This is a genomic window from Acinetobacter sp. YH01006, from assembly GCF_013420445.1.
Classification (GTDB): domain Bacteria; phylum Pseudomonadota; class Gammaproteobacteria; order Pseudomonadales; family Moraxellaceae; genus Acinetobacter; species Acinetobacter pseudolwoffii.
In genome coordinates this window covers 1-57,671 of the sequence record NZ_VOYB01000006.1, presented here as the reverse complement: position 1 = coordinate 57,671, position 57,671 = coordinate 1, and the positions used below count along the sequence as shown (strand labels likewise).

The 57,671-nt window shown below is 43.4% G+C and carries 53 protein-coding genes and 1 pseudogene (1 of these 54 running past the window's edge); 40 read left to right on the top strand and 14 right to left on the bottom strand.

Annotation, left to right across the window (positions count from 1 at the left end):
- The 4 genes in view from FTT73_RS07190 to FTT73_RS07175 are tightly spaced (at most 54 nt apart) and all read left to right on the top strand, a layout consistent with a single transcriptional unit that may run on beyond the window.
- A protein-coding gene (locus FTT73_RS07190; protein ID WP_180077603.1) for a UDP-N-acetylmuramoyl-L-alanyl-D-glutamate--2,6-diaminopimelate ligase crosses the window boundary here: on the top strand, positions 1 to 91 show its 3' end. The gene continues 1,406 nt to the left of window position 1, outside the view; only the last 91 of its 1,497 coding nucleotides appear in the window; its start codon lies off the left edge, out of view; the stop codon is at positions 89 to 91.
- 9 nt (positions 92 to 100) lie between these two features.
- On the top strand, positions 101 to 1,504 hold the full coding sequence (gene murF, locus FTT73_RS07185; RefSeq protein ID WP_180077601.1) for a UDP-N-acetylmuramoyl-tripeptide--D-alanyl-D-alanine ligase: 1,404 nt from the start codon (positions 101 to 103) through the stop codon (positions 1,502 to 1,504).
- Complete coding sequence (gene mraY, locus FTT73_RS07180; RefSeq protein ID WP_180191218.1) at positions 1,505 to 2,623, top strand: phospho-N-acetylmuramoyl-pentapeptide-transferase; 1,119 nt, start codon at positions 1,505 to 1,507, stop codon at positions 2,621 to 2,623.
- 54 nt (positions 2,624 to 2,677) lie between these two features.
- Positions 2,678 to 3,481 (top strand): putative RNA methyltransferase, encoded by an 804-nt coding sequence (locus tag FTT73_RS07175; protein ID WP_180191217.1) that lies wholly within the window; start codon positions 2,678 to 2,680, stop codon positions 3,479 to 3,481.
- Positions 3,482 to 3,544: 63 nt separating this feature from the next.
- Here the strand turns inward: FTT73_RS07175 and ponA are convergent, their stop codons facing one another.
- Complete coding sequence (gene ponA / locus FTT73_RS07170; protein ID WP_180191216.1) at positions 3,545 to 6,073, bottom strand: penicillin-binding protein PBP1a; 2,529 nt, start codon at positions 6,071 to 6,073, stop codon at positions 3,545 to 3,547.
- A gap of 165 nt (positions 6,074 to 6,238) precedes the next feature.
- Between ponA and FTT73_RS07165 the strand changes: the two genes are divergently transcribed.
- From FTT73_RS07165 to FTT73_RS07085, 18 genes and pseudogenes are all read left to right on the top strand, one after another.
- Positions 6,239 to 7,297, top strand: a complete 1,059-nt coding sequence (locus tag FTT73_RS07165) for a pilus assembly protein PilM (RefSeq protein WP_005168888.1) — start codon at positions 6,239 to 6,241, stop codon at positions 7,295 to 7,297.
- Complete coding sequence (locus FTT73_RS07160) at positions 7,297 to 7,935, top strand: PilN domain-containing protein (RefSeq protein ID WP_005094324.1); 639 nt, start codon at positions 7,297 to 7,299, stop codon at positions 7,933 to 7,935. Before FTT73_RS07165 ends, FTT73_RS07160 begins: the two co-directional genes overlap by 1 nt.
- Positions 7,932 to 8,645 carry a type 4a pilus biogenesis protein PilO gene (locus FTT73_RS07155; RefSeq protein ID WP_005094323.1) on the top strand — a complete coding sequence of 238 codons (714 nt, stop codon included), beginning with the start codon at positions 7,932 to 7,934 and terminating at the stop codon, positions 8,643 to 8,645. The genes FTT73_RS07160 and FTT73_RS07155 overlap by 4 nt, the downstream gene beginning before the upstream one ends.
- Positions 8,645 to 9,172: a pilus assembly protein PilP gene (locus FTT73_RS07150; RefSeq protein WP_005094322.1), complete on the top strand. Its 528-nt coding sequence runs from the start codon at positions 8,645 to 8,647 to the stop codon at positions 9,170 to 9,172. The genes FTT73_RS07155 and FTT73_RS07150 overlap by 1 nt, the downstream gene beginning before the upstream one ends.
- 16 nt (positions 9,173 to 9,188) lie before the next feature.
- Positions 9,189 to 11,264, top strand: coding sequence for a type IV pilus secretin PilQ family protein (gene pilQ / locus FTT73_RS07145; protein WP_180191215.1), 2,076 nt, complete (start codon positions 9,189 to 9,191; stop codon positions 11,262 to 11,264).
- Positions 11,265 to 11,300: 36 nt separating this feature from the next.
- Positions 11,301 to 11,837 (top strand): shikimate kinase AroK, encoded by a 537-nt coding sequence (aroK, locus tag FTT73_RS07140; RefSeq protein ID WP_180077591.1) that lies wholly within the window; start codon positions 11,301 to 11,303, stop codon positions 11,835 to 11,837.
- A gap of 28 nt (positions 11,838 to 11,865) precedes the next feature.
- Positions 11,866 to 12,945 carry a 3-dehydroquinate synthase gene (gene aroB, locus FTT73_RS07135; protein ID WP_180191214.1) on the top strand — a complete coding sequence of 360 codons (1,080 nt, stop codon included), beginning with the start codon at positions 11,866 to 11,868 and terminating at the stop codon, positions 12,943 to 12,945.
- Between the two features lie 12 nt (positions 12,946 to 12,957).
- On the top strand, positions 12,958 to 13,830 hold the full coding sequence (locus tag FTT73_RS07130) for a hypothetical protein (protein WP_180191213.1): 873 nt from the start codon (positions 12,958 to 12,960) through the stop codon (positions 13,828 to 13,830).
- Positions 13,831 to 14,279: 449 nt separating this feature from the next.
- Entirely contained in the window at positions 14,280 to 18,755 is a 4,476-nt protein-coding gene (gltB, locus tag FTT73_RS07125) for a glutamate synthase large subunit (RefSeq protein WP_180191212.1), read from the top strand.
- Positions 18,756 to 18,828: 73 nt separating this feature from the next.
- Entirely contained in the window at positions 18,829 to 20,250 is a 1,422-nt protein-coding gene (locus FTT73_RS07120) for an FAD-dependent oxidoreductase (RefSeq protein ID WP_180191211.1), read from the top strand.
- A gap of 184 nt (positions 20,251 to 20,434) precedes the next feature.
- Positions 20,435 to 21,025, top strand: coding sequence for a LemA family protein (locus tag FTT73_RS07115; protein ID WP_180191210.1), 591 nt, complete (start codon positions 20,435 to 20,437; stop codon positions 21,023 to 21,025).
- 30 nt (positions 21,026 to 21,055) lie between these two features.
- Positions 21,056 to 22,096, top strand: coding sequence for a YgcG family protein (locus tag FTT73_RS07110; RefSeq protein ID WP_180191209.1), 1,041 nt, complete (start codon positions 21,056 to 21,058; stop codon positions 22,094 to 22,096).
- Positions 22,090 to 22,650 (top strand): TPM domain-containing protein, encoded by a 561-nt coding sequence (locus FTT73_RS07105; protein WP_180191208.1) that lies wholly within the window; start codon positions 22,090 to 22,092, stop codon positions 22,648 to 22,650. The genes FTT73_RS07110 and FTT73_RS07105 overlap by 7 nt, the downstream gene beginning before the upstream one ends.
- Positions 22,651 to 22,860: 210 nt before the next feature.
- Positions 22,861 to 22,948, top strand: a pseudogene (locus tag FTT73_RS16585) (prepilin-type N-terminal cleavage/methylation domain-containing protein); the annotation flags it as partial.
- Positions 22,927 to 23,421 carry a pilin gene (locus FTT73_RS07100; RefSeq protein WP_373686437.1) on the top strand — a complete coding sequence of 165 codons (495 nt, stop codon included), beginning with the start codon at positions 22,927 to 22,929 and terminating at the stop codon, positions 23,419 to 23,421. The pseudogene FTT73_RS16585 and the gene FTT73_RS07100, both read left to right, overlap by 22 nt.
- Positions 23,422 to 23,476: 55 nt before the next feature.
- The gene (locus FTT73_RS07095; protein WP_180191206.1) at positions 23,477 to 24,811 is read left to right on the top strand and encodes a sulfatase-like hydrolase/transferase; all 1,335 of its coding nucleotides are present in this window, start codon (positions 23,477 to 23,479) and stop codon (positions 24,809 to 24,811) included.
- Between the two features lie 146 nt (positions 24,812 to 24,957).
- The gene (locus FTT73_RS07090; RefSeq protein WP_180191205.1) at positions 24,958 to 25,182 is read left to right on the top strand and encodes a hypothetical protein; all 225 of its coding nucleotides are present in this window, start codon (positions 24,958 to 24,960) and stop codon (positions 25,180 to 25,182) included.
- A gap of 445 nt (positions 25,183 to 25,627) precedes the next feature.
- Positions 25,628 to 27,265, top strand: a complete 1,638-nt coding sequence (locus FTT73_RS07085) for a PglL family O-oligosaccharyltransferase (RefSeq protein WP_180191204.1) — start codon at positions 25,628 to 25,630, stop codon at positions 27,263 to 27,265.
- A gap of 48 nt (positions 27,266 to 27,313) precedes the next feature.
- Here the strand turns inward: FTT73_RS07085 and bfr are convergent, their stop codons facing one another.
- From bfr to gmk, 6 genes are all read right to left on the bottom strand, one after another.
- Complete coding sequence (bfr, locus tag FTT73_RS07080) at positions 27,314 to 27,778, bottom strand: bacterioferritin (protein ID WP_180049914.1); 465 nt, start codon at positions 27,776 to 27,778, stop codon at positions 27,314 to 27,316.
- Positions 27,779 to 28,003: 225 nt separating this feature from the next.
- Positions 28,004 to 28,198, bottom strand: coding sequence for a bacterioferritin-associated ferredoxin (locus FTT73_RS07075; protein WP_005094295.1), 195 nt, complete (start codon positions 28,196 to 28,198; stop codon positions 28,004 to 28,006).
- A 218-nt stretch (positions 28,199 to 28,416) separates the two neighbouring features.
- Positions 28,417 to 28,800 (bottom strand): RidA family protein, encoded by a 384-nt coding sequence (locus tag FTT73_RS07070; protein ID WP_005263848.1) that lies wholly within the window; start codon positions 28,798 to 28,800, stop codon positions 28,417 to 28,419.
- A gap of 75 nt (positions 28,801 to 28,875) precedes the next feature.
- Positions 28,876 to 30,981, bottom strand: a complete 2,106-nt coding sequence (locus tag FTT73_RS07065) for a bifunctional (p)ppGpp synthetase/guanosine-3',5'-bis(diphosphate) 3'-pyrophosphohydrolase (protein WP_005168843.1) — start codon at positions 30,979 to 30,981, stop codon at positions 28,876 to 28,878.
- A gap of 214 nt (positions 30,982 to 31,195) precedes the next feature.
- Positions 31,196 to 31,477: a DNA-directed RNA polymerase subunit omega gene (gene rpoZ, locus FTT73_RS07060; protein WP_004650579.1), complete on the bottom strand. Its 282-nt coding sequence runs from the start codon at positions 31,475 to 31,477 to the stop codon at positions 31,196 to 31,198.
- 76 nt (positions 31,478 to 31,553) lie between these two features.
- Positions 31,554 to 32,177, bottom strand: coding sequence for a guanylate kinase (gene gmk, locus FTT73_RS07055; RefSeq protein ID WP_180075332.1), 624 nt, complete (start codon positions 32,175 to 32,177; stop codon positions 31,554 to 31,556).
- Positions 32,178 to 32,311: 134 nt separating this feature from the next.
- Between gmk and ispH the strand changes: the two genes are divergently transcribed.
- The 12 genes from ispH (at position 32,312) to rplS (ending at position 43,230) form a co-directional block, all read left to right on the top strand.
- Positions 32,312 to 33,262: a 4-hydroxy-3-methylbut-2-enyl diphosphate reductase gene (gene ispH / locus FTT73_RS07050; RefSeq protein ID WP_180191203.1), complete on the top strand. Its 951-nt coding sequence runs from the start codon at positions 32,312 to 32,314 to the stop codon at positions 33,260 to 33,262.
- A 165-nt stretch (positions 33,263 to 33,427) separates the two neighbouring features.
- Positions 33,428 to 33,889 carry a GspH/FimT family pseudopilin gene (locus FTT73_RS07045; RefSeq protein WP_058870400.1) on the top strand — a complete coding sequence of 154 codons (462 nt, stop codon included), beginning with the start codon at positions 33,428 to 33,430 and terminating at the stop codon, positions 33,887 to 33,889.
- Positions 33,886 to 34,437 carry a type IV pilus modification protein PilV gene (gene pilV / locus FTT73_RS07040; protein WP_180191202.1) on the top strand — a complete coding sequence of 184 codons (552 nt, stop codon included), beginning with the start codon at positions 33,886 to 33,888 and terminating at the stop codon, positions 34,435 to 34,437. Before FTT73_RS07045 ends, pilV begins: the two co-directional genes overlap by 4 nt.
- Positions 34,437 to 35,342 carry a prepilin-type N-terminal cleavage/methylation domain-containing protein gene (locus FTT73_RS07035; RefSeq protein ID WP_180191201.1) on the top strand — a complete coding sequence of 302 codons (906 nt, stop codon included), beginning with the start codon at positions 34,437 to 34,439 and terminating at the stop codon, positions 35,340 to 35,342. The genes pilV and FTT73_RS07035 overlap by 1 nt, the downstream gene beginning before the upstream one ends.
- Positions 35,342 to 36,064 (top strand): pilus assembly protein PilX, encoded by a 723-nt coding sequence (locus FTT73_RS07030; protein WP_171262495.1) that lies wholly within the window; start codon positions 35,342 to 35,344, stop codon positions 36,062 to 36,064. The genes FTT73_RS07035 and FTT73_RS07030 overlap by 1 nt, the downstream gene beginning before the upstream one ends.
- Before the next feature lie 11 nt (positions 36,065 to 36,075).
- Positions 36,076 to 39,987, top strand: coding sequence for a pilus assembly protein (locus FTT73_RS07025; RefSeq protein ID WP_180191200.1), 3,912 nt, complete (start codon positions 36,076 to 36,078; stop codon positions 39,985 to 39,987).
- Between the two features lie 14 nt (positions 39,988 to 40,001).
- Positions 40,002 to 40,475: a type IV pilin protein gene (locus FTT73_RS07020; protein ID WP_168158652.1), complete on the top strand. Its 474-nt coding sequence runs from the start codon at positions 40,002 to 40,004 to the stop codon at positions 40,473 to 40,475.
- Entirely contained in the window at positions 40,476 to 40,934 is a 459-nt protein-coding gene (locus FTT73_RS07015; protein ID WP_168158651.1) for a type IV pilin protein, read from the top strand. It begins immediately after the preceding gene.
- A 145-nt stretch (positions 40,935 to 41,079) separates the two neighbouring features.
- Positions 41,080 to 41,337 carry a 30S ribosomal protein S16 gene (gene rpsP / locus FTT73_RS07010; protein ID WP_005094274.1) on the top strand — a complete coding sequence of 86 codons (258 nt, stop codon included), beginning with the start codon at positions 41,080 to 41,082 and terminating at the stop codon, positions 41,335 to 41,337.
- A gap of 18 nt (positions 41,338 to 41,355) precedes the next feature.
- Entirely contained in the window at positions 41,356 to 41,904 is a 549-nt protein-coding gene (rimM, locus tag FTT73_RS07005; protein ID WP_100329381.1) for a ribosome maturation factor RimM, read from the top strand.
- 27 nt (positions 41,905 to 41,931) lie between these two features.
- On the top strand, positions 41,932 to 42,666 hold the full coding sequence (trmD, locus tag FTT73_RS07000; protein WP_004644986.1) for a tRNA (guanosine(37)-N1)-methyltransferase TrmD: 735 nt from the start codon (positions 41,932 to 41,934) through the stop codon (positions 42,664 to 42,666).
- A gap of 186 nt (positions 42,667 to 42,852) precedes the next feature.
- Positions 42,853 to 43,230 (top strand): 50S ribosomal protein L19, encoded by a 378-nt coding sequence (gene rplS, locus FTT73_RS06995; RefSeq protein WP_005094271.1) that lies wholly within the window; start codon positions 42,853 to 42,855, stop codon positions 43,228 to 43,230.
- An 83-nt stretch (positions 43,231 to 43,313) separates the two neighbouring features.
- Here the strand turns inward: rplS and FTT73_RS06990 are convergent, their stop codons facing one another.
- From FTT73_RS06990 to FTT73_RS06975, 4 genes are all read right to left on the bottom strand, one after another.
- Positions 43,314 to 44,282 carry a triacylglycerol lipase gene (locus FTT73_RS06990; RefSeq protein WP_074383612.1) on the bottom strand — a complete coding sequence of 323 codons (969 nt, stop codon included), beginning with the start codon at positions 44,280 to 44,282 and terminating at the stop codon, positions 43,314 to 43,316.
- A gap of 134 nt (positions 44,283 to 44,416) precedes the next feature.
- Positions 44,417 to 45,388, bottom strand: a complete 972-nt coding sequence (locus FTT73_RS06985) for a triacylglycerol lipase (RefSeq protein ID WP_180191199.1) — start codon at positions 45,386 to 45,388, stop codon at positions 44,417 to 44,419.
- An 81-nt stretch (positions 45,389 to 45,469) separates the two neighbouring features.
- Positions 45,470 to 46,480, bottom strand: a complete 1,011-nt coding sequence (locus FTT73_RS06980; RefSeq protein WP_005094261.1) for a triacylglycerol lipase — start codon at positions 46,478 to 46,480, stop codon at positions 45,470 to 45,472.
- A gap of 386 nt (positions 46,481 to 46,866) precedes the next feature.
- A complete protein-coding gene (locus FTT73_RS06975; protein WP_180191198.1) occupies positions 46,867 to 47,895 on the bottom strand; it encodes a lipase secretion chaperone in 1,029 nt (342 codons plus the stop codon).
- Between the two features lie 152 nt (positions 47,896 to 48,047).
- On the opposite strand from FTT73_RS06975, the gene truB reads away from it, so the two are divergent.
- The 3 genes from truB to FTT73_RS06960 all read left to right on the top strand — a co-directional run bounded on the left by truB (position 48,048) and on the right by FTT73_RS06960 (position 50,329).
- Positions 48,048 to 48,953: a tRNA pseudouridine(55) synthase TruB gene (gene truB / locus FTT73_RS06970; protein WP_180191197.1), complete on the top strand. Its 906-nt coding sequence runs from the start codon at positions 48,048 to 48,050 to the stop codon at positions 48,951 to 48,953.
- Between the two features lie 14 nt (positions 48,954 to 48,967).
- Positions 48,968 to 49,735: a TSUP family transporter gene (locus FTT73_RS06965; protein ID WP_180191196.1), complete on the top strand. Its 768-nt coding sequence runs from the start codon at positions 48,968 to 48,970 to the stop codon at positions 49,733 to 49,735.
- 126 nt (positions 49,736 to 49,861) lie between these two features.
- A complete protein-coding gene (locus tag FTT73_RS06960; RefSeq protein ID WP_074383606.1) occupies positions 49,862 to 50,329 on the top strand; it encodes a hemerythrin domain-containing protein in 468 nt (155 codons plus the stop codon).
- Between the two features lie 148 nt (positions 50,330 to 50,477).
- Here FTT73_RS06960 and FTT73_RS06955 read toward each other — a convergent pair whose 3' ends face one another.
- Positions 50,478 to 51,356, bottom strand: a complete 879-nt coding sequence (locus tag FTT73_RS06955) for a DMT family transporter (protein ID WP_034608362.1) — start codon at positions 51,354 to 51,356, stop codon at positions 50,478 to 50,480.
- A 310-nt stretch (positions 51,357 to 51,666) separates the two neighbouring features.
- On the opposite strand from FTT73_RS06955, the gene FTT73_RS06950 reads away from it, so the two are divergent.
- Positions 51,667 to 52,815, top strand: coding sequence for a hypothetical protein (locus tag FTT73_RS06950; protein WP_159138994.1), 1,149 nt, complete (start codon positions 51,667 to 51,669; stop codon positions 52,813 to 52,815).
- A 55-nt stretch (positions 52,816 to 52,870) separates the two neighbouring features.
- Here FTT73_RS06950 and FTT73_RS06945 read toward each other — a convergent pair whose 3' ends face one another.
- Together FTT73_RS06945 and serA are read right to left on the bottom strand one after the other, a co-directional pair.
- Entirely contained in the window at positions 52,871 to 53,737 is an 867-nt protein-coding gene (locus FTT73_RS06945) for an EamA family transporter (protein ID WP_100329374.1), read from the bottom strand.
- A gap of 114 nt (positions 53,738 to 53,851) precedes the next feature.
- Positions 53,852 to 55,084, bottom strand: coding sequence for a phosphoglycerate dehydrogenase (gene serA / locus FTT73_RS06940; protein WP_005094251.1), 1,233 nt, complete (start codon positions 55,082 to 55,084; stop codon positions 53,852 to 53,854).
- A gap of 354 nt (positions 55,085 to 55,438) precedes the next feature.
- Here serA and FTT73_RS06935 point away from each other — a divergent pair, with 354 nt between their 5' ends.
- Together FTT73_RS06935 and FTT73_RS06930 are read left to right on the top strand one after the other, a co-directional pair.
- Positions 55,439 to 56,848 (top strand): FAD-binding oxidoreductase, encoded by a 1,410-nt coding sequence (locus tag FTT73_RS06935; protein WP_179999178.1) that lies wholly within the window; start codon positions 55,439 to 55,441, stop codon positions 56,846 to 56,848.
- Between the two features lie 171 nt (positions 56,849 to 57,019).
- Positions 57,020 to 57,671, top strand: a 652-nt coding sequence (locus FTT73_RS06930) for a transposase (RefSeq protein ID WP_180191195.1), incomplete at its 3' end; no start/stop codon positions are given.

The following is a 57,671-nucleotide window of genomic DNA, read 5'->3' as shown; positions in this document are numbered from 1 at the left end:
TGTACGTCACTGGTTTGATGATGTGGTCGAAGTGCAAGCCGCGATTGATGCCCAGCATCACAGCGCAGATTCAGCTTATCCAGCGTATTAGGATTCATATATGCATACCTCAACAACCAGTACCGTGCCACTTGCACCTTGGACAGCAGAACAGCTTGAACAAGCGACTCAAGGCAATTGGCTCAATAATAAAAAACCGGCAGACGCCATCAAACGTATTCTGACCGATTCGCGTGATGCTGAACAAGGGGATGCTTTCCTTGCGCTGCAAGGCGAGCGCTTTGATGCCCATGATTTTGTGGCACAAGTAGCAGCAAGCGGCTGTCAGATTGCGATCGTCAGTCGACCGCTCGATATCGATATCTGCCAGCTTGTCGTAGACGATACCCGTTTGGCACTAGGGCGGTTAGGCGCATACCGTCGTCAGCAGAATTCTCAGCTCAAAGTCATTGCCTTGACCGGCAGCAGTGGCAAGACCACCACCAAGGAAATGCTGGGGAGCATCTTGTCTCGTCTTGCGCCGACACTGATCACGCGTGGCAACCTGAATAATGACCTCGGCGTACCGGTGATGTTGCTCGAATTACGTCCCGAACATCAGTATGCAGTGATGGAGCTGGGTGCCAGTCATCAGGGCGAAATTGATTACACCTCGAAAATGGTGCAGCCGCATGTGGCTGGGATCATTAATATTGGGACGGCACATTTAGGTGAATTTGGCGGTCGTGACGGAATTTGCCGTGCAAAATCTGAGATTTATGCACATATCTCTGAAACCTCAATTATTCCTGCTGCAGATGATTTTGCTGAAACCATTCATGCCGCAGTAACAACTGAAAAAAGCTTGAGTTTTGGTGCTGGTGGGGATGTGTATGCCAGCGACGTGGTATTGGATGCGCAATCATCAACCTTTACCCTGAATACAGCGCAAGGCTCGAAAACAGTTCAGTTGCCGTTTGCCGGTGAGCATAATGTCGAAAATGCGACCGCAGCAGCAGCTTTCGCCTTGGCGATCGGTATTGGTCTTGATGATATCGTGGCTGGTCTGGAACAGGCAGTCGGTGCTAAAGGTCGTCTGAACTTTATTCCGCACAAAGACTATTTATTTATTGACGACACCTACAATGCCAATCCGGGTTCGATGCGTGCAGCGGCTGAAGTTCTAGCGCAGCAGCAGGGCATCCGGGTGATGGTCACCGGCGATATTGGTGAACTCGGTTCATCTGCCGCAATCGAGCATTACAAGCTCGGTCGGGATCTGGTCTCGGTGAAAGGCATTAATTTTGTGGTGGCTGTGGGTGAATTTGCTCCGGCAGCACAAGAAGGTGCTCGTAGTACACAATATAGTAAAAAAATGCAGGCTTTCCTGAATCAGGAGCAGGCCTTACCGTTTTTAATTGATTTGATTAAAACACATCAACCTCAGCCGATGTCATTTCTATTTAAAGGGTCGCGTTTTACCCATATGGAAACATTGATGGCTGCATTGATGGAGAAACTCTAAATGCTGTTATGGCTCTTTGAACATTTGGCGGGCTTTGACAGCACGTTTCAGGTGGTTCGTTATTTAACTTTACGTGCTTTGCTCAGTGTCTTGACGGCATTGACCATCGGTCTGGTGCTTGGTCCTGTGATGATTCGCAAGCTGCAGGCGCTGAAATATGGTCAGGCAGTCAGCTCGTATGCTCCTGAAAACCATGCCAAGAAAATGGGCACGCCGACCATGGGCGGGGTGCTGATCCTGCTTTCGATTGGTATCTCAACTCTACTCTGGGCAGATCTTTCCAATCCTTATGTCTGGATTGTGCTGGGTGTGATGGTCATCTTCGGTGCCGTTGGCTGGGCCGATGACTGGATTAAAATCCGTTATAAAGACAATGCGGGTTTGCCTGCGAAGAAAAAATTCTTCTGGACTTCAGTTGGTTCTTTGGGTGCTGGTATTGCTTTGTATGTCATTGCACAGCAACAGACCAATCCGGTGCATACCGCGAATATGCTGGATCTGCTGATTCCATTCTTTAAAGACCTAAGCATTCCATTATCGATGATCCCATTGGGCATTGGTTTTATTATCTTTACCTATTTCGTGATTAACGGTGCCTCCAATGCCGTGAACTTGACTGATGGTCTGGATGGTCTGGCAATCATGCCAATCGTGCTGGTTGCTACAGGTTTGGGCGTATTTGCCTATTTGGCCGGTGACGTGCGCTTTGCCAATTATCTGCATATTCCTTATGTAAAATATTCGTCTGAACTGGTGGTGGTCTGTGCTGCCATGATCGGAGCGGGTCTGGCTTTCCTTTGGTATAACGCCCATCCAGCCCAAGTATTTATGGGTGATGTCGGTGCTTTATCGCTGGGTGCGATGTTGGGGACGATTGCTGTGATGGTACGTCAGGAAATCGTCTTTGCGATTATGGCGGGTGTATTCTTGGTCGAAGCGATTTCAGTATTCTTGCAGATTGGTTCATTAAGAATGCGCAATAAACGCGTGTTCCTGATGGCACCGCTGCATCATCATTATGAAAAGAAAGGCTGGCGTGAAACTCAAGTCGTCATTCGTTTCTGGATTATTACAATTATGCTGGTGGTTTTGGGTCTAATGACCTTAAAATTGCGTTAAGAGATGCATTGAAAAAAGTCGGCGCAGGCCGGCTTTTTTGTTTTGGAGAGAATGATGAATTTACTCATGTGCCCAGTCTGTCGCCAGCAGTTGAGCTTAAATGAAAGAACATGGCGATGTGAGAATCATCATAGCTACGATGTGGCCAAGCAAGGCTATGTGAACCTGCATGTGGTGCAACATAAACACAGTAAAAATCCTGGGGATACGCCTGAGTCCGTCCAGGCACGTCGTGCATTTTTGAGTGCGGGTCATTATGCGCCTTTGCAACAGGCCGTGGTGGAGAAGCTGCGAGAGCTGCGTATTGAAAATCTTTTAGATATTGGTTGTGGTGAAGGCTACTATACTGATGCCATGCAGACTGAAGTGCTGCAATGCGTCGGGGTGGATATTGCCAAAAATGCCGTTCAGGTCGCGGCCAAGCTCAATAAAAATATCACCTGGGTCGTAGGAACCGGGGCGACTTTACCAGTGCTGGATGGGTCGATTGATATGTGTACCAGCCTGTTCAGTCCGATCCCAAAACAGGAAATTTTACGGGTTTTAAAAGCTGAAGGTTATTTAATGGTGGTGACACCTGCGCCACAGCATTTATATGCGATGCGTGAGGCACTTTTTGAAGAAGTGAAACCCCACGAACCGCAAAAGTTTGTTGAGCAACTGCAAGATGAATTTGATCTGCTCAGTGAGCAGGTGATTGATGCCCCGATGACTTTGCCACAGATAGATTTAAAAAACCTGATTGCTATGACGCCATATGCTTACAAGGCCAAACCTGAACGCCGTCTGGTACTTGAACAGCAGGATCAGTTTAAATTGCTGGCGCAATATCAGATCTATCTGTTTCAGAAAAAATAAAAATTCACCGATAAAAATGCCCTCATTGTTGAGGGCTTTTTTATACTAGTTTGTCGGTTGTGGTTATTGCACTTCTTGAATCAGGTTTTCTAAAGCGTCCACTTTGCTTGGTTGAAGCGGCTGTTCTGGCGGAGCGGTTGTTTCAGCAGCATCTGGCACAGCGATTTCCTGTCCTGGCAGATCTTCGAAATCCGTTTCTGTCCGTTTCGGGACGACCACAGGTGCCGGGCGGTAAAGTGCAGTGGCCATTGGTGGTGAAGACGGATCATTCTGCGCTTCATCACCCTGAACTGCCTTGCTTCGATTCACTGGTGCCTTGGCATTACGGTCTAAACGCACCCATGCTTCTGGCTGACCTTTTAAGGCATTGCCCATAAAGTCGGTCCAGATCGGTAAGGCTGCCACACCACCATATTCACGGCGTCCCAAGGTTTTAGGCTGGTCAAAGCCGACCCAGGTGATGGTAACCAGTTTGCCATTGAACCCTGCGAACCAGGCATCTTTGGCGTCATTTGTGGTTCCGGTTTTGCCCCCAATATCATTTCGCCCGATTCTTAAGGCCGCACGGCCGGTACCGTGCTGAATCACATCACGCAGAATATTGGCCATGTCATAGGCAGAGCTGGATTTTAAAATACGCTGTGCCTGACGATAATTACTGTCTTCAGCAGAGACTTTGGGTGCAGCCTGTTTCTGTTCTAGACTTGTATTGTTGATTGCAATCGCTTCATCATCTGCGGTCATGGTGTCGGCCGGTTGAGCAGGTTCTTCTTCGGTATTGATACAGGAAATACACGCATATTCAGGCTGAGCCTCAAAAATGGTATGGCCATAGGCATCTTCAATACGGGTAATGAAATGTGGCTGGATCCGGTAACCACCGTTGGCAAAAGTCGCATAACCTGTCGCCATCTGAATCGGCAGAACCTGAGGCGTGCCGAGTGCGATGGTGTAGTTACGCGGAATCTGATTGTCCTGTAACCCAAAATCCATAAACAGCTGACGGGTACGTTCAATCCCGACAGCCTGTAATAAACGCACTGAAACGGTATTGCGCGAAAGATAAAGTGCACGGCGTAGCGGGATCATCCCCAGATAACGGCCATCTGAATTACGAGGTGTCCATTTGCCAATGGTAATTGGCGCATCATTCACCATGGTATGCGGTGTCATGCCTCGTTCTAAAGCCAGTGCATAAACAAAAGGCTTAATCGTAGAGCCGGGTTGACGCCAGCCCTGGATTGCACGGTTAAATTTCGACTGATAAAAGTTGTATCCGCCCACAATGGCTTCAATTGCACCATTATTTGGATTGATGGCAATCAACTGTCCTTGCACATTTGGAATTTGTACCAGCGACCACGAGGTTTTATTCTGATTCGGTCGTAAACGTATAATATCTTTGACTTTGACAATCTCGGAAGCTTTGCTAGGCGCACCACCTACACTGTTGACATTGCGAAAGGGGCGCGCCCAAGACATACCGGACCACGGTACAGTTACCGTGGTGCCATCCTGCATCAACGCTTCAAAACTGGAATTGCCAATCTTGGTCACTTGAGCAGGGTAGGTGTTGGCATAGGCACGGAAATTTTCCAGCGGTTGATCATGTGCTTCAGCACCACGCCAGCCATGTCGACGGTCATAAGCTTCCAGACCCTCTTGTACCGCCTGTTCTGCATAGGTCTGGCGTTCACTATGGATGGTGGTATAGACCTTGTAGCCAGAATCTACCGCCTGTTCGCCAAAGTGTTGTACCAGTTCAGAACGCACCATCTCACCGACATACGGGAATTTATTGCGGGTACTGCGGTCAGGCATATCCAGATTGATGGGTTCAGCAATCGCTTGTTGATACTGACTCTGGTTCAGATAACCCAGTTGCAGCATACGTCCTAAAATCCAGTTGCGACGTTCGAGAGCACGTTTGGGATTGGCCACCGGATTATATCGAGAAGGCGCTTTAGGTAAGCCTGAAATCATGGCCATTTGCGCAATCGAAAGTTCTTCTAAACTCTTGTTATAGTAAATTTTGGCTGCTGCTGCGATCCCGTAGGCATTTTTACCCAAGAAGATCTTATTCACATACAGTGTCAGAATTTCTTCTTTGGTTAGGCTTTGCTCAATCTTACGGGCCAGAAAAATTTCAGTCAGTTTACGCTTGAGTGTTCGTTCGGGGCTGAGATAATAGTTTTTCGCCACCTGCATGGTGATAGTGGAACCACCGGTTTGCACATCCGAACCGGTGATACTTTCACTGACTGCGCGGCCTAAGCTTTTAAAACTGATTCCGCTATGCTCAAAAAAGCTGGAATCTTCAGCGGCGAGGAAAGCATGAATAAACTCGGATGGAATTTGTTCATATTTCACGGGAACAGAAAGCTTGCCACCATACTCAGCAATTAATTCATTATCTGAACTAAAAACTTGTAAAGGCTTTAATAAAGGCGCCTTTTTCAGCGTGGACATTTCAGGCAAAGATGGGGCAATATAGAGATACATGCCATAGAAACCCATCGGAATTGAGATCAGGATAATGATAATGATCAAAAAAAATGGGTGAACAAGGCCTGAACAAGATAGCTTTTTCATAACAAGTAAGTTTTAATAAGAGCTAATGGCGAACTAATTACCGATCAGTATATCCTTTAGATATACATATTGTTAGATGAGTTATTGTATCTATATAAAATTATAGATCGGATCGATTGGTAAGTTAGATTTAATTGGGGACAAAAAAATAATAGGAATTATATTGTGCGCAGGTTATATCGTAAACCAAATAAGGGGTTAATAGGAGTTGATATTAGTTCGACTTCTGTTAAGGTTTTGGAGCTTTCTGTAAAAAGTAGCCGTTACTGGGTAGAGAGCTATGCTTTGGTCCCATTAATGGAAAACAGTGTTGTTGAAAAAAACGTCTTAAACCCGGAAGCAGTCGCGGATGCCCTTGGGCGTGCAATTAATTTGGCCAACACCCAGTCGAATCATGCCGCTTTTGCCATTCCAACCTCTATGGTGATTACCAAAACTATCGAGATGGATGCAGACATGTCGAATGATGAGCGTGAAGTTCAGATTCGTGAAGATGCAGAACAGTATATTCCGTTCCCACTCGATGAAGCCAGTCTGGACTTTGAAGTTCTGCCTGACCGTCTTGCCAATCCAAACCGGGTCAATGTGCTGTTGGTGGCAACCCGCATTGAAAATATTGAAGCACGCTCTGAAGTTTTGGAAATTGCCGGACTGACACCCAAGATCGCGGATGTAGAAAGTTTTGCGCTGGAAAATGCTTTTAAAGTGTTTTCGGATACTTTGCCGATGGGGGTAAATACTGTCGGTATTTTAGACATTGGACATAGTATGACCACCTTGTCTGTCATGCAGAACAACAAAATTATTTATACCCGTGAGCAGGTGTTCGGTGGCAAACAGCTGACTCAGGAAATTCAGAACCGTTATGGTCTGTCTTTTGAAGAAGCCGGGCGTGCTAAAAAAACCCGTGCTTTGCCAGATGATTATGATATTGAAGTGCTAGAACCGTTCCTGGATGCCGTAGTGCAACAGGCAGCGCGGTCATTACAATTCTTCTTTTCATCGTCTCAGTTTAATGAGATTGATCATATTTTATTGGCCGGCGGGAATGCCAATATTCCAGGTCTGGCAAAATTATTACAACAAAAACTCGGTTACCGTGTCACGATCGCGAATCCATTTTTGCAAATGGGCTTTTCTCCTCAAATTGATATTAAAAAAATTGAAAATGACGCGTCATCACTCATGGTTGCATGTGGTTTGGCATTGAGGAGTTTTGATTAATGGCAAAGATTAACTTACTTCCTTGGCGTGATGAGCTAAGAATTAAAAGAAATAATGAATTCGTGGCAATCTGTGTGGGGGCGCTTTTCTTAGGACTGGCGGCGGCAGGTTCAACCTGGTTTTATTATGATCACAAGCTTCAGGATCAGGAACAGGCCAATCAGCTGATTCAAAGTACCAACCAGAATCTGGATGTGCAGTTAAAAGCGCTAGAAGGTTTGCAAGAGCAACGTAATGCCATTGTTGAGCGGATGAAGCTGATTCAGGGCTTGCAAACGCAACGTCCGATCGCGGTACATTTGATTGATGAAATTGTACGGGTGACACCAGCCAATATGTACATCACCAAGTTTCAGCGTACTGGCGATAAATTTAGCATCGAAGGTCGAGCCGAGAGTCCAAATACCGTAGCAGAATTACTGCGTAATCTGGAAGCTTCCTCCTGGTACCGAAATGCCTTTATGAATGCCTTTCTGGTGGCTGAAGAATCCAAAGAAAAGGCACCGAGCTCGATTATTCCACGTGTTGAAGAGTCTTATGGCAGCTTTACCGTGACTGTGGATCTGGATCAGATCGCTGAACCGGTACTGAATGAAGAACAGCAAGCAGCCAATACCACTCCGGGGGCATCATCATGAGTAATGAAAAATTCGATGAGTTCAGCCAGGATGCCGTGGCTGTACCTAAAAATAAAATGACAGTTGAGAAATTTTTTCAGCAATTCAATACTCTAGATCCTAATAATTATGGCAGCTGGCCTTTATCAGTCAAGATTAGCTGCTGGATTTTTATTGTTATCTTGGTATTTATGCTGATTTATTTTGCTCTGACCAGAAGTACGATTGAATCAATTTCACAAGCCAGTGCCCAGGAACAAAACCTGCTGAATGAGTTTCGTGAAAAGGAATCAAAATTACGTAATCTACAACAATATCAGATTCAGCTTCAGGAAATGGAAGCACGTTTTAACCAGCAATTAGAACAATTGCCGAAGGAAACTGAAATTCCGGGTCTGGTCGAAGATATTAACCTGAGTGGGGTGAATTCAGGTCTGAAATTTAAAAATATCCGTCTGGAACCGGAGATCAAGCAGGAATTCTTTATTGAACAGCCAATTGCGATTGAAGCGACTGGGGATTATCACGCTTTTGGTTCTTTTGTCAGCAGTATTGCAGGCTTGTCGCGTATTGTTACCTTGCATGATTTCACCATCACCGGTACTGAGAATAAAGAGAAAAAGTCTGAGATTCCGGTGATTGATTATGTGGTTAAGGCCAAAACCTATCGTTATGTGGGCAATGCCGAGGCTTCTTCAGCAGGTACGAGCACGACTCAGGGGGCGCAGTAATGAATAGGATTAAAATTACTTCAGTTTTAGCGCTTGGACTGGTATTGCTGGGATGTGATTCACGTATTGATGCAGTCAATCAGGAAATGGCCAATATTCGTAACCAGCCACCTTTGCCGATTGAACCTGCACCCGATTTTATGCCAGTTGAAACCTTCAACTATGCAGCACATCAGATCAAAAGTCCTTTCCTGCCAAGTTCTCTGGCTGCCGAGCTAAAGATTATGGCAGGAAAACGGGTTTATCCAAATTTATCACGTCAATTGCAACCACTGGAAAGTTATCCTCTGGAAACCTTGAGCATGAAAGGCAGCATGCGTAATCAGGCCGGACAGATTCTGGCTTTAATCCAGACACCGGATGGCGAGATTGAACGGATACAGCGTGGTAGCTATATGGGGCTTAATCATGGTCGTGTGAGTGGTATTACACCAACGCAGATCGATTTGATTGAGATTATTCCAGATGGCCGTGAAGGATATGTGGAGCGTCCGCGAAGTCTGGTTCTGATTGGGCCGGCACCATAAGTTTTAGGGAATAACAATGAATAAGAGTATTAAAGAATTTATTTTTGGGGATGCTAATACAATGAATCGTGTGTTTCGTCAGTTTTCAATGGGTGCTGTTGCGATTGCGGTGATGCAAGCAGCCAGCGCGCAGGTAGCCGTGACCAATATCGTAGCTATGCAGCTTCCTGGACAAGGAACTGAAATTCGGGTGATGTTCAATGGTTTGCCACCACAGCCACAGGCCTATCAATTAGAATCACCTTCACGTCTAATTTTAGATTTTGACCAGGCCCAACAAAACTTAAAGCAAAGCAATATTCCGGTGGCAACACGTGAAGCCAGTTCGGTCGATGTGACTTCGGATGCACAACGTGCCCGTTTGACTGTTAATCTGGCAGATGCTGGTGCCTTTACCACGCGAGTTGAAGGGAATACCTTTATCCTGAAAATCAATTCAGTCACACCAGTCGCGACAGCTCAAACGGTATTACAGCAGTCAGCTCAGGGAATTAGCAATATCAGTTTCCAGCGTGGGGCTCAAGGTGAAGGTCAGGTGGTGATTGACTTGGCAGGCAACAACACCCCGGTCGATGTACAGCAGCAGGGGACTAAAATCATTGTTCGAACCTTAGGCACGAAGATCCCGACGCATTTGACCCGTCGTCTGAATGTGAATGATTTCGCGACGCCTGTGTCGAGTGTGGATGCAGTGAATCAAAATGGATCAGGTGTGATTACGATCCAGTCCGGGGAAAGCTATGAATATATGGCTTATCAAACGGATAATAAGCTGACCATCAGTTTGAAACGTCCGGAAGCCAAGAGTCCGCTACGTCCGAAGGCCGTGGCTTATAGCGGCAAGAAAATTTCACTCGATTTCCAGGATATTGAAGTACGTCGTGTACTACAGCTTTTGGCTGATTTTACCGATATCAATATGGTGGCAGCAGATAGTGTGCAAGGTAATATTACCTTGCGCTTGAAAGAGGTACCTTGGGATCAGGCGCTGGATATTGTGCTGAAAACCAAGAATCTGGATAAACGCCGCAATGGCAATGTGATCTGGATCGCACCAGTTACAGAGCTGATAAAGGCTGAAGAGGAAGAAGCTAAGGCGATTAAGCAGAGTGTAGCACTTGCTCCTATCCAAACTGAGTATATGCAGCTCAATTATGCCAAAGCTGCTGATATCGAAAAACTGATTACGCAGAATAAAGGGGCATCAAGTGGTTCGAGTGCTGGGGATAAGGAAAGCTTGTTGAGTTCACGAGGGTCTATTTCTGTAGATGCTCGAACCAATACTTTAATTATTAGTGATACTCAGCAATTTATTGATAAAATTAAAAATATGGTGGATTTGCTTGATATTCAAGTGAAGCAAGTTATGGTTGAGGCAAGAATAGTTACAGCTGAGAGAAACTTTTCTCGAGACTTAGGCATTCGTTGGGGCTTGCAAAGAAATAACCCAATTCCTTTGGATACTCCAGGTTCTACTGTATGGGGGGGAGATTATTCGCCGAGCTTAGATCTAGGGGTTAATCTAGGAACTGCTTCTGCAGGTACATTCAGTTTTGGATTATTAAAAATTTCTGACTATATGTTGGATTTACAATTAACAGCATTACAGTCAGATGGGCTGGGTGAGGTGCTTTCTGCTCCTAAAATTCTGACTGGTGATAAGCAGAAGGCTTATATTTTGCGTGGTACAGAGATTCCTTATCAATCTTATAGTGCTACTGAAGGGGTTAAAACTGAATTTAAAGCGGCTAATTTAAGACTTGAAGTGACTCCAAGTATTACACCTGATGGTAAGGTTCAGATGGAGCTTAAGATTGAAAAAGATACTATTGGAGCGATGACTCCTGATGGCCCATCTATCAATACCAATGAGTTGGAAACTAATGTCTTGATGGGTGATGGTGAAACGGTAGTTTTAGGTGGTATTTTTGATGATGCAAATACTAACAATTCACAAAAAGTACCAGTATTTGGGGATTTACCATATATTGGTGGTTTGTTCCGTAACAATACAAAAACTACCAACCAAACCGAGCTACTGATTTTCGTTACACCTCGAATTGTTAATGACAGTGTTTCAAGAAATCATTAATATATTTTGAATTTAACAAAACGAATAGGTGACTCCTTGCCAAGCAAAGAGTTTGAAACCCTGCCAAATATTTATTTGGTAGGGCCGATGGGGGCCGGTAAAACAACAGTAGGACGACATCTCGCAGAATTGTTAGGGCGTGAATTTCTAGACAGTGATCATGAAATTGAACGTAAAACAGGCGCGACGATTCCCTGGATTTTTGAAAAAGAAGGGGAGCAGGGTTTCCGTGACCGTGAAACTGCTGTCATTAATGACCTTACCTCACGTCCCCATCTGGTTTTAGCCACTGGCGGTGGTGCCATTACTCAGACCTTAAATCGGGATTATCTGAAACAGCGCGGAATTGTTGTCTATCTCTATACGCCGGTTGAAATTCAACTGCAACGTACCTATCGCGATAAAAACCGTCCTCTCCTTCAAGTCGAAAATCCGGAACAAAAGTTGCGTGATTTACTGGCAGTTCGTGATCCCTTGTATCGGGAAGTGGCACATCATATTATTGAGACCAATCAGGGTGCTGCACGAGATCTGGCGCAGCGGATTCTCAATCTCATTGTTCCTAAAAATTAAGTTCATTGAATAAAGTGGTTAATCAAGCATGCAAACCTTATATGTAGAACTCGGAGAACGTCGTTATCCTATTTTTATTGGAAGCGATCTGGATCCACAGGCCTTATTGGCTCCCTATATTCAGGGCAAGCAAGTGATGATTGTGAGCAATACTACGGTTGCACCACTCTATTTGCAGCGTTATCAAACTGCAATTGAGGCTCTGGATAAACGTGTTGCGACCTGTATTTTGCCTGATGGTGAAAAATACAAAGATAGCCAGCATTTGAATCTGATCTTTGATGCACTGCTTGAAGCCGGGTTTAATCGGGACTGTACTGTACTTGCGTTGGGTGGGGGTGTGATTGGAGATATGGCTGGGTTTGCTTCGGCCTGTTTCCAGCGCGGTGTGTACTTTATCCAGGTACCGACGACCTTGCTGTCGCAGGTAGATTCAAGTGTTGGTGGAAAAACCGGGATTAATCATCCCTTGGGCAAAAACATGATTGGTGCTTTCCAGCAGCCGCAAGTGGTACTGGCGGATATGTCGCAGCTTTCTACTTTGCCTGATCGAGAGCTTTCAGCAGGTCTGGCTGAAGTCATTAAATATGCGCTGCTAGGCGATGAGTCATTTCTGGTCTGGCTTGAAGAAAACATGGATGCGCTGGTCGACCGTAATAAAGAATTACTTGCTGAAGCCGTTTACCGTTCCTGTGCGCATAAGGCCCGAATTGTGGCCAATGATGAGAAGGAACAGGGTGAACGTGCTTTACTCAATTTAGGGCATACCTTTGGTCATGCGATTGAATCCTATATGGGTTACGGGGTCTGGCTACATGGCGAAGCTGTGGCAACCGGTATGGTGATGGCAGCAGATTTATCACAGCGTATGGGCTGGATTTCTCAGGATGATGTGGAACGTACAAAAAAAATCATTTCTCGTGCCAAACTTCCGATCGTTTGTCCTAAAATCCCTCTTGATGATTTCCTGGCATATATGGCCCATGACAAAAAAGTCTTGAATGGACAATTGCGTCTGGTGTTGTTGCAACAATTAGGCAAAGCTGTGATTACTCGGGATTTTGATCTTGAGCGAATGCAACAGGCAATTTTAGCGAATCAGGCATAGGTTTTAGTTTTTATGACAGCATTACACACTCCTTGGCAAAAGGTTCAGCACTATTTCTGGCTGGTCTGTGGTGTATGCTGTCTATTTGCAGCCTTGATCTTTTGGGCCATTACTGATTCAGATGCGGTAATTGAAGTGGAAAAAAAGCCAGAAACTAAAGTTCAATTACAAATTCAGCCGGAAAAAGTAGCGACAATGACCCATCTTGGTGCGCTTTTTGACGAGGTCAAACCCCTCGATTTGAATACGCGCACCATTGTAAATGCCAATCATGAGCCGGAATTTCGCGGCACCAAATTTGTTAATGAGGCGAAAAAACAGCATGCGATTGAATTATTTCGCGTCAGTAATGAAGCCATTCTAAAAAGCTTTCTTAAAAAACAGCCAGATCGTAAGTATTTTATTTATCTAAGAATATCCGGTGAAAATCAGCCAGAACAATATGTGCTGCTGTATGGTCAGTATAAGACCGCCGCAGAAGCCAATCAGGCCTTATCTACATTGAATTTAAATTTGCCTGCTTCAGTAAAGCCTGAAGTGGTGCCAATACAGCAGTATGTCAGTCTGGTCAATAATCTGGGTTCAGAGGAATTGGCAAGCAATCAAAAGCTGTATGAGATTCGCTTGAAAAACGTACCTTTACCGAAGGTAGATGAATCTGTACGACTCAGACAGCAAACTCAGGCTGAGGTTAAACCGCGTAGTTCGGATGCGACCACCAGTACCACAATTGTGCGTCGTGATGCCGCCGGCAATGTGCTCGATGTACAGAAATCCGAAAGTGCTGTAGAAGGTGCACCACAACCACAAAACAATAATAATCGACCGAACCAAGGGGGGAATTCCCGTCCTCAAAACAATGAGATTAGTGATCCTTTTAACTAATCCGTTCTAAAATAGCGCACCAAAAAAATGACCTAATTAGAAATGTGCGCTTTTGGTGCAAAAAATAAACATTAAAAATAACCAGTATCCCTGTAATCCTTGTTAAAGCTTTGTCATCTGTATGGTTTTAATTTATGTGCTATTTATTGGCATGTAATTTGCTTTATTGGTGCATGGATTGAATTAATCTCCCTGTTTTAGCGCGAAAAATGATTCGATGACACCGTGTGAATGTCATATTTATTCCAGATTTTTATGTTATTCATGAGCAGAATAAACTTTATTTGTTATGCATTTAGTCTAAAAAAGGACTAGTCTGAAGAAATAAAGAAAAATGCTTTTGCTCTACCAAGAAGGTCTTCGAAAGTCCATTAGACGCCAGCGCAGAGAAAAATTTAGATTGTTTAATAGCCTGTTGAGGCTTCGTGAAAGAAGGGTACGCTATGCACATGCCATCGCCTAACAATGTAGCTCCCGCTCAAGGTTTATACCAACCGGATGAGTTTAAAGATAACTGTGGTTTCGGTTTAATTGCCCATATGCAGGGTGATGCTAGCCATGATCTCGTCAAGACCGCGATTCATAGTTTGAGTTGTATGACCCATCGTGGTGGTATTGCCGCAGATGGCAAGACTGGAGATGGTTGTGGTTTGCTCTTGGCAATGCCAAAAAAATTCTTCCGTGAAGAAGCAAAACGCTTAAGTGATACCACCTTGAGTGAAGTCTTTGCTGTAGGTTCAGTATTCCTAAATCTTGATCCTGCGCTTGCTGCTCATGCCAAACAGGTTTTAAACAAAGAGATTGAAGCTGAAGGTCTAATCGTTTTAGCTTGGCGTGTGATTCCGACCAATGTCGATGCATTGGGTGAAATTGCATTACAATCGATGCCGGCATTTGAACAGATTATTGTTAACTGTCCAATGGGTGTGACTGAGGTTGAATTTAACCGTAAGTTATTCCTGGCACGCCGTCGTGCAGAGCAGTTGTTAAGCAATGATACGTCTTTCTATGTCACTACCTTATGTTCAACGGTGATCAGCTATAAAGGCTTGATGATGCCGGAAGCGATTGCAGATTTTTATACAGATCTGGCAGATCCACGTTTGGAATCGCATATTGTGGTCTTCCATCAGCGCTTCTCGACCAATACTCTGCCACGCTGGCCGTTGGCACAACCGTTCCGTTACCTGGCACACAATGGTGAAATCAATACCATTACTGCGAATCGTAACTGGGCCATGGCACGTGTACCAAAATTTGAAAATCCGTTATTACCCGGTTTAACTGAACTGAATCCAATTGTGAACCGTACCGGTTCGGATTCTTCGAGCCTGGATAACATGCTGGAGATTCTGATTGGTGGCGGTATGGATCTGTTCCGTGCACTCCGTATGCTGGTTCCGCCTGCGTGGCAGAACGTGGAAACGCTTGATGCAGATCTGCGTGCCTTCTATGAATTCAACTCAAAACATATGGAAGCCTGGGATGGTCCTGCAGGTCTGGTGATTCAGGATGGGCGTCATGCGATCTGTATGCTGGATCGTAACGGTCTGCGTCCTGCGCGTTGGGTCATCACCAAAAATGGTTATATCACGCTGGCTTCTGAAATTGGCGTGTGGGGTTATCAACCTGAAGATGTGATTTCTAAAGGTCGTGTTGGGCCTGGCCAAATGCTGGTCATTGATACGCAAACCGGCAAGGTGCTGGATACTCAAGATGTCAATAATCATCTGAAACGTATGCGTCCATACCGTGAATGGTTACGTGAAAATTCTGTGCGTTTGCAAGGTAGTCCAGAGCTGGAAGAATATTTATGTGATCAAGGCTTAAAAGGCGATGGCCTGAAAGCGGCACAAAAAATGTTCATGGTGACCTTTGAAGAGCGTGACCAGTTGTTACGTCCGATTGCTGAAAGCGGTCAGGAAGCGGTAGGTTCAATGGGTGATGATACCCCAATGGCGGTTTTGTCTCGTCAGGTGCGCCATGTGTCGGATTATTTCCGCCAGCAGTTTGCACAGGTGACCAACCCGCCGATCGATCCGCTACGTGAATCGATTGTGATGTCACTGGAAACCTGTTTAGGTCGTGAACAAAACGTCTTTGAGCAAGGGCCTGAGCATGCAGACCGCTTGATCATTTCCAGTCCTGTACTTTCTAATTCAAAAATGCATCAGATCCGTACGCTGGGTCGTGCCGGTTATGAAATTGCAGATATTGACTTGAACTATGCTGAAACCGAAGGTTTACAAGCCGCAATTCTGCGTATTTGCATCGAGGCTGCACAAGCGATTCGTGATGGCAAAACTTTACTGATGCTTTCAGACAAGAAAATTCGTGAAGGCCACTTGCCGGCCAATGCCTTTATGGTGACCGGTGCGGTGCATCATTACTTGATTAATACCGGTTTGCGTACCGATGCTAATCTGATTGTTGAAACCGGTTTTGCCCGTGATCCACATCAGTTCGCAGTGCTTCTCGGCTTTGGCGCAACTGCGATTTATCCATATCTGGCTTATGACGTGATCAATGATCTGGTTGCCAAAGGCGAGCTCTTGGGTGATCCAATCTATGCACAAAACAATTTCCGTAAAGGCATTGAGAAAGGCTTACTGAAAGTTCTATCAAAAATGGGAATTTCGACGGTGGCCTCTTATCGTGGCGGTCAGTTATTTGAAGCCGTCGGTCTGTCGAATGAAGTGGTTGATACATGTTTCATTGGTGTGCCAAGCCGTATTCAGGGTGCAACCTTTGTTGATCTTGAAAATGATCAAAAACAGTTGGCGGATATTGCCTGGAAAAATCGTAAGCCAATTGATCAGGGCGGTCTGCTGAAATTTGTATTCGGCAAGGAATACCATGCCTTTAACCCAGACGTGATCAACTCACTGCATAAAGCAGTACGTTCTGGGAACTACGCAGATTTTAAAGAATATGCAGAATTGGTGAACAATCGTCCAATTGCGACGATTCGTGACCTGTTCAAACTAAAAACAGATAATTCGATTCCAGTCGAACAAGTGGAATCTGTGGAAAAGATCCTGCCTCGCTTTGACTCTGCCGGCATGTCTTTGGGTGCACTGTCCCCTGAAGCACATGAAGCGATTGCGATTGCCATGAACACGATTGGTGGTCGCTCGAACTCAGGTGAGGGCGGTGAAGATCCAGCGCGTTACGGTACTATCCGCAACTCGAAAATCAAACAAATTGCATCGGGCCGTTTTGGTGTGACGCCTGCTTACTTAACATCTGCAGAAGTTCTTCAAATTAAAGTCGCGCAAGGTGCAAAACCAGGTGAAGGTGGTCAGTTGCCGGGTGGTAAAGTGAATGGTCTCATTGCCCGTTTACGTTACTCTGTACCGGGCGTTACCCTGATTTCGCCACCTCCGCATCACGATATCTATTCAATTGAAGATTTATCACAGTTGATCTTTGATTTAAAACAGGTTAACCCACAGGCGATGGTGTCAGTTAAGCTGGTTTCTGAACCGGGTGTCGGTACGATTGCGGCAGGTGTAGCGAAAGCGTATGCCGATTTCATTACCATTTCTGGTTATGATGGTGGGACAGCGGCTTCTCCACTTTCTTCAATTCATCATGCAGGTTCACCGTGGGAACTGGGTCTTTCTGAGGCACATCAGGCCCTTCGTGTGAATGACCTGCGTGGTAAAGTTCGCGTACAAACCGATGGTGGTTTAAAAACCGGTCTGGATGTGGTCAAAGCCGCGATTTTAGGGGCTGAAAGCTTTGGCTTTGGTTCAACGCCAATGATTGCACTCGGTTGTAAATACCTGCGTATTTGCCATTTAAATAACTGTGCAACCGGTGTGGCAACCCAGCAAGACCATTTGCGTCAAGAGCATTATATTGGCGAGCCACAAATGCTGATTAATTTCTTCACTTTTATTGCTGAAGAAACCCGTGAATGGTTGGCAGCACTGGGTGTATCGCATCTAAAAGACCTGATTGGCCGGACAGATTTATTAGAAGTCTTGCCGGGTGAGACCGCCAAGCATGCGCATCTTGATTTAAGTAAATTACTGGAATCCCATCCTGCTGCGGAAGGTAAAGCGCAGTATTGCCAAGTTCAAGGCAATGCGCCATTTGATAAAGGGATTCTGGCAGAGAAAATGGTGGCGGAAATCCTGCCTGCGATTGAAGCCGGAACAGGCGGTGAGTATCACTTCTCGATTGGTAACTGTGACCGTTCGATTGGTGCGCGTTTATCCGGTGAAATTGCCCGCCGTTATGGCAACCTGAGCATGGAAAATCATCCGGTGAAAGTACACCTGAACGGTACTGCAGGTCAGTCGCTCGGTGTCTGGAACGCCGGTGGTCTGCACATCAGCCTTGAAGGCGATGCCAATGACTATGTCGGTAAAGGCATGGCCGGTGGTCGCATTTCGATCTTCCCGCCAAAAGGTTCACCATTCCAGACCCAAAATACCGCGATCATTGGTAACACCTGTCTCTATGGTGCCACTGGCGGTAAGTTATATGCAGCGGGTACGGCAGGCGAGCGTTTCGCGGTGCGTAACTCGGGCGCATTTGCGGTCATCGAAGGTGCTGGCGATCACTGCTGTGAATATATGACCGGTGGGATCGTGACCGTGCTGGGTAAAGTCGGACATAACTTCGGGGCGGGTATGACTGGTGGTTTTGCTTATGTACTTGATCTGGATAATGACTTCGTTGATCATTATAACCACGAACTGATTGAGCTGAATCGTATTTCCACCGAACCGATGGAAGAGCATAAAGCCTTCCTGGGTCGCATTTTGGATGAACATATTAAAGAAACCGGTAGTGCTTGGGCGTACAAGATCCGCCATGAGTTTGATTTCTATAGCCGTAAGTTCTGGTTGGTAAAACCAAAAGCAGCCAACTTGCAAACGCTGTTGAAAACAACTCAAGCTGATCCACAATAATTCCACGACCAACAGATATATAGGCAGAGGTAAGGCAACTGTAAAGCCTTTACCTCTAGCCACGGAGAGAGACATGGCTGAACGCCTACATAATGACTTTCAATTTCTGGATGTCGCACGCCAAGATCCAGAGAAAAAAGAGCTTGATGTCCGCAAAGCAGAATTTGTAGAAATTTATAAACCGTTTACTGCGGAAATTGCTGCGAACCAGACCCATCGTTGTCTCGGTTGTGGTAACCCGTATTGTGAATGGAAATGTCCGGTACATAACTACATTCCGAACTGGTTGAAACTGGTGGCTGAAGGACGTTTGTTTCAGGCAGCGGAACTGTGCCACCAGACCAATACCTTGCCGGAAGTCTGTGGCCGTGTTTGTCCGCAAGACCGTTTATGTGAAGGGGCCTGTACCCTGAACGACGGTTTCGGTGCAGTCACCATTGGCAATGCTGAAAAATATATCAATGACACCGCCTTTGCTTTGGGCTGGCGTCCAGACATGTCCAATGTAAAGTGGACCAATAAAAAAGTCGCGATTATTGGTGCAGGTCCTGCCGGACTTGGCTGTGCGGATATTCTGGTTCGTGCCGGCGTAAAACCCGTCGTGTTTGACAAACGTCCGGAAATTGGTGGTCTTTTAACATTTGGTATTCCAGAATTTAAAATGGAAAAAGATGTAATGAAACGCCGCCGTGAAATTTTCACCGGCATGGGCGTGGAATTCCGTCTCAATACTGAAATTGGCACCGATGTCACGATTGACCAGCTACTTGCCGATTATGATGCGGTATTCATGGGCATGGGCACCTATACCTATATGAAAGGTGGTTTTGCCGGCGAAGACCTGGATGGTGTTGTTGATGCACTGGATTTCCTGATTGCCAATGTCAACCGTACCCAAGGCTGGGAAAAAGATCCGGCTGAATACATCAGCGTACAAGGCAAAAAAGTCATTGTGCTGGGCGGTGGTGATACAGCGATGGATTGTAACCGGACTTCGATTCGTCAAGGTGCTGAGACAGTAACTTGTGCTTATCGTCGTGATGAGGAAAACATGCCGGGTTCACGCCGTGAAGTACAAAATGCACGTGAAGAAGGGGTGGAATTTCAATTCAACCGTCAGCCAATCGAGATTGTTGGTGAAAATGGCAAAGTGACTGGCGTGAAATTTATTACTACTCAGCTAGGTGAGCCAGATAGCCGTGGTCGCCGTAGTCCAGAGCCGATTCCGGGTTCAGAAGAAATTCTTCCGGCGGATGCAGTCCTGCTTGCTTTCGGTTTCCGTACTAGTCCAGCAGATTGGTTCACCGATGTAGAAATTAATCTGGATGGTTCGGGGCGTGTTATTGCTGCTGAACAGCAGCAATACAAATTCCAGACTTCAAATCCAAAAATCTTTGCCGGTGGTGACATGGTACGCGGTTCTGACTTGGTGGTTACTGCGATCTGGGAAGGCCGTCAGGCTGCAGAAGGAATTCTGGATTATCTGGATATCTAATAGTTAAAGATCAACGGATATTATTCAAGAACACCCGCTACGGCGGGTTTTTTCATCTTCGATAATTTTTAATTTTAAAGTGTGAAGCATTAAAAAGATTATAAAAAGTAACAAAACTTTAGAAAATACTGTTTAAAATCAAATTAATTAAATAAATATCAATAAATAATTGAGGATAAACATCATGCGTCTATTAAAACAATCTTTAATAACCCTGATGCTGGCCAGTACCTTGACCCTCACAGGATGTGGCTATAACACTTTACAGGTGAAAGATGAAGCGGTAACCGCGTCATGGTCTGAAGTGCAAAACCAGTATCAGCGCCGTGCCGACCTGGTGCCGAATCTGGTCAATGTGGTTAAAGGCTATGCCGCACATGAAGAGCAGGTACTCACCGAAGTGACTCAGGCGCGTGCCAATGTTGCCGGTTTAAAAGTAGATCGAGAAGTACTGGAAGATCCCGAATTATTCCAGCGTTATCAGGAAGCGCAGTCGCAAATGACCAGTGCCTTGTCGCGCCTTTTGGCGGTGACTGAAAATTATCCAGACCTGAAAGCCAATCAGCAGTTCCGTGATTTGCAGGTGCAGCTCGAAGGCACTGAAAATAGAATCGCGGTGGCACGTAACCGTTATATCACTACGGTGCAGGACTTTAATGGCTATGCGCGTCAGTTCCCGCAAGTGATGACGGCAAAAGTAATTGGTATGGATACCAAACCAAACTTTAGTGCCGAGCAAAGTGCCCAAAAAGCTCCAACGGTTTCCTTTGAATAATGACTGACTTGTGAATAAGCGAGAAATCAGATGTCTGAGATGCTGCTGAAATACTGTGCCGGGTTGCTCCTCATGTTGGGTATGGGGCTAACCACACTTGTTTCAGCAGAAACAGCCACGGCGATGGATACAGAAGAAGTCATCGTGGCGCGTGAAATCTTACAGCCTAAAACTGGTCAAAATGCTCCAGTTCAAGAAACTGGGGCTACAGCAGCGTCGCAGCCACAAATTGCCAATGATATGACAGAAGGGCAGTTGCAGCGGGACTTACCAAGTCTGAATGAACCGGTGATTGATCAGGCAAATTTACTTAGTTCTGCTGAAAAGCAGCAGCTGAGCCAACGTATCTTGAAACTTTATAATGAAGGTAAAGGTCAGATTGGGGTGGTCATTGTACCCACCACCGGTCAAGAAGACATTTTTAGTTATTCAATGCGCGTGGCAGAAGCCTGGCAATTGGGTTCGGCTAAACGTGATAATGGTTTATTGATGACCATTGCCATCAATGATCGCCGCATTCAGATTTTGACCGGTTATGGTCTGGAAGGCGTATTGCCTGATATTGTGGCAGGGCGAATTATCAATGACAACATCACGCCGTATTTTAAACAGGGTCAGTATACTCAAGGCATTGCTGCAGGTCTGACTGAAATTGAACGGATTTTAAATCTAGATCCTGAAATTGCCGCACAGGCGGCCGATGAGCTTAAAGAACGTCAGGAACAGGCTTATCAGGCACAAAAAGCCAGCAAGGCGACGTTCAGTAGTGTGCTGTTTATTATTGTCGCAGGTGTCATAGGTTCCATGATTTTCGGCAGAAAACTGAGCGCTGCGACTGCCGCAGTTGCAGGGACTGCTGCTGGTCTGGTAAATGGCATGGGGCTGCTTGCAAGTTTGATGATTGGTGCAGGTATTTTCTTTTTATTGATCACCTCTATAGCCCAGCTGATATTACATGCCTTTTTATCGGGTGGTGGACGCGGGGGCGGGAGTGGACGTGGTGGTTTTGGCGGCGGCTTCGGTGGAGGCGGTGGCGGTTTTGGTGGGGGAGGTGCTTCAGGCTCATGGTAACAACAACAGATTCAACAGATATTGTCACGCAAGCAAAAATTATTGAGCAACATCAGCCCAGTTTTAAACGCTGGCTCAAGCATGTTTGTCATATTCCTTCGGCAAAACGTTTTTACTCCAAGCAAGATCAACATGCGATTGCGCAAGCGGTGGCAGAAGCAGAACATGGTCATGTCGGAGAAATTCAAGTCGTGATTGAAGCTTGTTTACCTGCGGCAATTGCCTATCAGCACGATACATTAAGTCGCGCACGTCAGCTCTTTGCTGAACTGGGCACATGGGACACCGAATATAACAGTGGTGTATTGCTCTACTTAAACTTATGCGAGCGAAAAGTCGAAATTGTGATTGATCGTGGTATTCGAAATGCCACAACGCAAGAAATTTGGGATGGAATTTGCCAAAATATTCTTCAGCAATTGGCACAGAAAAAATATAAAGAAGCTTTGGTAGATGGTGTTTTTGAAATTGGTAAGGTGTTAGATGCCTACTATGATCGGCAGATTCAGGATTTAGACAATGAGATCAGTAATCAACCGATTATACTCGGGTGAATAAGGTCTCAAAACTGACAATTTTTGTCAGTTAGTTACACAAAATGAAACATGAGTGTTACAAAAGAAAATATTTTTTTTTAAACTGCTGTTTTTTCTGTCAAAATTACTATAATAAAACTTGGCACGTTAGATGCTAAGTATAAATAGCTTTAACTTTTAAGCTTTATAAATAAACAATAAACATTTGTGGAGAATGTTATGAAATCAATACAAAAGGGTTTTACCCTTATTGAATTAATGATCGTTGTTGCAATTATCGGTATTCTTGCTGCAATTGCGATTCCTCAATACCAAAATTACATTGCAAAGTCTCAAGTAAGCCGTGTGATGTCTGAGTCTGGTGGTCTTAAAACTGTAGTTGAATCTTGTATTAATGAAGGACGTGGATTAGCTAGTGCAGATGAAGCTTGGCATTCTAACTACCCGGCAACTGTGAGTGCAACTACCCCATTACCTGCTGATGAATGTGATTTAGGTGCAACAGCATCGACATTGATCGATTCTACACAGGGAGCGCGTCAAGGTAGTGGTGTTGCTGCTACTGCAGGTACTAATGGTTATCCAATTGTAGCTCGAGATGATACAAATGCTGCGATAATTACAATTACTTCTAACTTTGGTAGTTCTGCAGCAGCTTCAGTTGCTGGAGCAGCGCCTGCTACTGCGCCTAACACTCTTGTTTGGGAGCGTTCTGCAGAAGGTACATGGCGTTGTTATACAACTGTAGACTCTAAATTCCGTCCAAACGGTTGTACAGCTTCAAGCTGATAGTTAAATTTAAGAAAGCTCTCTTTATGGGGGCTTTTTTTATGGAAGTAAGCTATTGAAATCAATATTATTTTTAATGCTGACCAACGTGGTACTGTATGTATTATGTGGTTATTTAGGTCTTGAGCGTGTTGTTTTAAATATAGATTATATACTGGTCATTATTTGTTGGGCATTTGTGTCAAAGCGCCTTGCTAGTTTGTTATGGTGTATTGTCTTAATTTCTGATGTACTGCTATGTCTTCGCCAAATCTTCCCATTTTTTAGGCTTCAAGACATATTATATATTTCCAAATTTATCTGGATTTCTTCAGATTACTATAAATTTTATGTTTTTTTACTCATAACGTATCTATGCCTTGGTGTATATATTTTAATTAAGAGTCATAATCATAAAAAAATGACAGTATGTTTAATTTTTGTCAGTAGTTTTTTATATTTGTCGCAAACATTTTATCATCAATTAAATCCGTATAAAAAGAAAATATGGATTGAGAGTGAGTTTGTTGAGTTTATTGCTTTGCAACATCGTGATTTTCATCAATCACTTAGGGATCAGTCTAAGCCCCTTATCGCGCTAACTAAAAATCCTGTAGCTACAGATAATTTAAGAAAAAATTTTGATGGAATAACACATAGTCAAAAAAATGTCTTACTTGTTGTTGTTGAATCTTTGGGTTACCCTCGTGATCCATTGATTTTGGAAGAGTTGCTAAGACCTCTAAAACAAAATTCATTATTGGAATTTAATAAAATTACAAAAGCTAGCTATGTTTCAGCTACTGTGGATGCTGAATTGCGAGAGCTGTGTAAGGCACAAACTCAAAATTTTAACTTAAAAGATAATATAGATGGGTTTAGTAATTGTTTACCGCATGAATTTAAAGCAAAAGGTTATGAAACAACAGCAATGCATGGCGCTTTAGGGTTAATGTATGATCGCAAGTATTGGTACCCACGTGCTGGTTTTGATCAAACAATTTTTCAAGAGTCGAAAGATTGGAAGACACGTTGTTACTCTTTCCCAGGGGTATGTGACCGAGAGTTAATAGAGGGAATTTCAAAACAATTTAACAAGCCTAATCCACAATTTTTTTATTGGCTAACCCTAAATAGTCATGCAGTATATGATTCAAGAGATATCTATTTAAATAGATTTGATTGTGGAAAATTTGAAATTCCAACAGGTTCAGAAAGCTGCCGTAATCTAAAACTTCAAGCACAGTTTATATATTATTTGGCAAATTTAACGACTAAAAAAGAGATGCAAAATACTGAAGTTATTGTGGTGGGGGATCATACGCCAGCGATTATAAATCTAACTGAAAAATCACGAGTATTTGAAGATCATAAAGTTTTAGTATTGAATTTTTCCATCAATAAAATTTAATAGAGTTTTAAGTAGGTTATGTCATGCTTTCTAAAAGAATGAAATATTTTTGAATACACTGAAGTGGCTCAATCATAGTTAGTTTACTACTCGTAGTATTAGTTTTCTTTATTTGGTACCCCACACTTTTAACAGCTGCAGAAGGTGTGATTACTATCTTATTCATGATTTTAGTTGTTGATGTGATTGTTGAGCCGCTATTTAGTTTATTAGTGTATCAGGAAGGTAAAAAAACTTTACAAATCGATTTGAGCATTATTATTTTGGTTCAAGCTATGGCCTTAAGTTATGGGGTTTATACGATAGCTCAGCCCCGTCCGGGATGGATTGTGCAAAGTGGTTGGTTGAAGTGGTGCCTGCAAATACTATAGATAAGAAAGATTAACTACAAGTACCGTCACCCTATCATCGAAATAAGTTTGCTACAGCCACAATAGGTGGCTGTAGCTGATGCTAAAAATCCAAACAATAGCTTATACTGCACCGCATTTAATAACATCAAAATTTAATCATATGAGATATGCGGATCAACGCTTAAAACAGCATAGTGAGTCAATAACTACATTGATCTAATTTAATGAAAAGCAGATTGTTGAATCTGTGTTAAATAATACGTCAAAGGCTAAATACTGGATGTCATTACGTACGTCGAGTAATGGTTTAACTGTGTTATTGGATAAGCACTATCAGATCCTAAAAGTAGTTGATTTACGTCCTTGGAATTAAACGCCCTATTTAAGTTTTTCAAAAAAGCAGATTACCTTTTAATCTGCTTTTTGCTTATCATGTGCAACATCGAAAAGCATTGATACTTTCATGAAAGCCACACTTGCCCTCATTGCAGCCATTCTCATCTCCCTTGCATGGCTTATCCCTGTCCACTATCGCCCATGGGTCACCTATACAGGTGAGCTATATGCATTTTTTGCCCTTTTTGCTTTAGCAGCTATTTGCTTCAAAGAAAAAGTGGGGATGCCGAAAATCACGTTGCCATTGCTGCTGCTCGCATGTGTGCCATTGCTGCAATTGCTTATGGGACAGGTCTTTTTCTTTAGCACCGCCATGATGGGTTTTATTTTCGTGTTTGGGTTTTGGTTGGCAAGTGTACTGGGTTATAACCTTTCAACAGGGAACTATCGTCGAGAAGAAACCTTTACTAATCTGAGTTATGTATTTTTGGCTTCAGGGACGATTACGGGTTCAATTGCGCTGTGTCAGTGGATAAATCTGGATTCAGTCTTGCCAGGCATGGTGAATATCAGTGGTACTCAACGTCCCTATGCCAACTTTGCCCAGCCGAATAATATGGCGACTTTTTTAGTTATGGCATTGATGAGTTGCCTTTATCTATATGAAAAGAAAAAAATCCAGACCAAATGGTTATTTGCCTGCGCTGCAGTGATTGTTATAGGAGTTGCTCTAAGTCAGTCACGTACCGCGTGGGTCGCTGCGATTGCGATCATGTTGTATTTAGCTTTATATCAATATAAAGGCATTATTCGTCTGAAATGGTACTACAGCACAGCTTGGTTCATTTTCTTTATTGCCTGTATCGTGACTTTTCCATTACTCAGTCAGCTCGCTGCCCAGGCGATGGATGCGGATGTCGTGCAAAGTCGGGATGTGGTGTCGCGTGCCACCGGAGATATGTCACGCCTCGCAATCTGGCAGCAAATGCTGGCTGCAATTCAGGCACAACCATGGTTTGGCTATGGCTGGTATCAGACCAGCGTGGCTTTTGTTTCGATCAGCGATACGGTACAAGGTCCGGTCTGGATTCGTAGCGCACATAATTTTATTCTGGACTTTTTGCTCTGGAATGGACTGCTCATCGGTTTGCCTTTCTTGGCCTACTTTGGTTATTTGGGTTATCAGTTACAACGCTGGGCCAATACCCCGGAGTCCGTGATTGGGATTCTGATGATCGGGGCATTTGTGACACATGCCATGTTTGAGTTTCCACAGCATTATGCTTATTTCTTATTACCGGTCGGATTTATTCTGGGCACGGTCTTGGCGCAAAATCCGAAAATTAAAACCATTACCTTGCCTTCTATATGGATGAAGCTTACTTTCAGTCTTGGATTGCTAGTATTGGTCGTGATTTATCGAGATTACGATACGGCAGTGCCAAAACTCGGACAAAGTATTCGCTATGAACTACAGCCTGAAGAAATCACCAATCAAAAGCCGATCTATCTGCTGACTGAGTTTAATCACCGCATTGACTGGATTCGAGTCAATCCTTATCGCAAGATGAGCGAAGATGAAATTCATCAATATGAAAAGTTGGTGGTGAGCTATCCAACCAAATACAACTTTTTAAAATATATTCGTTTATTGGCGTATAACGGCTATGTCGATGAAGCACAGCATCAACTTCAGCGTTTAAATACGATTCAGAAAACTGAACTCAGCTATGCAGAAGTGACGCAGGATATGCCACGCCAATAAGTACAAAAAAGCCAGCAGATGCTGGCTTTTTTTATTGTGAATCGAATCTTAGAGCTGACTTTGAATATAGTTTTCGATACCCACACTTTCAATCAGATCGATTTGCGTGGTCGTCCAGTCCAGATAGTTTTCTTCTTTTTCCAGAATTTCCTGTAGCAGATCGCGGGTCACATAATCCATTTCCGTTTCAGCCAGTGCCACAGCTTTCTGAATGGTTTCGATGTTTTCTTTGACTTTGCGGACATCACAATGCAGTACTTCTTGCGTATGCTGGCCGATATACAGTTTGCCTAGGTGTTGCAGATTTGGCAGACCTTCTAAAAATAAAATCCGTTCAATAATCTTGTCAGCATGCTTCATCTGCACAATGGATTCTTTATATTCTGCCGAGCCCAGTTTCTCAATGCCCCAGTCATTAAACATGCGCGAATGCAGGAAATACTGGTTAATCGCAGTTAGGTGGTGATACAACACCTGATTGAGCTGATTAATCACATCACGATTGCCTTTCATCACATAACTCCATTTGAACCTGATTTATCTTTCTAAGAAAGCGCTCTAACTCATGATAGTAAAGCAAGTCAGGGGGCAATGGCGAGTAATTTATAGAACAGCAAATGAAAATCGCAATCGAATCCATCCAGCTCCGGATCGATGACAATAAAAACCCGCCAGAGTCAGAGGCGGGGGAGGAAGAATGATCTGAGATCATTGGTGTTATCATTATCTTTATTCGATTTAGGCGGCCACAGCCAGACGGGCTGCAATTTGTGAAACTTCATCACTGATGATCATACGGGCTTCTGGTGCACAGCGGCCACAGCAAGTTCCCAAGTCCAATGCATCGCGCACATCACGATAACTTTCAGCGCCATTTGCAATAGCATCTTTAATGTCTTGATCTGTAATGCCACGGCATAAACAAACGTACATAGGACACAACCACAGTGTTTAAATAAGATAAGTAATATTATTGATAATTGTTATCGTTTGTCAATAAAAATCATTTGAAATAGCTTTTATAATGATTGGTGATTTAGATAAAAAAATATCACTCAAGCAAAAATCCGATTATTGCTTGGGTTTTTGCTTGAGTGATTCATGATTGCAAACGAAATATAGAAGCTTAGGTGTTACATAAATTTTAAAAATTATTGCTGAATGATGACAACGCCATCCATCTCGACCAGAGCATCTTTTGGCAGGCTGGCAACACCGAGTGCTGCACGTGCTGGATAAGGCTGGGCAAAATATTCACCCATAATCTGGTTCACCAGCTGGAAATGCGATAAATCGGTCAGATAGATATTCAGTTTGGCGATGTCTGCCAAAGAGCCGCCAGCCGCTTCACACACCGCTTTCAAGTTGTCGAATACACGGCGAATCTGAGCTTCAATGCCTTCAACCAGTTCCATACTATAAGGATCCAGACCAATTTGACCGGATAGATATAGGGTATCCCCCACTAAAATAGCTTGCGAATAGGTACCAATCGCAGCAGGGGCATTTTCAGTATGGATTACTTGGCGGGACATGAATTTCTCCTTTTATCATCAACATGCATCATATTCGATCAGTTCAACCGACAACAGCATTATCGTTTTAAATGATTAACTCGCTTTAGAGGCTTCGCTCAGAATGACCGGTTGGGTCAGACGGGTAATTCTTGGAAAACCGAAATACATACGCAGGTCCCGGATGATCTGGGCAATCTGTTTACGGTTGTGTACCACGATATTGACATAGGTCTGTTCATCCTGGGTACGCACCATTTCCACCCCGGAATGTGCTTTACGACATTGATAGATCAGGTCAGAAATCTGCTCATCATCCATGGCCAGATCAATGCTGAGATAGGCGCTAAAGCTGATATCGTCCAGATCGTCGGCAGTCCACTGCAAGGGCATGATATTTTCAGGGTGCTGATGCTGTTCATGCAGCAGGTTATGACAGCGTGAACGGTGCACAATCAGGCCGCGACGAGTCAAATGACCTTGAATCGGATCGCCCAGCACCGGATTACAGCAATGTGCATATTTGACATCTACACCTTCAGTGCCCTGAATCAGGCGCCCTGAGCTGGCAATGTTTTGATGCTGATCTTGGGCGAATAAATGATTGGCCACCAGTTGCGGCAATAAGTCACCGACTGCAATCTGCTCAAACAGCTGCTCTTTAGTCGCAATATGGCGCCATTCCAGCAGGTTTTTCCAGTCCGCTTCGGTCAGATCCCGAATTGAGCGATGAAACAGTTTTAGGGCACGATTCAGGGCCTGTTGACCCACCAGACGCTGTTCGTCCAGATCCTGATCGCGCAAGATATTCTGAATGGCACGGCGGGCTTTCTGGGTGTTAATAAAGCTGAGCCAGTCCGGGTTGGGGGTTGCCAGGACATCGGTAATGATTTCGACCACCTGACCGCTGACTAGCGGGGTCGAGAGCGGTTTGGTCTCATTGTTAATTTTCGCCCCGATGGCATGGTTACCGAGAAACAGGCTGGCCGCATAAGCAAAATCAACCGCTGTGGCACCTTGCGGCAATTCGTGTAAATGCCCATGCGGGGTATAGACCCAGATTTTTTCCTGATGCAGATAATCCAGTAATTCACTAAAGGTGGTTTTGGCGCATTCACCATCGACCAACACGTTCAGATTTTGCATCGAGGCCTGAATTGCAGAACGACAGGCTTGGGGGGCATTTTCACCCAGTACCACACCAAAACGTGCGGCTTTACGCATCAGTTCGGTTTGAATGGTGAGCGATAACGTGGTTTTTTCACCTTTTAAACGCATCATCAAGGACTGGTTGCCACCGGGTAATGGACGGCGAATATGATCTTCATAGCTTTGAATTTTAAAGCTCTGAGTCAGAATTTCTGCCAGACGGTCACAATCTGCAATGCTTTGTAAAATAATTTCAAAGGCATGGCTATGGGTCAGCTCTTGCAGGTCAATATCATTTTTAACAAAATGGCGTAACAGCTCAATATTGTTATTTTTCTTTTTGATTCGACCTTCAATTTTATAGTCTTCTAAGAGATCATTCAGCTTTTGTTCCCAGATCGCCTGATATTCACAACGTTTTGGCTTGGTTTCTAATAGCGCTGCCTGAACGTTGTTATACATGTCCAGATCAAGATTCTGATAACACAGATGTTCCAGATTGTCGGCCATTTCATTCATGCCGACAATACGTGCCATCGGCACAAAAATTTCAAAGGTTTCGCGGGCAATACGGGCACGTTTGTCCGGGCGCAGCGCTTCCAAAGTGGTCATGTTGTGATAGCGGTCGGCCAGTTTCACAATAATGACACGTGGGTCCTGTAAGGTGGCTTGCAGGATTTTTCGGAATGACGCGGCTTTATTATATTCTTTATCGCTGGAGTGGCTGAGTTTGGTCACGCCATCGACCAGCTCGGCCACGGTAAAACCAAAAGTCTCGCTGATATCATCTTTATTGAAGTCGGTATCTTCAATCACATCATGCAGCAGTGCGGCCATCAGCGTTTCAGTGTCCAGACGCATATGCGCCAAGATACAGCTCACCGCAATCGGATGTAAAATATAGGGTTCGCCACTTTTACGCACGATACCGTCATGCGCGATATCTGCATAATCACAGGCCGCAAGCACACGTTCGACATCACGTTCATTTAAATACGCGTCGATCATTATCTCTAACTGTTGCTTGGCTTGACTGACCTGTGGGCCTGGCATAAAACACCTTTAAAACTGAGTTTCTTACAAATAAAACCATGAAAGCTTTGATTAAATATGAATTGTAGCGCTTGCCAAATTTTTACTTTAACAAATAGAAAGCGGATTCAAGTTCGATAGCTAACCCTTATGTTATAACCGTTCTGGCATAAATATAAAAGTCACATAACAAAAAAAGCCTAGTTTAAAACTAGGCTTTTTTTGTGACGATCTCTTATTGGAAAGAAAAACCGTCTAAGTTTAGATTATTTGCAGAAAGTGCAAGGTCCAGACTTGATGTTTGATAGTCCTGATCACGTTGTTTCAAAATATCTTTGGATACATGACCTGCAGCGATTTCACGTAAAGCAACAACAGTCGGTTTGTCATTGTCCCATTCTACAGTTGGTTCAATACCTTGACGTGCCAATTGACGCGCGCGCTTGCTTGCCACTAGTACAAGCTCAAAGCGGTTGTCTACATGGTCTAAACAATCTTCAACGGTGACGCGTGCCATAAGAATTCTCGTTTGAATAATAAATTTTAACAGACTGCACAGTATAAAAGGCTTTGTCTATAGACTCAAGTTTTAATCACTGTTCAGTGGGTGTGATCAGTTGCTGAATCAGTTTTTCATGACGGTTGGCTTGTTGTGACAAGGTCAAACGGTTGGCGATAATGACCGCTTCGAGATCATGCAGCGCCTTGTTAAAGTCATCATTGATAATAATATAGTCAAAGTTGCTATATTGCTGCATATCTTCCACTGCACAGCTCAGACGATGTTCAATCACATCAACTGTGTCGGTACCCCGGTTAGACAGACGTTCACGCAGGTCAAACTGACTTGGTGGCAAGATAAAAATTTGTTGAGATTCAGGAAAAAGTCGACGGACTTGTTGTGCACCTTGCCAGTCAATTTCCAGCAGCACATCATGGCCTTTGGCCAGTTGTTCTTTAACAGTCGCCTGCGCGGTACCGTAGTAATTACCGAATACTTCTGCGTATTCAATAAAACCACCTTCATTGACCAGATTTAAAAAATCGTCTTTCTGGGAGAAATGATAGTGCACGCCATCGAGTTCGCCAAGTCGTTGACCGCGTGTGGTATGGGACACAGAAACGTGAAGGTTATTGACACGCTCAAGTAGGGCTTTAACAAGGGATGTTTTGCCTGTTCCAGACGCTGCAGAAACGACAAACAAGAGACCCGACATGATATTTTTCCTGATATGATAAAATATCTTCTCTATTTTAGAGTAGACCGGCTTTAAACTAAATAGTTACCAGTCGATTGTTTTACATTTATTTCAATTGAACCGCTAAAAATGGTGTGAGTATTGAGGATTCTATGGAAATTGTTTTAGCCAACCCACGTGGTTTTTGTGCTGGTGTAGATCGTGCGATTGCGATCGTGAACCGTGCCCTAGAATGCTTTAATCCACCAATTTATGTACGGCATGAAGTGGTACATAACAAATTTGTAGTCGATGACCTACGTCAGCGTGGCGCGATCTTTGTTGATGAACTTGATGAAGTGCCCGATGACAATATTGTGATTTTTAGTGCACATGGTGTTTCCAAAGCGGTACAACTTGAAGCCGAACGCCGTGGTTTAAAAGTCTTCGATGCGACCTGTCCGTTAGTGACCAAGGTGCATATCGAAGTGACCAAATATGCACGTGAAGGCGTAGAAGCCATTCTGATTGGCCATGAAGGCCACCCGGAAGTCGAAGGCACCATGGGGCAATATGATAAAAAAAATGGCGGTGCAATTTATCTGGTCGAAGATGAAGACGATGTTGCTGCCTTAACTGTGCATCATCCTGAAAAAGTGGCTTTTGTCACTCAAACAACCTTGTCGATTGATGATACCGCAAAAGTGATTGATGCTTTGCGCCAAAAATTCCCTTTAATTCAAGGGCCGCGTAAAGATGATATTTGCTATGCCACCCAAAACCGCCAGGATGCAGTACGAGATCTAGCTGAGCGTTGTGATGTGGTGCTGGTTGTCGGTTCACCAAACTCATCGAACTCCAACCGTTTACGAGAGTTGGCTGAGCGAATGGGTAAAGCCGCTTATTTGGTCGATAATGCAGATGAACTTCAACAAGCATGGTTTGAAAACATCGCCAAAGTTGGCGTCACAGCGGGTGCATCTGCACCTGAAATTTTAATTAAGCAAGTGATTCAGCGATTGCAAGACTGGGGTGCAACGCCACCACAAGAGCTTGCTGGAACGGAAGAAAATATTACCTTTAGTTTACCAAAAGAGTTACGTATTGCGGTAACTCAAGCCTAAAAAGTGGATTGGTTAACATTCTAATTTTATTGAAAAATTGACAGATGATTGTAAATTGGCAATCATCTGTTTTTTTATGCCTTTTATCCTGTATTGTGCTGATTGTGTAAAGAATTAGAATATGATTTTAAATAGGGTAAAGTTTTGTTGCCTTGGGGAGGGAGTATGCAAAATAAACATAAAGGGTTCACCTTAATTGAGCTGATGGTGACGATTGCTGTTATGGCAATTATCGCGATGATGGCCGCTCCTTCTTTCGGGGATATGTTACAGCGCCAAAATTTAAATAAAAGTACAAAAGAATTGGTTGCTACTTTAAATCAGGCAAGGGCAAAAGCTGCTTTAGAGCGTAGAGAAATTACAGTTGAATTATTGTCTGCGGATGAAAATACTGACGATACGTTGAATTGGATGCCAGTCGGTAAGTCCAGTTTAAAGACTGGTCGTGCGACAGAAATAGTTTTTATGCCGACAGGCCTAGTGAAAGATCCAGCAGCAAATCAAATCATTGCCACAGATACGAGTTTTGAAATTTGTGATGCATCTTCTGATCCTAAATATTCCAGAATGGTCACGATATCTAAAATGGGGGCGATCCAGCAGATCGTTGAAGGGGATTGTTCATGATAACTATAAAAAAGCAAGCAGGTGTTGGGTTAATAGAAGTATTGGTTGCCTTGCTTATTCTTGCAGTTGGTGTGCTTGGTTTTGTTGCTTTACAGTATCGTGCAATTGAAGCTACAAGTGAAGGCGCTAATCGTGTACAAGCAATCAATTTGGCAAGAGACTTAGCCGAAAAAATTCGTGTTAATCGTGAAGAAATAGCTGTTTATCGGTCGAGTATTCAGGATGGATATGATGAGCTCTCTGATACACCAGCAGTAGATGCAACAGAGAATACACCAGCACAAGAAGCTGTGATTAATGATTGTTTTGTTAATTTTTGCTCAGCTCGAAAAAAAGCGGAGTTTGATTCTGCTCTTGCCGTTTTAGCAGCAAGACGAGTTGGGATGACCGTGAATATGTTTGCCTGCCCTGATGTGAATAATGGGCGCAGCTGTATTTATGTGGCATGGGGCGATACCAGTGCAACCAATGCAGATGGCTTAAATAACTGTACTACAGCAGGTGCTTACCGTGATGAATCGACTTGTGTAGTCATGGAGGCCTACTAATGAAAATACAAAAAGGCTTTACACTTATTGAACTCATGATTGCTCTAGCTCTTGGGCTCATTGTGGTTGCAGCAGCAGCAATGTTGTTTTTGACAGGGGTGAAAAGTAGTCAAGTACAACAAGGAATGGCGGATTTACAAGACAGTGCAAATTTTGGGCTTAACTATATAACTCAGGATCTTAGATTAGCCAATCTGAATACTGTTGAAGCTGCGATGAATGATGCCTTACTTCATGGAGGTGTTGTTTTGAGTCAATCCAATCTGCCTACAGGAATTCAAGCCGATGTGGATGATGTTTTATTAAGCCGAAGTAATGGTGATGCAGTTGGTAGCGATAATGAGTGGACTGGTGCATCGAATGTAACTCAAAACAGTGATCAACTTGTAATTCAGTATAAACCTGCACAAACAGGTGGTTTTGATTGCGAAGGGCGTGAAATCACGACAGTAGATCGTATTGTTATTCAGCGTTATTTTTTGCGAATAGATGCAAATGCTGGAGCTGGAGAAGCGAACCCTTTAGCTTTAGCATGTGATGCTGGTAACTATAGTGACACCAATCTTGCTCGTTATGGTGATGCTGGTGAAATCATTATGAAACGCGTTGATCATTTTCGTGTATTGCTTAATGTGAGTAATGCTGCTGGTAACCGTCGATATATCGGTATTCACGAATATATGGCATTGACAGGGACTAAACCGCGTATTTTAGGAGTGAGTTTAGGTGTGCTCGCACGCTCAGGCCAGTCAACAGGCCAAGAAGCGTCGACAGCACAAAACAATGCTTTTGTGGTGTTAGACCAAGATGTGGCAATTGGAGAAAATGGTAATCCTCAAGGATTTATCCGTCAGGTCGTGACTCAAGAGGTTGCAATACGTAACGCGCTGGGGGAGAGAGAGTGATGATTAGACAACAACATGGCTCGACACTCATCGTCGTATTAATCCTTTTATTGGCGATCACTATTATTGGTACATTGGCTATTCGTCAAAGTATGGTGTCATTAAATATTGCGACCAATAGCCAAGCTCAACAACTCATGATCCAAAACTCTGATGCTGCAACGTTTAACGTTGAAGATACAAATAATTTATTACGCAGTTTAGCAGCTGATGGCATGTTTGGGTTTATTAGGGGCCCTGAAAACAAAGGTAAAGAGTTAGTATTTTGTTATAGAGGCAGTCGAGCTCAATTCTTTACTTTGTCGCAAGCGAGCATGGTCTATGTGAATGATAGTGGAAATATTGTGAATACGGATCAAGGAGTAAGTGGCTTCTGTCGAACAGGAGCGAATAATGCAAACTTTTTTACCAGCGAACGTAGAGCTGTCATGACCCAAGTATCTGTGAGTTTTACAAATTCGGTATCATCTACCCCATTCCAAGACTCAGTTCGTGGTACGGATGAAGAACTGTCTAAAATTCAAAAAACAGATCGCGTGATTGTGAATACGACTTCACTGATGCCTGCACTTACTTCAGCAGATACAGATGATATTGATGACTGTTTAGATAGCCATATTAGTAATAGTTCGACGAATGGTGTAGCAAATTGTCTATCGGATTTAAATGTACCTTTTACAACACATGTCACTGAATATACGTTAGGTCAGGCATTTCTTTAAGGGTGAATGAAATGAAAATTAAAAAGAAAGAACAACTTATAGCACATCCTTTAAAGAAAGCATTGGCTGTGAGCCTATCAGCTCTTATGACAGGATTTGTGTTTAGTGCAACTGCTTCATATGCGAGTGATATTGAGATTTATCAAGAAGCACGCTCAGGAAATATCTCTTTGATGTTTGTTTTAGATATTTCGGGAAGTATGGATTATCATGATGCAAATAACATTGAATATACAAGTTGTAGTAGCAGTAACCGTAGAACCGAAAGCTTTAGTGAAAATGGGATATCGTATACAAAAGTAGGATGTAGACGAGAAAGTAGAACCTACTATTTTAAAAGAGTTCTAGTGTCTGGAAATTGGAGATATTTGTCTTGTGGGATAGATGGTTCTGTAAACATTTCAGACTGTACATTACAAACAACGAGAACATCAGCACCGTCTGGATACTATACGCAAGATATTTCTGGAAATATATTTTATTACTCTAGTTCAGGTAATGCAGTTTTTTGGGATCGTTTAACTTTGGTTAAAGATGCAATGTATCAACTTTTATATGGTGCTAATGCCATTGGTAAAGATAAATTTTTTGGATTGACAACCTATTCAATTAATGGCGATGGTACTCGTGGACAAGTTCGTATTCCTGTTCAAAGGTTAGGTTTAGATACTGAAACAACCTTAGCTTCTGAAACACATCGTAAAAGCCTAATGACAGAAGTAGCGAATCTTGAGGCTAATGGCGGTACACCAACAGCGAATGCGTATGCAGAAGCTGCTGCGTATATGTTGGGAACCTCTACTTCGGATAGCTTAAGATACGCATCTTACGGTGGTTACTTATATCAATGTAGCACCTTAAGTGGAACAAATTGTACCTATACAGGGAGTGTTGCATCTTCAACGAGTAGAACTTATGGCTCGCATGCCTGTACATTAAAAGCTGCTAATAATTTTAGCCAAAATACAACATGTTATTATCAGGCAACAGCTAGTGCTTCGGGACTGTATGCTGCGGGTAGTGGCGTATTAGCAACTGATTACTCAAAATATAAAATGCCAACCTCTTTATCTGCACAGTTAGAGCCAGATGCAGAGACTAAGCAGTGTAGTGGTCAAGGTATTTATGTACTAACCGATGGTGTGCCAAATGGGAATAATTCGGCACAGAGTTTAATGCAAACTGCGTTAGCTGGAAGTAGTGCGTTTACCTGTTCTGATTCAAGCGGTGGATGGGATTGTGTAGAAAAATTTAGTACGCGTATCTTGAATCAAACAACCAATGCTAACCCACGCGATTTAAAACTCAAAACAGCTGTTGTTGGATTTGGCTCAGCTTATAACTCAATCCCTTCTTATAATAAAAACTTATCTGAAGAAGAAAATATCGCATTACTAGGCACGGTGAATGATGATAATAACGAAAAACGTGCAGCACGTTGGGGTATTCGCGGTCAAGGTGGTTGGTATGCGGGGACAAGTTCTCAAGACATTATTGATAGCGTAAACGATTTTATTAATAATTTGTCAACAGAAATTCCAGCTGTAACAACAGGAACATCAACGATCCCAAATGATCAATTAAATCCTGCTGCATTGCAAAATTATGCGTATTATCCACAGTTCCAACCAACCCCTGATAAGAGCTATCAATTATGGGCGGGTAATCTGAAAAAGTATAAAGTTACTAGTACAGGTACGTTGGTCGATAAAAACGATGATATTTTTGTCAATAGCCAAGGTAAAATTGGTGATAACTACGATTTATGGTCTGCCGATGCAGTTACGGGTGTAAATCAGGATGATGAATCCATTCTTGGTAGCAATAAAAATAGATTGGTTGGTGGTGTCAAATCACGGTTAAAACTACGTTCAAATACGAATGGTGCAATACAGCGCAAAATATTAACCGATAGACCTGCAACAGCAACAAATAATGAATATTTGGACGCAACTACATTAAGAGCGTTGGATTTAACTTTGGTCAATAGTACTGATCCAGCTAGAGGATATTTATTATCATTGCTTGGTTATCGTGTAAATGCCAAACAACCTCAAACCATTACAAATACGTCGATTGCTCAAGCGGAGGAGTTGCGTCAGGTAGGTGCTGTAATGCATTCTTCGCCATTGCTTCTTACAAACCAAGGGAAAGTGACATATGAAAATGGTGTTCTCGGTTCTGAAGAGCGAGATGACTATATTTTATTTGGAACCACGCAAGGTGTTTTGCATATAGTTGATGCAGATACTGGAGAAGAAAAATTCGCATTTTTACCGAATAGTATGGTGGAAAACCAAAAGGACGCATTGTTAAACTTTGATACCACTATTGGTGGAATGGATAAGTTGTATTATGGGGTTGATGGGCCTTGGACTTCTTATACTGAATATGTGAATGCGGCAGATGATATGTTAACTGTTGGGGCTGGTTTAAATAGTCGATCAGGTAAACAGATTGTTTATGGCGGTTTACGTATGGGGGGACGTAATTATTATGCGCTAGACTTAGCTGATATCAATAATCCAACACTTAAATTTACTATAACCCCGCCTGCATTAAGTCAGTGTTCGAGTGCGAATCCACTTGCGTGTATGGGGCAAAGTTGGTCTAAGCCTACATTGACTTGGATTAATTGGAAAGGAACCAAAAAACTCGTCATGCTAGTAGGTGGAGGTTATGATGCTGAAGGGTTACCAACATCCATTAGTAGTATGCCTGAGACTACAGCGGCAGAGCGTGCAGCGAAACAAGCAAAAATCAAATATTACCGTGGTTATGAATATAATGACTATGCTCAAACCAATAAGATTGGTTCTGGTGTGTATATGTTTGATGCGCTTGATGGTAGTTTGTTGTGGTGGGCGAGTGCGAATGCAACAGTGCATACATCACCAACAACAGCAAACCCTGGCCCGACTTATGCTCCAACAAATGGTACAGCCAGTTCTTATGATGTAGACATGAAATATAGTGTGGTGAGTCAGATTAAGGCTGTAGATAGAGACTCTGATGGATTAACTGATCACTTATACTTTGGTGACTTAGGTGGTCAAGTTTGGCGTATCGATTTAAATAATAAAGCTGGTACCAACACAGCATTATTTGCCAAACAGCCTACAAGAGTTCTTAATTTAAACAATGGTACATACAGTCCACGTTTCTATGAGATGCCTAGTTTCTCAACATATTCAGAAGGAGGAACAATTTTTGGTGTTGTATCGATTGGTAGTGGAAACCGAAGTCAACCTCTCGCTGAATATAGTACAAGTACCAATTATAAACACGATGGTGTTTTTAACTTATATGATAAAGACGTAGCGAGAAGTGATTTATTTAACTTAACGAGTGCAAATGCCTATAGTGTTACAGCAACAGGGACAGCTCCTAATAAATTAAATACATTAGGTGTAACGTTGTTGAATGAGAGTAGTAGTGTTGGAACCACTCCTATTAATCAACTCGTTGCACTTGATAATACCAATAGATTTGCTATTACCACTTATAGAGCGCCTTATGCCTTAACTCAGGGTTGGTACTACTTATTTAAGTCCACTTTAGTACAGAGTGAGAAGGTGATGTCTACACCATTGGTTATCAATAATGACATGTTTGTAACCACTTTTGATGGAAGTCGAAACGGAATGTCTGGGGATTGTGGAGCAGGGGTAAAGGGTGAAAGCTTTATGACTTTATTCTGTATGCCGTATGGGCAATGTAATGGTGGGACATCTACTTCGTATAGGTTAAGTATGGGGGCAGGTATTGTCGGTGGTGCTGTTGGTGCAGGTGATGGTAGTGGGATGCAGCGACTTATTGTTGCAAACGTAGATACATCAGGGGTCACGGGCAATGCTATTTTAGATAAACGTTACAATACTGGGAATAAACTGATTCCTCAGCGTTGGTACGATCGACGTTAATTTAAGGAGGAGCTATGAAAAAAATAATAAAGTCCTCTGGATTTACATTGATAGAACTAATGGTTGTTGTAGTAATTGTTGCGATTTTCGCAGCAATTGCTATACCGTCATACCAAGAGTATGTACGACGCGCCGTAGCTAGTCAGGCACAACAAGAGATACAGCGATTAGCTACTTTGTTAGATCGGCATAAAGCGCGTAATTTTAGTTATCGAGGATTTACGACCACAAGTGCAGTATTACCTGTGGGAGCAACTGGCTCTGCGATTAAATATACATTGACGATCAGAGATGGAAATGATCCAGATTTGGATTTAACAGAGGATGATGCTGCAGGTCGGAATTGGGCAATTCAAGCTGTGAGTTCGGACGATAAGAATTATACGATGCTACTTACGAGTACAGGGATGCGTTGTAAGAATAAAACTACAGCAAATGTTGATTTTGAGAGCTGTGGCAGTACTGCAAATGGTAGTGAGGAGTGGTAAATGAATAAAGGATTTACGCTTATTGAACTCATGATTGTGGTTGCAATTATTGGTATCTTGGCTGCTATCGCATATCCATCTTATCAAGAGCATGTACGAAAAACAAAGCGTGTAGAAGCTCAGGCTGAACTGGTTGCCCTAGCTAACCAAATTCAGCGTTATAAAGTATCCAACTTTAGGTTTTTATTGGCGAATGGTGACCCGATCACATTGGAAACATTAGGTTATACACTCAATGCAAACGATAATCTTGAAATTCCTCAAGGTAGTGATCCATTGTATGAAGTATCTTTGACAAATGTTGCGGCAAATACATGGACATTAACAGCGACTCCTATTAATGGAACCATTCAGGAAAATGACGGTGCTAGTATTTTGAATCACCGCGGGGAAAAATGCTGGACTAAAGGTGCATCGACTTGTGCCCTAAGTGGCACATCCAACTGGGACGGCAAATAAAATCCAAATTCAAAACTGTGGATAAATAAATTTTAATCTTTCTTTCGCAGCAAAGATAACGTAAAATACTGCCCTCTATGAAAGGGGTTTGAAATGTATCGGTGGTCGGTGCAGGGATAATCCGTAAAAACTATAAGGTTCTATCATGGTTGTTATTCGTCTTACTCGCGGTGGTGCTAAAAAACGTCCATTCTATCAAATCGTTGTAACTGATAGCCGTAATGCACGTGACGGTCGTTTCATCGAACGTATCGGTTTCTTCAACCCGACAGCTCAAGGTAAAGCAGAAAAACTTCGTTTAGATGCTGACCGTTTTGCTCACTGGGTTTCTCAAGGTGCTCAACCTTCAGATCGCGTTGCTTCTTTAGCTGCTCAAGCTAAAAAAGCTGCAACTGCTGTTTAATATGGTAGTAGATTGCCCATGACACCAACACAGAATGTTCCCGAAGATCGTATTCAGATTGGACAGCTACGTTCAGCATATGGATTAAATGGGTGGCTCTGGGTCTATTCCAATACAGAACCCATGAGCAACATATTTGACTATCTGCCTTGGTACATTGAGACCAAAGCAGGTTGGCAAATTGTTGATGTAAAACGTTGGAAACCACATGGTAAAGGCCTGGTTGTTTCGCTTAAAGGTGTGAGTGATCGCACTGGGGCAGACCAACTGGTTGGCACCAATGTCTGGATTGCTAAATCGCAACTGCCTCAAGCGGGTGTAGATGAATATTATTGGTCTGATTTAAAGGGTCTAACAGTGTTAGGTCTGAATGATGAGGATCAAGAAGTGAATCTCGGTCAAATTTTTGAACTGTTTGAAACAGGTGCCAATGATGTGATGGTGGTTCGCGCAACTGCCGACAGTATCGATGGCGAAGAGCGCATGATTCCATGGCATAAAGATGTGGTACAACGCGTTGATCTTGAAGCTGGTCGTATTTACGTCAATTGGGGCGTAGACTACTAACACTTTTTGGAAATAAGGGAGTCTGCGATGTTTTTTGCAGTCATTACGCTTTTTCCTGAAATGTTTGAAGCGATTACAGCCTACGGTATTAGCGGGCGCGCAGCAAAACGTGATTTGATGCAAATTCATTGTATCAATCCTCGCGATTTTGCGACGGGCAACTACAAACGGGTGGATGAACGTCCATTCGGTGGTGGTCCGGGTATGGTGATGATGGCGGAGCCTTTGGCACAAGCAATCCACCGTGCCAAAGAGCTTGCAAATGAAGCAGGCGCAGTTCAGGTTCCTGTGGTGTATATGTCACCGCAAGGAAAAACCTTAAACGAAACTGCAGTACAAGACTTCGTTCAATATGACGGATTGATTGTACTGTGTGGGCGTTATGAGGGGGTCGATGAACGTTTGATCCAGCAATATGTTGATCAGGAATGGTCAATTGGTGATTATGTTTTGTCGGGTGGTGAACTGCCAGCGATGGTTTTATTAGACAGTATTATCCGGAGGCTTCCGGGGGCGATGTCTGATGAACAATCCCATGTGCAAGACTCCTTTGTGGATGGTCTGTTAGACTGCCCACAATATACCAAGCCTGACCAGTTTGAAGGTTTGGATGTGCCTGAGGTACTTAAATCAGGTCATCATGCAAACATTGAAAAATGGCGGTTTTTGCAGCGTTATCAACGGACACTTGAACGTCGCCCTGAACTGGTCGAACAAGTAGAATTGACCAAGCAGCAAAAAAAATGGCTGAAAGATTTGTAAGACATTGCTGAGAAATTGGTGCTGTCTTCGAAAACGGTACTTAAATTGAGTTTAAGTATTCTTTAATAGGCTCTTTAAAGTTGAGATGGTCAACTTTAAAGGGAAAGATAATCGGGTCTATGCGCTTTAGCCTCTAGCCCCCGCGATGATCAGACCTCTTCTGACTCGCATTATTGGAGATACCCCATGAGCGGTAAGCATCCTTTAGTTCAAGTAATTGAAAATGCACAATTGAAACAAGACATCCCTGCTTTCGCACCAGGTGATACAGTGATTGTTTCTGTAAAAGTTAAAGAGGGCGACCGTGAGCGTCTTCAGGCTTTTGAAGGTGTGGTAATTGCGAAGAAAAACCGTGGTTTGAACTCTGCGTTCACAGTACGTAAAATTTCTAGCGGTGTTGGTGTTGAGCGTGTATTCCAAACTCACTCTCCAATCGTAGCTAAAGTTGAAGTGAAACGTCGTGGTGACGTTCGTCGCGCTAAACTTTACTACCTACGCGAATTGTCTGGTAAAGCTGCACGTATCCGTGAAAAATTACCAGCTCGTAAAGTTAAAGCTTCTTAAGTTTAGGCTCAAGTTAAGTTTTATCTCGAGTTAAAAAATGCGCCTTTGGGCGCATTTTTTATATCCTAATATTTATATAAGAACTATAAGCCTTGCAGTTTCAATCGATTGGCATGCTGGCGGTAAACATCGACCGGGTCGGGGGCAAAGATGCTTTTCAGGCCCAAGACCATATTGACTTCATCCAGATGATTCCAGTTGTAGTTATCGCGAATGGTTTTACCAAATTTGGCACTACAGCGAGAGACCAGACCATCATTGTCCTTGCCACCATCAATCAGCAGGCTGGTGACTTTCAAAGCAGAGTCGGGATCGAGAATGTTGGTCACTGTGCCAGTGCCGGTAAATGAATAGTTATAAATATTATTCTGTTTATAGGCACCTTCGCCACAGGTCGTGCTTGACATTCCCAGCGGATATTTCTGATTAAATTGTGCCGATCCTGCCAGTGTCAGACTGCGACCACCTGCAAGAGAATCATGCGGGAAGCTGTTTGGATCCAGTCCTTGGGCCCAGGTGATGGCTTTAGACACCAGATTAATCCCACCGACCAAAGGGCCTTGTAGTGGCGTATCTTCTGCCTGAAGAATCAGATCTGCAACTGGTGAGCCTTTATGCGGCGCACCGACCGCAGTCAGAGAGGCGACCAGTTGAGGCGCTACACCAGCGACATAACGAATCGTGGGACCACCATGAGAATGACCAATCAGATTGACTTTAGATGCGCCTGTAATCGCCCGAATTTCCTTCACTTGTTCTAAGAGTTGTTCACCGCGAATTTCTGATGAGTTAAACGGCGATACTCGGGTCGCCCAGACATTGCCACCATTGCGGGCCAGATCTGGTAAAATCTGATACCAGTAATCCAGACCAAATTGATCTGTTCCGACCCGGATAAAGCCTGCCATCCCGTGTGCAAACACGATGGGATATTGGGTCTTGGCATAGTGTGAGCTGGCTTTCGCTGTGACCTGACTGGCTTGAGTGGATGCCTGAGCCGTGACACATGTGCCAGCCAGCAGCAGACTGGTGATGAATAAGCCGTATTTCATATATTTTCCTCATTTTTGTTGTTTTGACAGGATGATTCTTATCCTGCTTTGCCAAATGACCCATCCGAAACGGGCGAGTTAGGTTTTAAGTTGCTGTATTTAAAAATTATGATTGATGGATAGCAGTGAATGATTTATAAGCCTTGCAGTTTGAGCCGGTTGGCATGTTGGCGATAGAGTGCAATCGGGTCTTGGGCAAAAGGCCCTAAAATGCCGAAGAACTGGTTCACTTCATCGAAATGATTGTGGGCATAGTCCTGACGAATGATCTGACCATAACGTCCACTACATAAAGGTAGAGCGCCATCGTTGGCTTCACCTTTCAAGAAAGTCCCGCCTAAACTGACAATAGTCGATTCAATGATATCCAGAGGATTGGTGGTTTGCCGGTTGCCCATCCAGGAGTAATGATGAATGCCATTGGCTGTGATCTTTATGCCTTGGGTCTGACAGTCTTTAGGAATCGCAGCAGAACCGTATTTTATATTGAAGGCTCGAATGTCTTCAGGATGCATGGCACTTAAGGCCGCTGTGATATTTACCGGATATTGATTTGCTGTCACCAGATTCATGCTGTAGCCCAGAATTGTTCCAATGGCATGAATCAGCGGTTCTAGTAAAGGTGTCTGGCTGGCATTGACAAAAACAGGTGTGCCTTTCATCGCACCTGCAATTGCGGTCAGTGAAGCCACTTTGGCAGGTGCAACAGCTTCAATATATTGAATGGTTGGTCCACCTTGACTATGTCCAATCAGATTGACTTTAGCTTTACCCGTCAGTGCAAGAACTTCGTCAATTTGTAGTAACAGCTGTTCACCACGTAGTTCATTGGATGCAACCGCAGATAATTCCGCGGAAAATACACGCGCACCATGACGGGCTAAATCTTGCGGGATCTGATACCAATAATCTAAACCGATGTTATCGGTTCCAATGCGGTTAAAGCCCAGACCGAAGCCATGGACAAAGATGAGCGGATAATGGGTTTTGGCGTAGCTGGATATAGCGAATTTGGGTGTATATTCAATCAATGGACTCTGCTTGGCATAAGCCAAGGAACAACTGAATCCAATAAATAGACTGAATACCAGGCTTATTATTTTCATTATTCTATCTCTGCTTCATCCGGGGAAATGATGACCGCTTATATAGCAAGGCCTTTATCAATCCCGATAAAGGCGAGCCGCTTACAAACCTTGCAGCTTTAAGCGATTGGCATGCTGACGGTATAAAGTCACCGGATCTGGGGCGAATAGACCTTTCAAGCCAAACATCATGTTGGCAAGATCGGTATGGTTGAGTTTGTAATTGTCATTAATCACTTTGCCCATATAAGCACTACAACGTGCGACCATACCATCATTGTTTTTATTGCCATAAGACAGTGGGCCCAGTTGCATTAAAATCGTATCAATGTCTAAGGCATTGGTGGCTTGTGCCACACCTGTCCATGAATAGTAATAAATACCTTTAGAATCTTTAGGTTTGAGGTTTTTATTACAGTTCTCAGTCGCTGCTAAAACGCCGTCTTTGACTGCTTCTTTTGCAACAGTTGCATTAAAGTTTTTTGATTCTGTTTGGGTTAGTGATTTCATCGATGCATCAAAATCGATTTCTAATTCAGGTTTAAGCTGAGCGAGTGCAATTAAAGGTCCCACAATATAGTCACCTAAAATATTAAACGCGGTGCGGCTTAAACTATTGCTTTGAATATCGTCAGCAACTTTAGAACCATGATAGGTACCAGCAACGCCTGTAATCGATGCCAGATATTCTGGTTTAGTGGCAGCGACATAGAGCACGGTTGGCCCGCCATGAGAGTGACCAATCAGGTTGACTTTGTGTTTGCCGGTGATTGCTATCACATCTTCAACCTGGCTGATCAGCTGTTCACCGCGATGTGCTGTCTTATTTGCCGGAGACAACTGTGCAGCAAAGACGGTAGAACCATTGCGTGCCATATCCGGTAGAATCTGATACCAGTAATCCAGCCCGATGCTGTCGGTGCCAATGCGTGACCAGCCTAGCCAGCCATGTACCATCAGAATAGGATATTTGGTTTTGGCATAATCAGATCTGGCCTTTTCAGTGACCTGTGTCGCACTTGCCGCGGCATGGGCCTGTGCAGAAAAGCTTAATCCCAGAGTTGTTGCTAAAGTCACAGTTAGTAACTGTGCTGTCTTGCTGAAAGTACGCATAAGCATCCCTTTTTAATTTTATCGTTATTAAAGCAATCATTGCTTTTCTAGAGTGTTGTAAGCCAAAAAATCAGACTTTGGACCATACAGTTTTGGCCTTCTATGGCTGAGCAATTTTTCTTTTGAGTAGCGGTATTTTTTCACTTCAACGCGCTAAAACCATGTCATTTTAGGACACGACAGAGAGAAGAGATTTACATTGTAAGAATATGTTTTATTTACGGCTGTATTTAAATTTTAAGTTGTTGAAATACAAAACACTCATTGAGGTTATTTTGTGTAAACAAGAAATATTTAGAAACAAAGTTAGGGCGGGAGATATGAAGGCATAAAGCTTTCGATATGAGAATCATAAAAAAGCCATCAACAGGTGATGGCTTTTAGGCTTAATTCGCAAAGGGCAACTTGCCGCCTTGATCATGAATCTGTTCAAAGGTTTCGACCCGCAGCTGGTCATTCGGCTGTTGAAAACGTTGCTGGCGCAGCTTCTCGACGGCTTGCTGTTTGGCGCTGTCACTCATGCCACTTTGCATGATGCTATCCCGTTCATTGAGATACGTCGTGACACTGGATTTCCAGCTGGCACGTTCGCCATCCAGTTGCTCCAGACGTTGCGTGGCTTCAGGGCCGACCAGGTTTAATCGCATTTGACGAATCTCTGCATTTGAGCCACCACGCGCTTTAATGTCTGCGCTGAGTTTGCGTAAATCTTCGAGTTTATTCAGTTGTTCCAGATTTTCCTGCCAGTCTTGTGGCAATTTTTCAAACAGATTTTTGAGCTTCTGGGCTTTTTCAGACTCGCTTAAGCTGTTGTCTGCCAGCACGGCCATACGGTCAAGCGTATATTCATGATAGGTGTCTTCGGTACCAAATAAACCTTCAATTTCATAATTAGAAAAATATTGTTTACGCAAATTCTGGGTGCTGCTATAGATGCTGCGGTAATAGGCCGGATCTTCCTGATCGAGGCCTGTCGGTGCAGTCAGTTGGCCTAAACCTTGACGATACTGAATATAGCGATCCCATAAATCCAGAATTTGTGAGAGAGCGGGTTCTTTATGATTCTGGCGAATGTAAGTTTTAAAATCCTGTTGAATCTGTGCCAGATTTTTTTCACCAAACTGGGTAATAAAATATTCAAAACAGTTTCGAGTCTGTTCATTGACGGTCAGACGGTTACTCGCATCCAGCTGCATCTGGCAATTGATTTCGGTATCTTTCTGGCTGGCACTGGAAAACGCTGCATTGGCAGGGCTGGTCATACTTAATGCGGCAGGTTCGCCGCGGCGTTCACTAAGAGGTGATTGGCCAATAGTCTCTGTCTGTGATTCATTCTGAGGAGATAGCCAGAGCATCAGGGTGATAAAGCACAGCACCACCAGAGCCAGAATGATCCATATCTTGTATTTCTGCATATCCTATGCACCTGTTTTTTCGGTTTCATTATTTTTAGAGTTTTGATTCAGCTGAATATGCCATAAAAATCATCAGATACCATAGAAAAGTTGTAAATCATCGCACAGGGTTTTACCATGGCGCCAATTTATAAAATGTCTGATTTTTTGCCATGAAAGCATCATCTCCTAAAATTCAGCGTCGTCATCTTAGTGGTGTCTTCCTTTTGAATAAACCCTTGGGCATTAGTTCTAATGCTGCATTGCAAAAAGTTCGCTGGTTGTATCGTGCGCAAAAAGCAGGCCATACTGGGGCACTGGATCCTCTGGCATCCGGCTTGTTGCCGATATGTTTAGGTGAGGCGACCAAGTTTTCGCATTATTTATTAGATTCAGTCAAGCGTTATCAAACGACGGTCTTTCTTGGACATAGCACCACCACCGGCGATGTCGAAGGCGAAGTCTTATTAGAAAAAGCGGTTCCTGAACTTTCGGAAGCGTTGATTCAAGAAACCTTGACACAGTTTATCGGTGATATCCAGCAAGTGCCACCGATGTATTCGGCGCTGAAAAAAGAAGGCCGTCCTTTATACGAACTGGCACGTAAGGGCATCGAGATTGAACGTGAAGCGCGCCCGATTAGCATTCTGGCCATTGAGTTTTTATCCTTTACTGAAAATAGCATCACGCTGGATATTACCTGCTCTAAAGGGACTTATATCCGGGTACTCGGTGAAGATATTGCCAAAGCCTTGGGTACTTACGGTCATCTGACCTATTTACACCGCATTAAAACCGGTCATTTTGATTTGATCCCGAGTTATACCATTGAATATCTGGAAAGCTTGAATGAAGACGAGCGTGATAGGTTGTTGTTGCCGGCTTATGCGCCGGTGCAACATTTCCCGCAAATCCAAGTGCCAGAAGGGCGGGCAGAATATTTTAGCCGTGGTATGGAAAGTAATATCGAGCATGAAGCAGCTGAACAGGTCTTGGTTTTTGATGGTGAAAAATGTTTAGGCCTGGCGGAAATTAGTGATAAAAAACGACTGGTGCCAAAACGCGTCTTAAACCTCTAAGCAAGGTCTGAAATATGGATATTGAGATCATCATCAGCCTGATTGTCTTTGCATTTTTTGAAGGGGCAATTGATGCTGCTGTAGGCGGTGGTGGTCTGATCCAGATTCCGGCAATTATGGGCAGTCTGCCGCATTTACAGCCGGCTACCGTATTTGGTACCAACAAACTGGCCTCGATTTTTGGTACTGGCTCTGCGGCATTTTCCTATTTGCGTCAGGTAAAACTGCCGTGGTTGCTCTTGGGCGTGATTGCAGCTTGCAGTTTCATCAGCTCGTTTATTGGCGCGGCCAGTGTCACCTTGATTCCGGTCGAAATCCTCAAACCTTTTGTATTGATCATGCTGATTGTCATCGCGATTTATACCGTGATGAAAAAGCAGTTTGGTCAGGTGCATGTTCAGCAAAAGCTCACCAAGAAAATGTTGGCATTGGCAGTTTTGGGCAGTCTGGCCATCGGATTTTATGACGGAATTTTCGGGCCGGGTACGGGCAGTTTCTTTATTTTCTTTTTCATTCGTTATTTAAGTGTCGATTTTTTACATGCTTCAGCTTTATCTAAAATTGCCAATTTCACCACCAATCTGGCAGCGTTAACTTTCTTTATTCCCAGCGGCAATGTGCTATTTATGGTCGGGGCGATGATGGCGGTGGCCAATATCTGTGGTTCCTTGCTGGGTGTCAAATTAGCCTTTAAATATGGCAGTGGCTTTATCCGGATTTTATTCCTGATTCTGGTCAGTTTACTGATTTGCCGGATGGCCTATCAGATTTTCTTTATATAAGAATAGATGTAAACCATTCTCAATATTAAAGTTTTTTATACAATTTGTACTTATAAAACCTCCTGAACCCATGCCATTTTCTTTCTATGATGTAAAAAGGCAGGGCGAAAATAGGAGAAAAATTAGATGACCACCATTTTTGAAGCATTAAGAGAAAGTCATGAAATTCAGCGTGATCTTGCAGAAAAATTACTACAAACTTCAGGGGATACAGCAGAACGTCGTGAGCTGTTCAAACAACTCAAGAATGAATTATTTGCCCATGAAGCGGCTGAAGACCGTTATTTCTATATCCCCCTGATGATGACTGATTCGGGCTTGAATATTACTCGGCATGCCTTGGCCGAACATCATGAAATGGACGAGATGATTGAAGAGCTGACTGCAACAGAATTGAGTAATCCGGGCTGGATTGCAATTGCCAAAAAGCTTTCCGAAAAAGTGCATCACCACTTAAAAGAAGAGGAACATGGTTTCTTCCAGCAAGCAGGAAAAATTCTCGGTGAAGAGCAAAAGACCGCTTTAGCAGCGCAGTACAAGACTGAATATCAACGTTATAAAGACATGAAAAAAGATATGCTGGTACAAAGCTAAATTTTAACTTCAAATCAAATAAATAAAAAAGATGGCGCTACAGCCATCTTTTTATCCGGATTCATTTCTTTGAGGTATTTCTTCCAAATGAAGAAAGCACAAGAATGAATGAAAATATTGAGTCAGTTGCCCAGATCCCAATCAGGCTTTATGCACTCCGCTCTGCAGCTCCTTGACGCGCGGCACGTACTGTCACACCGACAGAGGCCAGCATAATACACACCAGAGCGACCGCTTGCAGTACCGTGATTTTCTCACCCAATAACAGAAAACCGGTCAAAGCTGCTAAAGCCGGAGAGAGGCTGGACAGGGTGCCATAACTCATTTTGTTTAAATGCTGTAAGGCTTTTAAATCGAGGGCATAAGGAATCGCGGTGGCCAGAATTGCAATCACAATGGCCTTGCCCCAATGTTGTGTATCAATCAATGCGGGCGCGTTGTTGTAGAGCCCGATCGGCAGCAGACACAATGCTGAAATACTGATGGCAATGGTCAGTGCATGCATGCCGATATTCTGCTGAACTACACGTTGGCCAAAGAAAATATACAGCGCCCAGCAGAAACCTGCCCCCAAGGCACAAGCTGCGCCCAACAGGTCAAAATTACTGCTGTTGGCCTGTCCCCATGGCACCATCAGCGCGATGCCCAAAATGGCCATCAATACCCAGATATAATCACTACGGTGTTTAATCGAGAGTAGAGCCAGGCCCAAAGGGCCAATAAACTCCAGACCTACCGCAATGCCCTGCGGTAAACGACCAAGTGACAGATAGAATAAAATATTCATGACCCCTAAAGCCGCGCTATAGCAGAGTAAATCCCGCCATTTTAAAAAAGGCAAACGTGAAATTATTTTCCAAGAGCGGAACATGACGCAGACAATGATTGCAGCAAAACAGAGTCTTAAAATGGTGACAGTAATCGGATCCAGTACACTAAACAGCTGTTTGGCAAAAGATGCACTGATCTGGTACGAAGTCATGGACAAGACCATGAAGAATACGGCAAGAAGTTGGGCGTTTGGCATGAAAGCAGCTTCTACCCAGAGCGGGTGAAAATGAGAAATAGAAAGAAATGAAATTATAGCAAACTGGTTGATTTTTGCTGAGTAGGCCAGAGCAATATTTTGTGAATGCAACTTAAGTTTGGAGATAATCAATTTACATTTTAGCTCAATCAAATATGTGAAGTTTTAAATTCAAAATTAAACTTACCTCAGGTGTGGTTACAAATTAATCAATTTTTAATTTGATCTTATTTTTATATTTATTAAAATATCTTAGATCCCAATTCGGGGCAGCATTAAAATAACAATGAAAATAATAAGGTAGATAATAATGAAATTACGAATACTTTCTTGCGCCATTTTGGGCTGTATGCTTGCAGCATGTGGTAGCTCTGATAATTCGGATAATAATACACCAGTCCCTAGCCAACCGGCTCCGACCAATCCAGGTAATCCGAACAATCCTGGAACCCCGGGTGATGGAGCATCAGACACAGTGTCGGAATTCTACAACTATCAGTTCAACTTGCCGAATGCTGATGCAGCAGACATGGAGTCGAAAAAACTTCTATTGGCCAGTCATAAAAATAAAATTACTGACGGCATATTATATGCGGATGATAACAGTGTCGTGGATACTGAATATAATATTGAGGAGAACATGGTCTTCCCGACTTATGTCACCGCTAAAGGGGTATTTCCTGCAGATCGGACCCGTACAGCATTCGGCTATAAGCTGGAAAAAGTACTGGAAAATACGACCACTCAATTTAAGAGTCGTCCTGTGACGATACCGGAGAACAACATCAGTAATCATCGGCATATAGAGTGGTACGACCTGTCAGGAAAAGCATTAACTGAACGTACCAATATTGCTGTGGTGAAAATGTATGAGGATGCTGCAACCAGAGTGTTATTTAATAGTGATAATACGACAGCCGCTGACCGTAAATATTATAATGAGTTTGCAGCCAATTTTATTGATTTGCAGAAGGCGCGCACATTCCCGAATGGATCTAAATGTTTCCGTCTCCAGGCTGAACATCCGGAAGAAGAATATATTGAATTTGATCCGGAAACAGAAACTGACTATCGCACGCTGGCTGATTGGCAAGCACAAACGTCTGTCCAGGAGCTGGCAAAAATTATTCTAGATGAGACCATGGCTGGCTTGAAATATAAAAAGGCAGAATATAAAGATGCTGCTATGCAATATTACAAATATTTTGGTGCGATCGAATATCAAGGAGGAATTTATAACAGTGCGTTCTCGGAACATGGAGAACATATTGATCACAACGATTATGTTGCCCAATCACGAAAAGTGGCTTTAGACAAATTAAAGGAAAATGATGCCAGTCCTTTAATGATCAAATGGACAGAATACACTTATGATCAGCTTGCTTTTGCATGTGATGGCTATAATGTGACAGCAGCCACGGTATTAAATACGGCGATTAAAGACGCAACACCACGTTAAAATGATTCTAATAAAGCTATCTTAAATAAAGGCGCTATAGCGCCTTTATTTTTATTCAATGTTTTCGTCTTTGACTGGTCACCGTACAGCCAATTGAAGCACTAATAATCGTGGCCAGTGCCAGCCATTGTGTCCACAATAAAGTTTCACCCAGGAAGATAAAACCAGAGAGTGCTGCGATTGCAGGTTCCAGACTCATCAATGTACCAAAACTCAAGGCGGTTAAATTTCGCAGGGCAATCATTTCCAGGGTAAAAGGCAGGGCGCTGGCCAGCACAGCCAGAGCCATGAAATATAACAGGCTGATGGGTTCAAATGTATGCGCAGGAATGCCAGCAAAAAGCGCAATTGGCATCAGCACCAGCATCCCGACCAACATGCCCAAGCACACGGTATGGTTGCCGGAAACCCCGGAAGGCTTTTGCCCAGCGACGATGTATAGCGCCCAACAGGCACCCGCACTTAGGGCAAATAGAATCCCGACCGGATCAAGTGGCTGTGCAGCCTGATCAAAGGGAAACAGCAGAATCAGGCCTAAAATAGCCAATCCGACCCAGACAAAATCAAATTTTTGCCGCGCATAAAACAGCGCCACACTTAAAGGGCCAATGAATTCAAAAGCAACCGCAATGCCCAGCGGCAAGCGATCAATCGACAGATAAAACAGCAGGTTCATACCTGCCAGGGCCAGACCATAACTGAGAATGGCCGGCCACTTGATCTGTCTGAAATGAATTTGCCAAATTTTAAAAATCAATGCCAAAATCACAGCACCCAAAAGCAGACGCATGGCTGAAACGGTCAGAATGGGAAACTGACCGAACAGATATTTGGCAAAGGAGCCACTGCTTTGCATACTGATCATCGCGATCAGGAGAATCAGTGGCGCTTGTACAATAGGTGCAATTTTAAAATTCAGCATAACTTAATAGGTTTCGATTTCTCGAAGAGCGGAAGAACAGTAAAGCTGAAAAATAAAAACCTTAAAAAACAAAAAACCACAGCCCGAAAGCTGTGGTTTTTTCATATTGTTAAATTAGAACAGTACGCGTACGCGGATTGTTCCTTCAACTTCATGTAGGGTATCGAGTGCTTCTTTAGATGCAGTCGCGTCTACGTCCATCACCAGGTAACCGACATCACCTTTGGTCATTAAAGACTGGCCAGAGATGTTAATGCCATGTTCAGCAAACAGGTTGTTGATCTTAGAAAGAACGCCCGGCATGTTTTTATGAATGTGCAGTAAACGGTGTTTACCTTCAGTCAATGGCAGCGCAATTTCCGGGAAGTTCACTGCAGATAAAGTCATACCTTTATCTGAATAGGCAACGAATTTCTCAGCAACTTCCAGACCGATGTTGGCTTGTGCCTCCATGGTCGAACCACCCACGTGCGGAGTCAGGATCACGTTTGGAAGGTTACGCAGTGGAGAAACGAATTCTTCACCATTGGCTTTCGGCTCTTTCGGGAATACGTCTACTGCAGCACCAGCAATGTGACCAGACTTGATCGCATCTGCCAGATCTTCAATCACAACACATGTACCACGTGCTGCGTTCAGGAAGATTGCACCTTCTTTCATTTGCGCAAACTGTTCTTTGCCAAAGAAATTACGGGTAGATGGCAGATCCGGAACATGTAGAGTAACCACATCTGCATTGGCCAGTAATTCGCCCATAGAACCGACTTGACGTGCATTTCCTAAAGGTAGTTTTGTCACTGCATCATAATAGGTCACTTTCATGCCCAGGCTTTCAGCCAGTACAGAAAGTTGTGAACCGATTGAACCGTAACCTACGATACCTAAAGTTTTACCACGTGTTTCGAATGAACCGACAGCCGATTTGTTCCAGCCACCTGCATGTGTATCTGTTGATTTTTCAGGTACACGGCGCAGAAGAAGAATAGTTTCTGCCAATACCAGTTCAGCAACCGAACGGGTATTTGAGTAAGGGGCGTTAAATACCGGAATACCGCGACGCATCGCAGCATCAAGGTTCACCTGGTTGGTCCCGATACAGAAACAACCTACTGCAATCAGTTTGTTCGCAGCTTCAAATACTTCTTCAGTCAGTTGAGTACGGGAACGAATACCGACGAAGTGAGCATCTTTAATCGCTTCTTTCAACGCTTCGCCTTCGAGCGCTGTTTTACGATAGTCGATGTTGGTGTATCCAGCTGCATTCAATGTATCGATTGCGTTCTGGTGAACGCCTTCTAACAATAGAAAACGGATTTTATCTTTAGGTAGAGATAGATGTTGGCTCATTACGGCTCCGCTACAAAGGCCAAATTTAGTCGCGGTATAATAGCACAGGAAAAGGGCGGTTATACATTTCCTTGATGACAGTCACCTCAGGTATTTTGAGCAGATATATGATCAATGCTTATAATTCTGGTTGAATTAAATCTGTATTTTCAAAGGTATATTATCAAAATTGTCATTTTTCGCGGGAAACCCCAAAAAATAGCTTATAATATTGCGCCATGCTGTTTAAGCTCCCATTTTTGGTGCTTTAATCATCATGTTTCGCCTGATTTGTATACAGGCTTTTATGCCTAAAAAATATGCAAATAAACCAGCGAAGTCTCTCTTGTTTAAATCATGCTAGGTCTGCAAACGATGAATGCTCCAGTCGCTTTAACCCCTGAGTTATTGACCCAATTGACGGCAATTTTGGGTGAAAACCGTATTAAAACCGATACGGACAGCCTCCAGAATTGGGGTCGTGATCATACGAAACACTTTGATCCAAACCCATCGGTCATCGTTTTTCCTTCGACGACTGAACAGGTTCAAGACATCGTAAAATTGGCAAACCAGTTTAATGTTGCAGTCACCCCATCAGGCGGTCGTACGGGTCTGTCTGCAGGTGCAGTTGCAGCCAATGGCGAGATTGTGGTGAGCATGGACAAGATGAACCAGATTCTGGAATTCTTCCCGGCAGACCGGATGGTTCGCGTGCAGGCAGGCGTGGTGACTGAACAGTTGCAAAACTATGCTTCCGATCAGGGTATGTATTATCCTGTTGACTTTGCTTCTGCGGGCTCAAGCCAGATTGGCGGGAACATCGGCACCAATGCCGGTGGTATTAAAGTCATTAAATACGGCATGACCCGTAACTGGATACTTGGCCTGACGGTGGTGACCGGTAAAGGTGATGTATTGCGTCTGAACAAAGGCATGATCAAGAATGCCACCGGTTATGCACTTCAACACTTGTTCATCGGTGGTGAGGGTACGCTGGGTCTGGTGACTGAAGCAGAAATCAAGCTTGAACGTCAACCGCAAGACCTGCAAGTGATGGTACTGGGTGTACCTGATTTTGATGCAATCATGCCGTTATTGCATGCTTTCCAGGCGAAAATTGATTTAACCGCATTCGAGTTTTTCGGTGAACTGGCAATGCAAAAAGTATTGGCCAATGGTCATGTACAACGTCCATTTGAAACTGAATGTCCATTTTATGTTTTGCTTGAGTTTGAAGCGCCGTTTGAGCCGATTATGGACAAGGCGATGGAAATTTTTGAGCATTGTATGGAACAAGGTTGGGTTCTGGATGGCGTTCTGAGCCAAAGTCTGGACCAAGTCGAAAGCTTATGGCGTTTACGCGAAGACATCTCTGAGTCAATCGCACCGTTTATTCCATACAAAAATGATATTTCAGTATTGATCACGCACGTTCCTGCATTTATTAAAGAAATTGATGCAATTGTTGCAGAGAACTATCCAGACTTTGAAATTTGCTGGTTCGGTCATATCGGTGACGGTAACTTGCATTTGAACATCTTAAAACCAGCGGATTTAAGCAAGGATGAATTCTTCGCTAAATGTCAGGTAGTAAACAAGTATGTCTTTGACACCGTGAAAAAATATGATGGTTCAATTTCAGCCGAACATGGCGTAGGGATGACCAAGAAGCCATACCTTGAATATTCACGTTCTGCGGAAGAAATCGAATATATGAAAGCCCTGAAACAAGTGTTCGATCCAAATGGTATTATGAACCCGGGTAAATTATTTGATCTTTAATCTGATCGGATTTTAAAAGTTTACAAAAGCGCATCGCAAGTTGCGCTTTTTTTATCAAATGAAGCGTAAAACTCTGTCCTTCAGAGCAGAGATATAAGCGACACGACATAAAATGTCGTTTTAAGAATTGCCCAACATAGGGTATAGAGAAAAAATTGTTAATATAACCACATGAAAACACTTAAATTACGCATAAAAGACAAACATTGCAAGGTGCTAGATCAATTAGCATCTGAGGTGAACTTTGTTTGGAATTATGTCAATGATTTAGGGTTTAAGCATCTAAAAAGAAAAGGTGAATTTCTATCAGCCTATGATGTTGCCAAATACACCAAAGGCGCATCGAAAGAATGCAATCTACATAGCCAAACCATTCAGGCTGTTACAGAAGAGTTAATCACTCGAAGAAAACAGTTCAAGAAAGCAAAGCTGAAATGGCGTGTGAGCAATAAGAAGTCAGCGAGAAGATCACTTGGTTGGATTCCTTTCAAGAAAGTAGCCATCAAATACGCTGATGGATATGTTCAGTACGGCAAGCATCAATTTAAGTTATGGGATAGTTACGGATTAAGTAAATACAGCGTGAGAACAGGCCCATTCGTTGAGGATAGTCGTGGACGGTGGTATGTATGCCTTGTAGTGGATTCATCTAAGCAAAATAAACCTACTGCAACTAAAGCGATTGGTATTGATCTCGGTTTAAAAGACGTTGCCACCTGTTCTGATGGTACTGTAATTTCAAATCCTAAGTTCTATCGGAAATATGAACAGAAATTAGGTATTGCTCAACGAGCCAAGAATAAAAAACGTGTACGTGCATTAC

Coding starts and splice junctions, on each gene's coding strand:
- truB (WP_180191197.1), top strand. CDS start 48,048: ATGAAAGCATCATCTCCTAAAATTCAGCGTCGTCATCTTAGTGGTGTC.
- FTT73_RS07130 (WP_180191213.1), top strand. CDS start 12,958: ATGACAGCATTACACACTCCTTGGCAAAAGGTTCAGCACTATTTCTGG.
- FTT73_RS07045 (WP_058870400.1), top strand. CDS start 33,428: ATGCAAAATAAACATAAAGGGTTCACCTTAATTGAGCTGATGGTGACG.
- FTT73_RS07020 (WP_168158652.1), top strand. CDS start 40,002: ATGAAAAAAATAATAAAGTCCTCTGGATTTACATTGATAGAACTAATG.
- ispH (WP_180191203.1), top strand. CDS start 32,312: ATGGAAATTGTTTTAGCCAACCCACGTGGTTTTTGTGCTGGTGTAGAT.
- rpoZ (WP_004650579.1), bottom strand. CDS start 31,477: ATGGCACGCGTCACCGTTGAAGATTGTTTAGACCATGTAGACAACCGC.
- FTT73_RS07155 (WP_005094323.1), top strand. CDS start 7,932: ATGAGTAATGAAAAATTCGATGAGTTCAGCCAGGATGCCGTGGCTGTA.
- FTT73_RS06985 (WP_180191199.1), bottom strand. CDS start 45,388: ATGAAAATAATAAGCCTGGTATTCAGTCTATTTATTGGATTCAGTTGT.
- FTT73_RS07030 (WP_171262495.1), top strand. CDS start 35,342: ATGATTAGACAACAACATGGCTCGACACTCATCGTCGTATTAATCCTT.
- pilV (WP_180191202.1), top strand. CDS start 33,886: ATGATAACTATAAAAAAGCAAGCAGGTGTTGGGTTAATAGAAGTATTG.
- FTT73_RS07175 (WP_180191217.1), top strand. CDS start 2,678: ATGAATTTACTCATGTGCCCAGTCTGTCGCCAGCAGTTGAGCTTAAAT.
- FTT73_RS06950 (WP_159138994.1), top strand. CDS start 51,667: ATGAAATTACGAATACTTTCTTGCGCCATTTTGGGCTGTATGCTTGCA.
- FTT73_RS07110 (WP_180191209.1), top strand. CDS start 21,056: ATGTCTGAGATGCTGCTGAAATACTGTGCCGGGTTGCTCCTCATGTTG.
- murF (WP_180077601.1), top strand. CDS start 101: ATGCATACCTCAACAACCAGTACCGTGCCACTTGCACCTTGGACAGCA.
- FTT73_RS07150 (WP_005094322.1), top strand. CDS start 8,645: ATGAATAGGATTAAAATTACTTCAGTTTTAGCGCTTGGACTGGTATTG.
- pilQ (WP_180191215.1), top strand. CDS start 9,189: ATGAATAAGAGTATTAAAGAATTTATTTTTGGGGATGCTAATACAATG.
- mraY (WP_180191218.1), top strand. CDS start 1,505: ATGCTGTTATGGCTCTTTGAACATTTGGCGGGCTTTGACAGCACGTTT.
- FTT73_RS06945 (WP_100329374.1), bottom strand. CDS start 53,737: ATGCTGAATTTTAAAATTGCACCTATTGTACAAGCGCCACTGATTCTC.
- FTT73_RS07115 (WP_180191210.1), top strand. CDS start 20,435: ATGCGTCTATTAAAACAATCTTTAATAACCCTGATGCTGGCCAGTACC.
- rimM (WP_100329381.1), top strand. CDS start 41,356: ATGACACCAACACAGAATGTTCCCGAAGATCGTATTCAGATTGGACAG.
- FTT73_RS07035 (WP_180191201.1), top strand. CDS start 34,437: ATGAAAATACAAAAAGGCTTTACACTTATTGAACTCATGATTGCTCTA.
- FTT73_RS06980 (WP_005094261.1), bottom strand. CDS start 46,480: ATGCGTACTTTCAGCAAGACAGCACAGTTACTAACTGTGACTTTAGCA.
- rplS (WP_005094271.1), top strand. CDS start 42,853: ATGAGCGGTAAGCATCCTTTAGTTCAAGTAATTGAAAATGCACAATTG.
- FTT73_RS07025 (WP_180191200.1), top strand. CDS start 36,076: ATGAAAATTAAAAAGAAAGAACAACTTATAGCACATCCTTTAAAGAAA.
- rpsP (WP_005094274.1), top strand. CDS start 41,080: ATGGTTGTTATTCGTCTTACTCGCGGTGGTGCTAAAAAACGTCCATTC.
- gmk (WP_180075332.1), bottom strand. CDS start 32,177: ATGTCGGGTCTCTTGTTTGTCGTTTCTGCAGCGTCTGGAACAGGCAAA.
- FTT73_RS07120 (WP_180191211.1), top strand. CDS start 18,829: ATGGCTGAACGCCTACATAATGACTTTCAATTTCTGGATGTCGCACGC.
- FTT73_RS07085 (WP_180191204.1), top strand. CDS start 25,628: ATGAAAGCCACACTTGCCCTCATTGCAGCCATTCTCATCTCCCTTGCA.
- FTT73_RS06960 (WP_074383606.1), top strand. CDS start 49,862: ATGACCACCATTTTTGAAGCATTAAGAGAAAGTCATGAAATTCAGCGT.
- FTT73_RS07105 (WP_180191208.1), top strand. CDS start 22,090: ATGGTAACAACAACAGATTCAACAGATATTGTCACGCAAGCAAAAATT.
- FTT73_RS06975 (WP_180191198.1), bottom strand. CDS start 47,895: ATGCAGAAATACAAGATATGGATCATTCTGGCTCTGGTGGTGCTGTGC.
- aroB (WP_180191214.1), top strand. CDS start 11,866: ATGCAAACCTTATATGTAGAACTCGGAGAACGTCGTTATCCTATTTTT.
- FTT73_RS06955 (WP_034608362.1), bottom strand. CDS start 51,356: ATGCCAAACGCCCAACTTCTTGCCGTATTCTTCATGGTCTTGTCCATG.
- FTT73_RS06965 (WP_180191196.1), top strand. CDS start 48,968: ATGGATATTGAGATCATCATCAGCCTGATTGTCTTTGCATTTTTTGAA.
- gltB (WP_180191212.1), top strand. CDS start 14,280: ATGCCATCGCCTAACAATGTAGCTCCCGCTCAAGGTTTATACCAACCG.
- serA (WP_005094251.1), bottom strand. CDS start 55,084: ATGAGCCAACATCTATCTCTACCTAAAGATAAAATCCGTTTTCTATTG.
- FTT73_RS07015 (WP_168158651.1), top strand. CDS start 40,476: ATGAATAAAGGATTTACGCTTATTGAACTCATGATTGTGGTTGCAATT.
- FTT73_RS07070 (WP_005263848.1), bottom strand. CDS start 28,800: ATGTCCCGCCAAGTAATCCATACTGAAAATGCCCCTGCTGCGATTGGT.
- FTT73_RS07075 (WP_005094295.1), bottom strand. CDS start 28,198: ATGTACGTTTGTTTATGCCGTGGCATTACAGATCAAGACATTAAAGAT.
- FTT73_RS06935 (WP_179999178.1), top strand. CDS start 55,439: ATGAATGCTCCAGTCGCTTTAACCCCTGAGTTATTGACCCAATTGACG.
- FTT73_RS07065 (WP_005168843.1), bottom strand. CDS start 30,981: ATGCCAGGCCCACAGGTCAGTCAAGCCAAGCAACAGTTAGAGATAATG.
- trmD (WP_004644986.1), top strand. CDS start 41,932: ATGTTTTTTGCAGTCATTACGCTTTTTCCTGAAATGTTTGAAGCGATT.
- FTT73_RS07160 (WP_005094324.1), top strand. CDS start 7,297: ATGGCAAAGATTAACTTACTTCCTTGGCGTGATGAGCTAAGAATTAAA.
- ponA (WP_180191216.1), bottom strand. CDS start 6,073: ATGAAAAAGCTATCTTGTTCAGGCCTTGTTCACCCATTTTTTTTGATC.
- FTT73_RS06990 (WP_074383612.1), bottom strand. CDS start 44,282: ATGAAATACGGCTTATTCATCACCAGTCTGCTGCTGGCTGGCACATGT.
- bfr (WP_180049914.1), bottom strand. CDS start 27,778: ATGAAAGGCAATCGTGATGTGATTAATCAGCTCAATCAGGTGTTGTAT.